Source organism: Klenkia marina (assembly GCF_900101025.1).
GTDB classification, from domain to species: domain Bacteria; phylum Actinomycetota; class Actinomycetes; order Mycobacteriales; family Geodermatophilaceae; genus Klenkia; species Klenkia marina.
This window is the reverse complement of sequence record NZ_FMUH01000002.1, coordinates 736,126-793,253: the sequence shown is the minus strand read 5'-3', so window position 1 is coordinate 793,253 and position 57,128 is coordinate 736,126. Positions and strand designations below refer to the sequence as shown.

Genomic DNA, 57,128 nt, shown 5'->3' with positions numbered 1-57,128 from the left:
TGGCGGTGGCGTCCTGGGGCTCGGCCGCAGCGCGGCCGGCCTCGGTGCCACCAGCGGTGGTGCCGGTCGAGCCCGACCGGCGGGGGCGCTGAGCGCGCTCGCGCCGCTCCTGGCGCTGGGCCAGGGCCTGGAGGGCCTCGCGCTCGGCCCGGGAGCCGGACGCGTCGCCCTTGTAGATCCAGACCTTCACGCCGATGCGGCCGAAGGTGGTGCGGGCCTCGTAGATGCCGTAGTCGATGTTCGCCCGCAGCGTGTGCAGCGGAACACGACCCTCGCGGTAGAACTCCGAACGGCTCATCTCGGTGCCGCCCAGGCGACCGGAGCACTGCACCCGGATGCCCTTGACCTGCGGGCTGCGCTGGGCCGACTGCATGGCCTTGCGCATCGCACGGCGGAAGCTGACGCGGCTCGAGAGCTGCTCGGCCACGCCCTGCGCGACCAGCTGGGCATCGGACTCGGGGTTCTTGACCTCGAGGATGTTCAGCTGGACCTGCTTGCCGGTGAGCTTCTCGAGCTCGCCGCGGATGCGGTCGGCCTCGGCGCCGCGGCGACCGATGACGATGCCCGGGCGCGCGGTGTGGATGTCGACGCGGACACGGTCACGGGTGCGCTCGATCTCCACCTTCGAGATGCCGGCGCGCTCCATGCCCTTGCCCATGAGCTTGCGGATGGCGACGTCTTCCTTGACGTAGTCCGCGTACTGCTTGTCGGCGAACCAGCGCGACTTGTAGTCGGTGGTGATCCCCAGGCGGAACCCGTGCGGGTTGACCTTCTGACCCACTAGCGGGTCCCTCCCTTCGAGTTGGTCTTCTGCTGCGCCGCCGGGCCGTGCTGGCCCGAGTCGCGGCGTGCCTTGCGGGACCGCGCGGCGAGCTCGGCGCTCGAGGCGACCTCGCTGACCTCGACGGTGATGTGCGAGGTGCGCTTGTTGATGCGGAAAGCACGCCCCTGGGCACGCGGCCGGATGCGCTTGAGGGTCGGGCCCTCGTCGACGTAGGCGGCACTGATGACCAGGGCCGTCGGGTCGAGCTGCAGGTTGTGCTCGGCGTTGGCCACCGCGGAGGCGACGACCTTGGCCACCGGCTCGCTGGCGGTCTGGGGGGCGAAGCGCAGCAGCGCCAGCGCCTCGTCGGTGGGCAGGTAGCGGACCATGTCCACCACCCGCCGGGCCTTCATCGGGGTGACGCGGACGAACCGGGCCGTGGCCCGGGCGACCGGTGCGTCGGTCCCCAGCTGGGAAGTCATCTCAGGTTCTCCTCGTCCGCTCAGCCGCGCCGCGACCGACGGTCGTCCTTGACGTGCCCACGGAAGGTACGCGTGGGCGCGAACTCGCCGAGCTTGTGCCCGACCATGGCCTCGGTCACGAAGACCGGGACGTGCTTGCGACCGTCGTGCACGGCCAGCGTGTGGCCGAGCATGTCCGGGATGATCGTCGAACGCCGCGACCAGGTGCGGATGACGTTCTTGGTGCCCTTCTCGTTCTGGGCGTCCACCTTGGCGAGCAGGTGGTCGTCGACGAACGGGCCCTTCTTCAGGCTCCTTGGCATTGTCTTCCCCTACCCGCTCAGCGCTTCTTGTTGGTGCGACGACGGCGCACGATCATCGCGTCGGAGGCCTTGCGCTTGCGCGTGCGGCCCTCCGGCTTGCCCTTGGGGTTGACCGGGTGGCGACCACCGGAGGTCTTGCCCTCACCACCACCGTGCGGGTGGTCGACCGGGTTCATGGCGACACCGCGGACGGTCGGGCGCTTGCCCTTCCAGCGCATGCGGCCGGCCTTGCCCCAGTTGATGTTGGACTGCTCGGCGTTGCCGACCTCGCCGATCGTCGCGCGGCAGCGGACGTCGACGTTGCGAATCTCGCCCGAGGGCATGCGCAGCTGGGCGAAACGACCCTCGCGGGCGACCAGCTGGACGCTGGTGCCGGCGGAGCGGGCGATCTTCGCCCCGCCGCCGGGACGCAGCTCGATCGCGTGCACGACGGTGCCGACCGGGATGTTGCGCAGCGGCAGGTTGTTGCCGGGCTTGATGTCCGCGTTCGGCCCGCACTCGACGACGTCGCCCTGCTTCAGCTTCGCCGGGGCGATGATGTAGCGCTTCTCCCCGTCGGCGAAGTGCAGCAGCGCGATGCGCGAGGTGCGGTTGGGGTCGTACTCGATGTGCGCGACCGTGGCCGGCACACCGTCCTTGTCGGCCCGACGGAAGTCGATGAGCCGGTAGGCACGCTTGTGCCCACCGCCCTGGTGGCGCGCGGTGACGCGGCCGTGGACGTTGCGGCCGCCCCGACCGTGCAGCGGGCGGACCAGCGACTTCTCGGGGTGGTCGCGGGTGACCTCGGCGAAGTCGGCGACGGACGAGCCGCGGCGGCCCGGCGTCGTCGGCTTGTACTTACGGATGGCCATGGTTCCTACTCAGTCCCTGTCTGATCTGGCGTGAGGTCGCTGGTCCGGTGCGCGGTCAGGCGCCCGGGCCGCCGAAGAGCTCGATGCGGTCGCCGGCGGCGACGGAGACGATGGCGCGCTTGGTGTCCTTGCGCTTGCCCATCACGGCGCCCTTGGAGCGCTTCCGCTTGCCCGGTCGGTTGATCGTGTTCACGGACAGGACCTTCACGTTGAAGACCTGCTGCACAGCGATCTTGATCTGGGTCTTGTTCGCGTCGGGGCGGACGATGAACGTGTACTTGTTCTCGTCGAGCAGCCCGTAGCTCTTCTCCGAGATGACCGGGGACAGCAGGACGTCCCGGGGGTCGCGGACGCTCATGCCTTCTCCTCGGTGGTCGCGGGAGCCACCGAGGGCACCTCGCTGTCGATCTCGTGGGTCTCCAGGTCCGGCAGCTCGGAGCTGCTGGCCCGGCCGCGGCCGCTCTTGCCCTTGACGGGGCCGGCCACGTACTCGGCGAGGGCGGCCTCGGTGAAGACCACCTCGTCGGAGCACAGCACGTCGTAGGTGTTGAGCTGGCCGGCCTCGAGCAGGTGCACGTGCGCGAGGTTGCGCAGGCTCACCCAGTTGAGGACGTCGTCGCGGTCCAGGACGACCAGCACGCGCTTGGCGGTGCTGACCGCGTTCAGCGCGGCGAGGGCGACCTTGGTCGACGGGGCGTCGCCGGTCACGAACGCGGAGACCACGTGCACCCGGCCCTCGCGGGCCCGGTCGGAGAGGGCAGCGCGCAGTGCGGCGGCCTTCATCTTCTTCGGGGTCTTCTGCTCGTAGTTGCGCGGCTGCGGGCCGTGCGAGATGCCACCGCCCTCGAACTGCGGCGCACGCAGCGAACCCTGGCGGGCCCGGCCCGTGCCCTTCTGGCGGTAGGGCTTGGCGCCGGTGCCGCTGACCTGGGCGCGCGTCTTCGTCGCGTGGGTGCCCTGGCGAGCGGCGGCGAGCTGGGCCACCACGACCTGGTGCATCAGCGAGATGTTGGCGTTGGCGTCGAACAGCGCGCCCGGGAGGGTCGCGGTGCCGGTCTTCTTGCCGGCCGGGTCGAGGACGTCGACCGTGCGGTCGACGCGCTCGGACGTCTGCGAGCTGGTCACTTCGTGTCACTCCCCACGGGGCCACCCTTGACCGCCGAGCGGACCAGGAGCAACCCACCCTTCGGACCGGGGACGGCGCCCTTGATGAGCACCAGGCCCTTCTCCGTGTCGACCTTGTGGACCTTCAGGGACAGGGTGGTCGTGGTGACCGCACCCATCCGGCCGGCCATGCGCATGCCCTTGAACACGCGACCCGGGGTGGCGCAGCCACCGATCGAGCCGGGCGAGCGGTGCTTGCGCTGCACGCCGTGCCCCGCGCCCAGGCCCTTGAACCCGTGGCGCTTCATGACACCGGCGGTGCCCTTGCCCTTGCTCTTGCCGATCACGTCGACGGTCGCGAGGTCCGCCAGCACGTCGGCGGTCAGCTCCTGACCGACCGTGTACTCGCCGGCGTCCTTCGTGCGCAGCTCGACCAGGTGCCGTCGCGGCGTGACGCCCGCCTTGGCGAAGTGCCCGCCCTCGGGCTTGTTCACCTTGCGGGGGTCGATCGCGCCGAACCCGATCTGGATGGCCGAGTAGCCGTCCACCTCGGGGGTGCGCACCTGGGTGACCACGCACGGGCCGGCCTTGACCACGGTGATCGGCACGATGCGGTTGTTCTCGTCGAAGACCTGGGTCATCCCCAGCTTCTCGCCGAGGAGACCACGGAATGTGCTCGCCATTGTCTTGGTGCCCCTACTGGATGTTGACGTCGACCGAGGCCGGCAGGTCGATGCGCATGAGCGCGTCGACCGTCTTCGGCGTCGGATCGAGGATGTCGATGAGCCGCTTGTGGGTGCGCATCTCGAAGTGCTCGCGCGAGTCCTTGTACTTGTGCGGCGAACGGATGACGCAGTACACGTTCTTCTCGGTCGGCAGCGGCACCGGGCCGACGACGCGCGCTCCGGTCTTCGTCACCGTGTCCACGATGCGCCGCGCCGAGGCATCGATGGCCTCGTGGTCGTAGGCCTTCAGCCGGATGCGGATCTTCTGTCCCGCCATCGCCTTGTCTCGCTCCTGCCGATCGGGTGTTGCTGGAAGTCGTTGCTGGGTCGGTTGACCCGGGTTGGTGCTCCCGGGCAGACCCGGGTGGTGGGCGGCGGCGCTCAGGCCGCCGCCCACCGGGGACTCACTTGAGGATCTTGGTGACCCGACCGGCGCCCACGGTGCGGCCGCCCTCGCGGATGGCGAAGCGCAGGCCCTCCTCCATGGCGATGGGCTGGATCAGCTCGACCGTCATCTCGGTGTTGTCGCCGGGCATGACCATCTCGGTGCCCGAGGGCAGCGTGACCACGCCGGTGACGTCCGTCGTCCGGAAGTAGAACTGGGGACGGTAGTTGTTGAAGAACGGCGTGTGCCGGCCACCCTCGTCCTTCGAGAGGATGTAGACCGAACCCTCGAAGTTGACGTGCGGGGTGATCGAGCCGGGCTTCACGACGACCTGGCCGCGCTCCACGTCCTCGCGCTTGATGCCGCGCAGCAGCAGGCCCACGTTGTCGCCGGCCTGGCCCTGGTCGAGCAGCTTGCGGAACATCTCGACGCCGGTGACGGTCGTCTTGGTCGAGGTCGGGCGGATGCCGACGATCTCGATCTCCTCGGAGACCTTGACGATGCCGCGCTCGACACGACCGGTGACCACGGTGCCGCGGCCGGTGATCGTGAAGACGTCCTCGACGGGCATGAGGAACGGCTTGTCGATCTCGCGCTCGGGCTCGGGGATCGAGTTGTCGACCGCGTCCATGAGCTCCATGAGCTTGTCGCCCCACTCGGCGTCGCCCTCGAGCGCCTTCAGCGCCGAGACGCGCACGACCGGCAGGTCGTCGCCCGGGAACTCGTACTCGGAGAGCAGCTCGCGGACCTCGAGCTCGACGAGCTCCAGGATCTCCTCGTCGTCGACCATGTCGGCCTTGTTCAGCGCCACCACGATGTAGGGGACGCCGACCTGGCGGGCCAGGAGCACGTGCTCCTTGGTCTGCGGCATCGGGCCGTCGGTGGCGGCGACCACGAGGATCGCGCCGTCCATCTGGGCCGCACCGGTGATCATGTTCTTGATGTAGTCGGCGTGCCCGGGGCAGTCGACGTGGGCGTAGTGCCGGTTCTCGGTCTGGTACTCGACGTGCGCGATGGAGATCGTGATCCCACGCGCCTTCTCCTCGGGCGCCTTGTCGATCTGGTCGAACGCGGACGCCTCGTTGAGGTTCGGGTACTTGTCGTGCAGGACCTTGGTGATCGCCGCGGTGAGCGTCGTCTTCCCGTGGTCGATGTGCCCGATGGTGCCGATGTTGACGTGCGGCTTGGTCCGCTCGAACTTGGCCTTGGCCACTGGGGTTCCTCTCTGGGTTGGTCTGGTCGCAGTGCTGCGCGAAACTCTGGTTACTCGCCGGTGGCCTTGGCGATGATCTCCTTGGCCACGTTGGAGGGCACCTCGGCGTAGGTGTCGAACACCATGGTGTAGCTGGCTCGACCCTGGGTGCGGCTGCGCAGGTCACCCACGTAGCCGAACATCTCCGACAGCGGGACCAGGGCCCGGACGACGCGGGCGCCGGAGCGCTCCTCCATCGCCTGGATGGTGCCACGCCGGGAGTTGAGGTCGCCGATCACGTCGCCCATGTTCTCCTCGGGCGTCACGACCTCCACGGCCATCATCGGCTCCAGCAGAGCCGGGCTGGCCTTGCGGGCGGCCTCCTTGAAGGCGGCCGAACCGGCGATCTTGAACGCCATCTCCGAGGAGTCGACCTCGTGGTAGGCGCCGTCGAGGAGCGAGGCCTTGACCCCGACCATGGGGTAGCCGGCGAGGATGCCGTACTGCATGGCGTCCTGCATGCCCGCGTCGACCGAGGGGATGTACTCCTTCGGGATGCGGCCACCGGTGACCTTGTTGGCGAACTCGTAGGTCGCCGAGTCGCCGCTCATCTCGAGCGGCTCGAGGGCGATCTGCACCTTCGCGAACTGGCCCGACCCACCGGTCTGCTTCTTGTGGGTGTAGTCGTGGCGCTCGACGGTCTTGCGGATCGTCTCGCGGTAGGCGACCTGGGGCTTGCCGACGTTGGCCTCGACGTTGAACTCACGCCGCATGCGGTCGACGAGGATCTCCAGGTGGAGCTCGCCCATGCCGGAGATGACGGTCTGGCCGGTCTCCTCGTCGAGGCGGACCTGGAACGTCGGGTCCTCCTCGGCCAGCTTCTGGATGGCCGTGCCCAGCTTCTCCTGGTCGCTCTTGGTCTTCGGCTCGATGGCGACCGAGATGACCGGCGCGGGGAAGGTCATCGACTCGAGGATCACCGGCTTCTGCGGGTCGCAGAGGGTGTCGCCCGTGGTGGTGCCCTTCATGCCGTTGACGGCCACGATCTCGCCGGCGCCCACGCCCGCACGCTCTTCGCGCTTGTTCGCGTGCATCTGGTAGATCTTGCCGACCCGCTCCTTGCGGTCCTTGGTGCTGTTGAGCACCGGGGACCCGGCGTCGAGCTTGCCGGAGTAGACGCGGATGTAGGTCAGCTTGCCCAGGTGCTGGTCGGTCTGGATCTTGAACGCCAGCGCGGAGAAGGGCTCGGTCTCGTCGGCGTGCCGCAGGACCTCGGTCTCGCCGTCGAGGGCGGTGCCCACGATGGCCTCGACGTCGAGCGGGCTGGGGAGGTAGTCGGTGACGGCGTCGAGCATGGGCTGGACGCCCTTGTTCTTGAACGCCGAGCCGGTGACGACCGGGTTGACCTCGCCCGCGATGGTGGACTTGCGGATCGCGGCCTTGAGCGTCGCGACCGGGATGTCCTCGCCGCCGAGGTAGGCCTCCATGATCTCGTCGTGGAAGTCGGCCAGGTTCTCGAGGAACTTGGTGCGGTACTCGGCGGCCTGGTCGGCCAGCTCGGCCGGGATCTCCTCCACGGCGTAGTCCTCGCCGAGCTTGGTCTCGCCGCGCCAGGTGAGGGCGCGCATCTCGACCAGGTCGACGACACCGATGAAGTCGCCCTCGGCGCCGATCGGGATCTGCAGCACCAGCGGGTTGGCACCCAGGCGCTCGACCATCATGTCGACGCAGCGGAAGAAGTTCGCACCGGTGCGGTCGAGCTTGTTGACGAAGCACATGCGCGGGACGCCGTACTTCTCGGCCTGGCGCCAGACCTGCTCGGTCTGCGGCTCCACGCCGGCGACACCGTCGTAGACGGCGACGGCACCGTCGAGCACGCGGAGCGAGCGCTCCACCTCGACGGTGAAGTCGACGTGCCCGGGGGTGTCGATGATGTTGATGTCGAAGCCGTTCCAGGTGCACTTCGTCGCGGCCGACGTGATGGTGATGCCGCGCTCCTGCTCCTGCTCCATCCAGTCCATCGTGGCCGCGCCGTCGTGGACCTCACCGATCTTGTAGTTGATCCCGGTGTAGAAGAGGATCCGCTCGGTGGTGGTGGTCTTGCCGGCGTCGATGTGCGCCATGATCCCGATGTTGCGGGTCTTGGTGAGGTTGGCCATGTCGAGCCCTTCCTGCTTGGTTCCTGACGCGGGGCCCGGGATCGTCCGGGCGGTCGCCGCGGGTGGCGGCTGGTGGCGCTGGTGGTCTCACCAGCCGCCGGTGATCACCAGCGGTAGTGCGCGAAGGCCTTGTTCGACTCGGCCATCTTGTGCGTGTCCTCGCGGCGCTTGACCGCGGCACCGAGGCCGTTGCTGGCGTCGAGCAGCTCGTTCATCAGACGCTCGGTCATCGTCTTCTCACGACGCGACCGGGAGTACTGGATGAGCCAGCGCAGGCCGAGCGTGGTGCTGCGCGAGGCGCGCACCTCGATCGGCACCTGGTAGGTGGCACCACCGACGCGGCGGCTGCGCACCTCGAGGGCGGGCTTGACGTTGTCCAGCGCGCGCTTGAGCGTGACGACCGGGTCGGTGTCGGTCTTGGCCCGGCAGCCCTCGAGGGCGCCGTAGACGATCGCCTCGGCGACCGAGCGCTTGCCGTCGACGAGCACCTTGTTCACCAGCTGGGTCACCAGCGGCGACTGGTAGACCGGGTCGGCGACGAGCGGACGACGCGGGGCAGGTCCCTTGCGGGGCATGTCAGCTCTTCTCCTTCTTCGCGCCGTACCGGCTGCGAGCCTGCTTGCGACCGCGGACCGCCTGGGTGTCCAGGGAGCCACGGATGATCTTGTAGCGGACGCCGGGGAGGTCCTTCACGCGGCCACCGCGCACGAGCACCATCGAGTGCTCCTGCAGGTTGTGGCCGACGCCGGGGATGTACGCGGTGACCTCGACGCCACTGGTGAGCCGGACGCGAGCGACCTTGCGCAGCGCCGAGTTCGGCTTCTTCGGCGTCGTCGTGTAGACGCGCGTGCACACGCCGCGACGCTGGGGGGAACCCTTCAACGCCGGGGTCTTGGTCTTCTCGACCTTGTCCTCGCGGCCCTTGCGGACCAGCTGCTGGATCGTGGGCATGGGTGGCCTTGAACTCCTGCCTGCGCTGGGTCGTGCTCTGGATGAGTGCGTTGCTTGTGCCTGGTGGCTGTCGCCGGAGGTGCTCCGGCCCTGCTCCAGGGCCCGTCCGCACCCCGCCCCGGCCCCCGCGCTCGGGCGTGTCGCCCTTGCCGTGAACCGGTCCGCGATCGAATCGGACGTGGTCGCCCCTCGCGCGTGCCGCTGGACCGCTCACCCGGCCGGAGCCGGGCGGGACCCCCTGGCGTCCAGGCGATCCGGAGATCGGCCCGGTCACCCAGGTGCACCACGAGTGGAGCAGGCCCAGGATGAATCCTGGGCACGGCTGACCACGATACCCGGGCGGGATCACCCGGTCAAAGCCGGGTACGTCACGCCAGTGCGGGCGCCGCTCCCGCCGCGTCCACCGACCGGGGTCGGCGGGGTGCTGCGGGTGCGGGCCCGGCCATCACGAGGGGGTGCAGCACCCCCGGGCGGTGGCCGGCCGGGATCGAACCGTCGCCCATGGTACCCCGCACGTCGTCCGCGGCCCTCCCCGGCCCGGGCGCCCTCGGACGGCACCCGGGGGACGCGGTGCCGGGCCGGTGATCGGCCCGGGGTCGGTCGGTGCGGAGCCGGTGGCTGTCGGACCCTCCGCCTACGGTCGGGTACCCAGTCGTCACCCGCAGCACCGTCACCCCGGAGGCCACCGTGCACGTCGACACCGCCCGCGAGCTCAAGGCCCTGCTGTCCCGCCGGCTGTCCGAGGCACCTCCGAGCGCCGTGGTGGCCAGCGGGGCTCCGGGTGGGTGGAGCGGCATCGCCCTGGGCCTGGCCCCGGTGGCCCCGGGCCAGGTCCACCTCGCCGTCCGCCTGCTCGCCGAGGCCGACGCGGCCCTGGTCCTCGGCGCGCTCGACGACGCCGCGCGGTCCGAGGTCGACGTCCGGGTCATCGGCCCGGTCCGCCCGCAGCGCTCCCCCACCCCGGAGCAGCTCCAGCGGCGCACCCGCCCGCTGGTCCCCGGCATCTCGGTGGCGCACCCGACCGTGACGGCGGGGACCCTCGGCGGTTTCGTCACGCGACGCGACGTCGACGGTCTGCTCGTCCTGTCCAACAACCACGTGCTGGCTGCCAGCGACGCGGCGTCGGTGGGCGACCCAGTGCTGCAGCCCGGTCCGGCCGACGGCGGCACGGCTGCCGACCGCGTGGGCACCCTGACCGCCTTCGAGCGGTTCGTGGCCACCGGCAACCTGGTCGACGCAGCCGTCGCGGCCCTCGACGAGGGTGTCGCCGCCGACCCGGCCGCCTACCCCGGCGGCGCGCTGCTCGGTGCGGTGCTGCCCGCCGACGAGGTCGACCCCGACGAGCTGGTGGAGAAGGTCGGGCGGACCACCGGGCACACCCGGGGCCGGATCACGGCGGTCGAGGTCGACGGCGTCGGCGTGCAGTACGGCGAGGGCGTGGTGCACACCTTCGACGACCAGATCGAGGTCGAGGGACTGCAGGGCTCGTTCAGCGAGGGCGGCGACTCCGGCTCGGTCATCTGGCGCAGCAGCGACCGGGCTCCCCTGGGTCTGCTGTTCGCCGGCTCCTCGACGGGGGGATCGGCCGGTGGCGGGGTCACCTTCGCCAACCCCCTCGCCACCGTCCTGCGGGTGCTCGGGCTGGCCTTCGTCGCGCAGGGCTGACCACGCGGCCGTGCCCGTCGCTGGACCGGCGGCGGGCACGGGTCCACCATGGGGGCGTGACCGACCGGAGCACCGCACGCGCCGCCAAGGCGGAGCTGACCGCCCGCCTGGCCGGCGTCCCCGGCGTCTCCGGCGTCGGGCTGACCCGGCAGGACGCGGACTACGTGCTGCGCGTGGACCTGGCCGAGGCCGCCGCCGGCGCCCGCGTGCCGGGTCATGTCGACGGCGTCGCGGTGGTCACCCGGGTCATCGGCACGGTGCGGACCCTCCCCGCCACCTGAACCGGCGCCGCCCGTCCCGACCCGTGGCAAGGTGCTGCCCGACGGGGGTGTCGGCGTGGACGCCCCGGACGAGGAGGCACGCGTGCGCATCGGCATCCAGACCAGCTACGCCGGGGACTTCCGGCAGACCGCGCAGGAGATCGTCGACCTCGAGCAGGTCGGCCTCGACGTCGCGATGGTCGCCGAGGTCTACACCTTCGACGCGGTCAGCCAGCTGGGCTACCTGGCGGCGGTCACCGACCGCGTCGAGCTGATCAGCGGGATCCTGCCGATCTACAGCCGGACCCCGGCCCTGACGGCCATGACCGCCGCCGGTCTCGACCTCGTCTCCGACGGCCGCTTCACCCTGGGCCTGGGGGCGTCGGGCCCGCAGGTCGTCGAGGGCTGGCACGGGGTCCCCTACGACGCGCCGCTCGCCCGCACCCGCGAGGTCGTCGAGATCTGCCGATCGGTCTGGCGGCGGGAGCGCCTCGAGCACGCCGGGCCGAAGTACACGATCCCCCTGCCTGCCGACCAGGGCACCGGGCTGGGCAAGCCGCTCAAGCTCATCAACACACCGCTGCGCGAGCGGATCCCGGTCATGCTGGCGGCGATCGGGCCGAAGAACGTCGAGCTCGCCGCCGAGATCGCCGAGGTCTGGGAGCCCATCTTCTTCCACCCGGAGAAGGCCGCCGACGTCTGGGGCGCCCCGCTGGCCGCCGGGAAGGCCAAGCGTGACCCCGCACTGGGCGACCTGGGCGTCGTCGCCGGTGTCCCGGTGGCCATCGGGGACGACGTCGAGCACCTGCTGGAGTTCGTCAAGCACGGCGTCGCCCTGTACGTCGGCGGCATGGGCGCCAAGGGCAAGAACTTCTACAACGACCTCGCCGTGCGCTACGGGTTCGCCGACGAGGCGGCCACCATCCAGGACCTCTACCTGGCCGGCCGCAAGGACGAGGCCGCGGCCGCCGTGCCGGACGAACTGGTCCGGCAGACCTCGCTGATCGGGCCCGAGTCCTGGGTGGCCGAGCGGGTGGCCGCCTTCGCGGAGGCGGGGGTCACGACCCTCACCGCGCAGCCGCTGGACGACTCCCCCGCCGGGCGCCGCCGCACCGTCGAGGCACTGGCGCGCATCGCGCACTGAGCGCACACGCAGGAGGGCCCCGCACACCGGGTGGTGTGCGGGGCCCTCCTGTCGGTCAGCGGATCAGCTCCGCCAGTCGTACTCCTCCAGGCGCACGGCCTCGCCGCTGCCCGAGCCGAAGACGTCGGGGCTGTAGTACTGCCCGTCGTCGTAGCCGGCCATGGTGTAGACCGCGGCGCGGGCCTCCTCGGTGGGCTCGACCGTGATGTTCCGGTAGCGGCTGATGCCGGTACCGGCCGGGATCAGCTTCCCGATGATCACGTTCTCCTTGAGCCCGAGCAGGCTGTCGCTCTTGCCCTGGATCGCCGCGTCGGTGAGCACCTTGGTGGTCTCCTGGAACGAGGCCGCGGACAGCCACGACTCCGTCGCCAGCGAGGCCTTGGTGATGCCCATCAGGACCGGACGCGCCGAGGCCGGCTCGCCGCCCTCGGACACGACCCGGCGGTTCTCCGTCTCGAAGATCGTCCGCTCGATGAGCGCACCCGGCAGGAAGTCGGTGGCACCCGAGTCGATGATGGTCACCCGCTTCAGCATCTGGCGGATGATCACCTCGATGTGCTTGTCGTGGATCGACACGCCCTGGCTGCGGTAGACCTCCTGGACCTCCCGGACCAGGTGCAGCTGCACCTCGCGGGGGCCCATGATGCGCAGCACCTCGTGCGGGTCGACGGCACCCTCGGTCAGCTGCTCGCCGACCTCGACGTGCCCGCCGTCCTCCACCCGCAGGCGGGAGCGGCGCGACAGCTTCTCGTAGACCACGTCGTCGGAGCCGTCGTCCGGGGAGATGGTGAGCTTGCGGAACTGCTCGCCGTCCTCGATCGACACCGTGCCCGCGAGCTCGGCGATGGGCGCCTTGCCCTTGGGGACGCGGGCCTCGAAGAGCTCCACGATGCGGGGCAGACCGTGGGTGATGTCGTCACCGGCCACACCACCGGTGTGGAAGGTGCGCATCGTGAGCTGCGTGCCGGGCTCGCCGATGGACTGGGCGGCGATGATGCCGACCGCCTCGCCGACGTCGACCAGCTTGCCGGTGGCCAGCGAGCGGCCGTAGCAGGTGGCACAGGTGCCCAGCAGCGACTCGCAGGTGAGCACGCAGCGCACCTTGACCTCGCTGACGCCGGCGTCGACGAGCTCGGCGATGAGCACGTCGCCGAGGTCGGCCCCGGCGGTCGCGATCACCGTGCCGTCGGCGGCCTCCACGTCGGCGGCCAGGGCCCGGGCGTACACGCCGGTCTCGACGTGGGCGTCCCGGGTGACCTTGCCGTCGAGGACGGTGCCGATCGGCATGAGGACGCCGCGCTCGGTGCCGCAGTCCTCCTCGCGGATGATGACGTCCTGCGACACGTCCACCAGACGACGGGTGAGGTACCCGGAGTCGGCGGTGCGCAGCGCGGTGTCGGCCAGACCCTTGCGGGCACCGTGCGTGGAGATGAAGTACTCCAGCACGGACAGACCCTCGCGGAAGTTCGCCTTGATCGGCCGCGGGATGATCTCGCCCTTGGGGTTCGCGACGAGACCGCGCATGCCGGCGATCTGGCTGATCTGCATCATGTTGCCTCGGGCACCCGAGTTGACCATGACCCAGACCGGGTTCGTGGTGGGGAAGTTGTCCACCATCGCCTGGCTGACCTCGGCGCGGGCCCGGGTCCAGATCTCGATGAGCTCGGCACGACGCTCGGCGTCGGTGATGACGCCGCGCTCGTACTGCTTCTCGATCTTGCGGGCCTCGTCCTCGTGGCGCTCCAGGATCCCGGCCTTGGCCGGCGGGGTCACGACGTCGTCGATGGCGATCGTGATGCCCGCGCGGGTGGCCCAGTGGAAGCCGGCCGCCTTGAGCGCGTCGAGCGTCGCCGCCACCTGCACCTTGGGGTAGCGCTCGGCGAGGTCGTTGACGATCGCCCCGAGCTCCTTCTTCGGCACCTGGTAGTTGACGAAGCGGTAGTCCTCGGGCAGGGCCTCGTTGAACAGGACCCGGCCCAGCGAGGTGCTGACCAGCGCCGGCGCACCGGGCTCCCAGCCCTCGGGGGCCTCCCACGCGTCGTTCTTCGGGCCGTTGTCGACGCCGAAGACCTCGTCGAGGCGGATGAGCACGCGCTCCTGGATGCCGAGGGCACCCCGGTCGTAGGCCATGCGGGCCTCCGACGTCGACCCGAAGGCCTTGGGCAGCTCGTCCTCGCCGCGCTCGTCGGCCGCGGCCTTGAGCGTCGTGAGGTGGTAGAGCCCCAGCACCATGTCCTGGGTCGGCGCGGTGATCGGACGACCGTCGGCCGGGCTCAGGATGTTGTTCGAGCTCAGCATCAGGATGCGGGCCTCGGCCTGGGCCTCGGCCGACAGCGGCAGGTGCACCGCCATCTGGTCACCGTCGAAGTCCGCGTTGAACGCGGTGCACACGAGCGGGTGGATCTGGATGGCCTTGCCCTCGACCAGCTGGGGCTCGAAGGCCTGGATGCCCAGGCGGTGCAGCGTGGGCGCGCGGTTGAGCAGCACCGGGTGCTCGGTGATGACCTCCTCGAGCACGTCCCACACGACGGGGCGGGCGCGCTCGACCATGCGCTTGGCGCTCTTGATGTTCTGCGCGTGGTTGAGGTCGACCAGCCGCTTCATGACGAAGGGCTTGAACAGCTCCAGGGCCATCTGCTTGGGCAGACCGCACTGGTGCAGCTTCAGCTGCGGGCCGACGACGATGACCGAACGGCCGGAGTAGTCGACGCGCTTGCCCAGCAGGTTCTGGCGGAACCGGCCCTGCTTGCCCTTGAGCAGGTCGCTCAGGGACTTCAGGGGACGGTTGCCTGGACCGGTGACCGGACGGCCACGGCGACCGTTGTCGAACAACGCGTCCACGGACTCCTGGAGCATCCGCTTCTCGTTGTTGACGATGATCTCCGGGGCGCCCAGGTCGAGCAGGCGCTTGAGCCGGTTGTTCCGGTTGATCACGCGGCGGTACAGGTCGTTCATGTCCGACGTGGCGAAACGACCACCGTCGAGCTGCACCATCGGGCGCAGGTCCGGCGGGATCACCGGGACGGCGTCGAGGACCATGCCCATCGGCGAGTTCTGCGTCTGCTGGAACGCCGCGACGACCTTCAGCCGCTTGAGCGCGCGCAGCTTGCGCTGGCCCTTGCCGTTGCGGATGGTGTCGCGCAGCGACACCGACTCGGCGTCGAGGTCGAAGTCCTTGAGCAGCTTCTGCAGCGCCGCGGCGCCCATGCCGCCCTCGAAGTACTCACCGAAGCGGTCGCGCAGCTCGCGGTAGAGCCCCTCGTCGGCGATGAGCTGCTTGACGTCGAGCTTGCGGAAGGTGTCCATGACCTCGTCGAGACGGTCGATCTCGCGCTGGGCACGGTCACGCATCTGGCGCATCTCGCGCTCGCCGCCCTCGCGCACCTTGCGGCGCACGTCGGACTTGGCGCCCTCGGCCTCGAGCTCGGCGAGGTCGGCCTCCAGCTTCTGCTGGCGGCCCTCCACGTCGGCGTCGCGACGGGTCTCGAGGTTGTGCTTCTCAGCGCTGATCTCGGCCTCGATCGTCGGGAGGTCGCGGTGGCGCGCCTCGTCGTCGACGGAGGTGATCAGGTAGGCCGCGAAGTAGATGATCTTCTCGAGGTCCTTCGGCGCCAGGTCGAGCAGGTAGCCCAGCCGCGACGGCACGCCCTTGAAGAACCAGATGTGGGTGACCGGAGCAGCGAGCTCGATGTGGCCCATGCGCTCACGACGGACCTTGGCCCGGGTCACCTCGACGCCGCAGCGCTCGCAGATGATGCCCTTGAACCGGACCCGCTTGTACTTGCCGCAGTAGCACTCCCAGTCCCGGGTGGGACCGAAGATCTTCTCGCAGAAGAGGCCGTCCTTCTCCGGACGCAGCGTCCGGTAGTTGATGGTCTCGGGCTTCTTCACCTCGCCGTGGGACCACTGGCGGATGTCGTCACCGCTGGCGAGGCCGATGCGCAGTTCGTCGAAGAAGTTGACGTCGAGCAACTTGTTACCCCTTTCCGGGGCTAGTTCTTCGTTTCTTGAGTCACGAGGGGGTGGCCGGCCGGCCCCGGGTCACGGGGCCGGCCGGCGGACGATCAGACGTCCTCGACGGAGGAGGGCTCGCGGCGGCTGAGGTCGATGCCCAGCTCCTCGGCGGCCCGGAACACCTCGTCGTCGGTGTCGCGGAGCTCGATGGCCTGCCCGTCGCCGGACAGCACCTCGACGTTCAGGCACAGCGACTGCAGTTCCTTCAGCAGCACCTTGAACGACTCCGGGATGCCCGGCTCGGGGATGTTCTCGCCCTTGACGATGGCCTCGTACACCTTGACGCGGCCGAGGATGTCGTCGGACTTGATCGTCAGCAGCTCCTGCAGCGCGTACGCGGCGCCGTAGGCCTGCATGGCCCAGCACTCCATCTCGCCGAACCGCTGACCACCGAACTGCGCCTTACCACCCAGCGGCTGCTGCGTGATCATCGAGTACGGGCCGGTCGAGCGGGCGTGGATCTTGTCGTCGACCAGGTGCAGCAGCTTGAGGATGTAGACGTAGCCCACCGAGATCGGCTCGGGGAAGGGCTCGCCGGACCGGCCGTCGAACAGGCGGGCCTTGCCCGTCTCCTTGACCAGCCGCTCGCCGTCGCGGGTGAGCGTGGTCGAGCCCAGCAGGCCGACGATCTCCTCCTCGCGGGCACCGTCGAACACCGGGGTGGCCGCACGGGTGCCCGGAGCACCGCTGCGGGCACCGGCAGGCAGCTTGCGGGCCCACTCGGGGTCGCCCTCGACCTGCCAGCCCGTCTTGGCGACCCACCCGAGGTGGGTCTCCAGGACCTGGCCGACGTTCATGCGACCGGGGACACCGAGCGGGTTGAGCACGATGTCGACGGGGGTGCCGTCCTCGAGGAAGGGCATGTCCTCCTGCGGGAGGATCTTGGAGATGACGCCCTTGTTCCCGTGGCGGCCGGCCAGCTTGTCGCCGTCGCTGATCTTGCGCATCTGGGCCACGTAGACCCGGATGAGCTCGTTCACGCCGGCGGGCAGCTCGTCGCCGTCCTCGCGGGAGAAGACGCGGACGCCGATGACCTTGCCGGACTCGCCGTGCTTGACCTTCAGCGACGTGTCGCGGACCTCGCGGGCCTTCTCGCCGAAGATGGCGCGCAGCAGGCGCTCCTCGGGGGTCAGCTCGGTCTCGCCCTTGGGCGTGACCTTGCCGACGAGGATGTCGCCGGGGACGACCTCGGCACCGATGCGGATGATGCCGCGCTCGTCGAGGTCGGCGAGGACCTCCTCGGAGACGTTCGGGATGTCCCGGGTGATCTCCTCGGCGCCGAGCTTGGTGTCGCGGGCGTCGACCTCGAACTCCTCGATGTGGATCGAGGACAGGACGTCGTCCTGCACAAGGCGCTGCGACAGGATGATCGCGTCCTCGTAGTTGTGGCCCTCCCACGGCATGAAGGCCACGAGCAGGTTCTTGCCCAGCGCCATCTCACCGAGGTCGGTGCAGGGGCCGTCGGCGATGACCTGGCCGACCTCGACCCGCTGACCCTCCTCGACGACCGGGGTCTGGTTGATCGAGGTGCCCTGGTTCGAGCGGCGGAACTTCAGCAGACGGTAGGTCTGCCGGGTGCCGTCGTCGGCCATGACCGTGACGTAGTCGGCGGTCGAGTCCTCGACCACGCCGGCCTTCTCCGCTGTGACGACGTCACCGGCGTCGACGGCGGCGCGCAGCTCCATGCCGGTGCCGACCAGCGGGGCCTCGCTGCGCAGCAGCGGGACCGCCTGGCGCTGCATGTTGGCACCCATGAGCGCACGGTTGGCGTCGTCGTGCTCCAGGAACGGGATCATCGCGGTGGCGACCGAGGTCATCTGCCGCGGCGACACGTCCATGTAGTCGACGTTCTCGGGAGCGAGGTAGTCGACCTCGCCGCCCTTGGTGCGCACCAGGACGCGCTCCTCGGCCAGGCGACCCTTCGCGTCGAGCGGGCTGTTGGCCTGCGCGACGACGAAGCGGTCCTCCTCGTCGGCGGTGAGGTAGTCGATCTGGTCGGTGACGGTGCCGTTCTCGACCTTGCGGTACGGGGTCTCGATGAACCCGAACGCGTTGACGCGGCCGAAGGAGGACAGCGACCCGATCAGGCCGATGTTCGGGCCTTCCGGGGTCTCGATCGGGCACATGCGGCCGTAGTGGCTGGGGTGCACGTCGCGCACCTCCATGCCGGCGCGCTCACGGGACAGACCACCGGGACCCAGCGCCGACAGGCGGCGCTTGTGGGTCAGGCCCGCGAGCGGGTTGGTCTGGTCCATGAACTGCGACAGCTGGCTGGTGCCGAAGAACTCCTTGATGGAGGCGACGACCGGCCGGATGTTGATCAGGGTCTGCGGCGTGATCGCCTCGACGTCCTGGGTGGTCATCCGCTCGCGGACGACGCGCTCCATGCGGGACAGGCCGACCCGGATCTGGTTCTGGATCAGCTCGCCCACCGTGCGCAGGCGCCGGTTGCCGAAGTGGTCGATGTCGTCGACGCCGTGGTCGGGCTCGCCGGCGTGCAGCTTCACGACGTACTCGATCGTGGCGACGATGTCGGCCTCGGTCAGCGTCTGCGTGGGCTGCGGGACCTCGACGCCCAGCTTCTTGTTGACCTTGTAGCGGCCGACGCGGGCCAGGTCGTAGCGCTTGGGGTTGAAGAACAGGTTCTCCAGCAGCGCCTGGGCCGACTCGCGCGTCGGGGGCTCGCCCGGACGCAGCTTGCGGTAGATGTCGAGCAGGGCCTCGTCCTGGCCGGCGATGTGGTCCTTCTCGAGGGTGGCCAGCATCGTGGGCGACCACTGGAAGTGCTCGCGGATGCGGTCCTCGGTCCAGCCCAGCGCCTTGAGCAGCACGGAGACCGGCTGACGGCGCTTGCGGTCGATGCGGACGCCGACGGTGTCGCGCTTGTCGACGTCGAACTCCAGCCACGCACCGCGGCTGGGGATGACCTTGGCGGAGAAGACGTCCTTGTCGCTGGTCTTGTCCAGGGTCTTGTCGAAGTAGACGCCCGGGGAACGGACCAGCTGCGAGACGACCACGCGCTCGGTCCCGTTGATGACGAAGGTGCCCTTCTTCGTCATGATCGGGAAGTCGCCCATGAACACCGTCTGGCTCTTGATCTCGCCAGTGGTGTTGTTCATGAACTCGGCGGTGACGAACAGCGGCGCCGCGTAGGTCATGTCCTTGTCCTTGCACTCCTCGAGGGACGCCTTGACGTCCTCGAAGCGCGGGTTGGAGAAGGACAGCGACATCGAGCCGCTGAAGTCCTCGATCGGGGAGATCTCCTCGAGGATGTCGGCCAGGCCGCCCACGGCGGTCTCGGCCTCCTCGGGGGACAGCGTCGCCTTCCACTCGGGGCTGCCCACGAGCCAGTCGAAGGACGCCGTCTGCAGGGCCAGCAGATCCGGCACCTCGAGGGGCTCGTGGATCTTGGCGAAGGAGACGCGCAGGGGCGCGCCGGGGATCTTCTGCGCGGCGGTACCGGCGGTGTGCGCGCTGTTCTGGGGGTCGTCCGGGATGATCTGCTCGGTGCTGGTGGTGTCCGTGCTGGTGCTGCTGGAGCCTGCCAAGATGCGTCCTTCCAAGGACCTCACGACGTGCGGGCGGTCGGTGCGGGTCGTCGTCGGCGGTGTCGGCGCTGCGACTTCGACGGCCGATGGTCACCCGTTCGTCGTGGTCAGCGAAGAGGTGGCCCGTCGTGTTCCCGGGGCACCTCTGGTGACCCGGCTCGGCGGGCAGGCAGTCAGAGGGCAGCGCAACAGGAGACCCTACCCGCATACGGGACAGATGTCCACGTCGGGGTCGGAGGGCTCAGCGGCTCCGGCGGAGATGATGCCAGCGACGCGGCCCGGGCGACAGCCGGGCGCGCCGGTGCCGGCTCAGCTGCTGGTCAGGAGCGTGAGCTCGCTGATCTTCCAGCCGTCGTCGGTGTCGGTCACGGTCACCCGCACCGTCTGCGTGCACGACTGCGCGCCGTCGTCGGTGACGGTGCACTCCGACCCGGTCGGCGCGGCCTGGTTCCCCGAGTTGACCGAGGTCACCACGTACTGGCCGAACACGACGAGCGTGGCCTGGTCCTGCGACTCGTTCACCTGCTGCAGGCCCACCTCGAGCACGTCGTAGCTCGTGGTCGCCGACACCTGCTGGTAGGTGTCGATGATGCCGCCGGAGGAGAGGTCGGTCTCGTACTGATCGCGCAGGTCACCGGTGAGCGCGTCGAGCTTGCGCTGCACGCTGCCGTCGGAGTCCTGGTAGTCGTAGGCGTAGACGGCCTGCACGCCCTCCTCCGCGGCGGTGAAGATCGTCGGGTCGACCGTGCTGGGGTGCAGCCGCTCCCACAGCAGCCAGCCTCCGCCGGCGGCCGCGAGCACGCACAGCACCGCCAGGACCAGGGCCACGGTGCGGCTGCCGGCCGGGGCCGTGCGGGTGCCGGTCGCGGCCGTGCGGCTGCCCGTCGTCGTCGGGCTGCGCCTCCCCGTGCGGCCGGCCGGGGCCGTGTCGTCGTCCCGGCGGCGCAGGCGCCCCAGCCCTCGGCGGCCGGGCCGCTCGGAGGCCGGCTCGGGTGCGGGCTCGGCCGCCCGACCGCGCGGGCGGGAGGCGGGCCGGGGCGCCGGTGCGGCCTCGGCCCGGGGACGCGGGGCGGGACGGCGGCGGGGTGCGGCGGCCTCCCCCTCGGCCGACGGCGTCGCCGGGACGTCGTCGTCGGCGCGGCGGCTCCCGGCGACGCGGGGCCGCGGCGAGGGCCTGCCGCCGCCCGTGCGGGGCCGCGGCGTGGGGCGCGGGCGGGGACGGGCGGAGTCCTCGCCCGGCCCGTCGTCGCCGGTGCGGTCCTGGTCGGTCACGGCCGGGTCACCGTCCTGAGATCCCGGACAGCAGCCAGCGGCCGTCCTCCTGGGTGAGGTCCACCTCGATGCGGTAGCGCTGCACCTGCGCCTGCTGGGAGGCGCTGCTGGTCTGGGTGGACTGGATGACCATGTAGACCGTCGCCGAGCCGTCGCCGGCGGCACCCACGGCGGCCCCGACGACCTCGGTGTTCACCACGGCCTGGGCGGTGGTGATGTCCTGCCGCCGGCTGTTGAGCTGGTCGACGGACTCGCTCCTCAGGTCGCCGGTGGTCACCGCCTCGATCTGGGTGATGTCGTCGTCGAGGGTGAGGTAGTCGAAGGAGGCCACGTCGACGATGCCCGACCGGGCGGCCTGCAGTGCGTCCACGTAGTCGTCGGTGGAGACCGACGACGTCCCCGGCCGGGTCACCAGGAGGTAACCGGTGCCGGCGAGCAGCAGCACCAGGAGGGCGCCGAGGACGGGCACGAGCGGCAGCACCGCCCGGGACCGCCGGGCGTCCTCGTCCCCGGCACCGCCGTCCCCGGCACCGTCGCCACCGTCGCCGTCCTCGTCCGCGACCCGGCGCCTCCGCCTGCTGCCGCGGGGGCGGTCCGCGCCCGCCGCACCCTCGTCCGCGGCCTCGTCCGTGCCCCCGTCCGTGCTCTCGTCGGCGCCCGTGTCGGCGCTGCGGTCCGTGCTCCCGCTCGGGGTGACGGCCTGGTCGGCGGTCTCGTCGACGGCGAGCGCGGTGCCGGAGGTCTCCGGCTCTGCGGGGTCGGGGTCGCGGGGAGCCCCCCGGGTCTCGTCGGTCACGGTGCGCTCCTCTCGTGGGACGGCGTGGACGGCGGGTCCGTCCGGTCAGGGTGGTGGGTCGGGCGCACTGCGTGGGGCAGGTCACCGTAGCGGTCGGGCCCGGCAGGTCGCCCGGGGGTCAGCCGCCGGTGGTGGCGAACGGTGAGGCGCTCAGCAGCCCGCTGAGGACCTCGCTCAGGATGCCGGCCGCGGTGGTGCCGCTCGAGGCGGCGCCGCCCCCGGGCCCCGGGGATGCCTGCCCCCCGGAACCGCCGATGTTCTGCTCGCCGCGGATGTTCGAGCCGGTCTCGTCGACGCCGTCCGAGGGATCCGGGTCCACGCCGCCGACCACGTCGCAGCGCACCTGGGTGGTGTCGACCGCGGCGACGGCCTCCGGGGAGGGGGTGGACCCGGTGCCCACGTACCCGGTGGTGCAGGACCGCGGGTCCCCGACGTTGGGCACGAACCCGAAGTGCACGCGCATCTGGCCGTCGGGGTCCCGGCGCACCACGCTGAACCCGCCCGTGACCACCTCGGGGTAGGTGACCAGCAGCTGCTCGACGCCGTCCAGCCGGGGTGTGGTGACGTCGTTGAGCACGTCGAGGTTGCGCACCAGCGAGCTGAGCCCGGGTCCGGCGTCCTCCACCAGCTGCTGCAGCGCCGCACCCGCGTCGGGGGCGTTGATCACGAGGCTGCGCAGGTCGGGGTCGCTGCTGACCAGGGTGTCGGACACCAGTCGGAGGTCGGCTGCCCACTGCTGGATGGCCGACCGCGACTCCGCCTGGGTCTGCAGGACGGTCTGGCCGTCGGTGATGAGCTGCAGGGTCTGGGGCAGCGACTGCTCGGCACGGGTGAGCAGCAGGTTGCCGTTGTCGATCAGCCGGGCCAGGTCGTCGCCCGCGCCGTCGAAGGCCGTGCCCAGCTCGTCGACGACGATGCGCAGGTTCTCGGTGTCGATCGACCCGACGAGGCCGTCGACGTCCTGCAGCAGCTGCTCCACCGGGATGGGGATCGACGTGCGGTCGACCGGGATCACCGAGCCGTCGTCCAGGAAGGGGCCGTCGGCGGTGTCCGGTCGCAGGTCGACGTACTGCTCCCCCACCGCGCTGCGGTTGGCTACGGCTGCCGCGGCCGAGGCGGGGATCGGCGGGGCGTCGGGGTCGATGGTCAGCTCGACCTCGACGCCGTCGTCGGTGAGCCGCATGTCGCTCACGCGGCCGACCGCCACCCCCCGGTAGGTGACCTCGGCGTTGACGAAGATGCCGCCGGAGTCGGAGAACTCGGCTGCCACCTGGTAGCCCCCGCCGAACAGCAACCGGTCCAGGCCGACGTAGCGGAAGCCGACGTAGCTCATGCCCAGCAGCGCCACCAGGGCGAAGGCCAGCAGCTGCAGGCGGGTGGTGCGCGTGATCACGGCGTCGCCCCCGTCGTCAGGCCCGGGATCGCGGGCAGGCCGAGCAGGCCGCTGCCACCACCGGTCGCCGGGGCGCCCGGGACCAGGGCGGTGAGGTCGGGCAGCGTCGGCAGGGTGAAGCCCGGCCCGGCCGTCGTCGTGGACGTCGTCCCCGCGGCCCCGTCCTGCCGGGTGGGCTGGCCGTTGCCCGGGCTGCCGGGCTGCCCGCAGCTGCCGCCGGTGAGCTCCTCGGGGTCGACCAGCTGCAGGGCCCCGGTGGTCTGGTCGACCACGTAGCGGCAGAACAGCTGGCGCAGGTCGAGGTTGAGGTCGGCGGTCATGTTGGTGAACAGGGCGTACCCCCCGGTGCGCTGGTCGGCCCGGTACTGCAGGGCGGTCAGGGAGCTGGCCGGGAAGGGGTAGGTCAGCAGGAGGTCCAGGGACCCGGCCAGGTTCGGCCCGGCGGCCGCCAGCTGGCTGAGGATGGGCTGCAGGTCCTGGAGGTTGGCCACCGTGTCGGCGCCGGTCTCGTTGATCACCCGGGTGCCGACGTCGCCGAGCTGGCCCAGAGACTGCAGCATCGACACCAGCAGACCGCGCTGGTCCTCCAGCACCGCCAGGCCCGGGCCGATGGTGTCCAGCGCGGTCGTGATCGTGCCGGTGCCCGCCGACAGCGTGGCGGCCAGTGCGTTCACGCTGTCCAGCGCGCGGTTGATCTCCTCGCGCTGGACGTCGAGCCCGCCGATGAAGGTGTCGAGCTGGTCGAGGGTGTTGCGGACGGCGTCGGTGCGGCCCTCCAGCGCCTGACCGAGCTCGGAGGTGATGGTCTGCAGCTGGGTGAGGCCACCGCCGTTGAGCACCAGCGAGAGGGCGCCGAGCACCTCCTCGACCTCGACGTTGCGGTTGGTGCGGTCCAGGGTGATGAGCGAGCCGTCGCCGAGCTCGCCGGTGGGTTCCTCGCTGCCGGGTGCGGCGAGCTCGACGTACTTCTCGCCCAGCAGCGAGGACTGCTGGATCATCGCGACCGCGTTGGCCGGCAGCTCGACGTCGCGGTTGACCTCCACCGTCACGACCGCCGTCCAGTCGTCGCCCAGCTGCACGTCGGTCACCTTGCCGACCGGGACGTCGGCCACCCGGACGCCGGACTGCGGCACCAGGTCCAGGACGTCGGCGAACTGGATCTGCACCGAGTACGGGTCGTCACCGACGTCGGCGCCGCCGGGCAGGTCGATGGAGTAGGCACCGCGGAAGCCGCAGCCGCTCAGCAGGAGGGCGGCCGACACGAGGGCGGCGGCCCGTCGGGTGGAGGAGGTCACGAGCCGGCTCCCGGGATCGAGGGCAGGCCGGGCAGCAGGGTGGCGCCGGCCTGCCCGCTCGAGGGCGAGAAGATGGCGGTCAGCAGCTCCTGGAGGTCCGGGACGCCGTTGCCGTTGAGGTCCTGCAGCGACCCGCTGTTGGTCGGGTCGCCCGACAGCAGCCGGCCGCAGATCTGGTCGATGGGCGGCAGGTCCAGGAACGCCGTGAGGTCGGACAGGTCCACCCCGCCCAGCTGCAACCGGCCGGTCTGACCCAGCAGCTGGCACACCACGACGTCGGCGTCCTGGCTGCCGAGGGAGTTGTCGCGGGTGTCGAGGGTGCCGTAGTCGGGGTTGTAGGCGTGGGCCACGTTGCCGATGGCCGCCGGCGCCACGTCGAGCACCTGGGCCAGCGCCGAGCGCTGCTGCACCAGGGTGAGGGTGACGGCGGCCAGCCGGTCGACGTTCTGGCTCAGCAGGGCGGTGTTCTGCTGCACGAACGTGGCCACCTGCCCCAGTGCGGAGGTGAGCGCGGAGATGGCTGCCGCGAGGTCCTCGCGCTCGCCGGCCAGCTGGTCGGCGACCGCGGCCAGGTTGCTGTTGAACTGGCCGACCTGGGCGTCGACGGTCGCCAGGGCGCTGGTGAAGGTCTGCAGGTTGTCCACCGAGGCGAACAGGTCGTCGCGGTTGTCGGCGAGCGTGCGCACGGCCTGGGAGAACCCGGTGAGCGTGGAGTTCAGCGCCGCCCCGTTGCCGTCGAGGTTGGCCGCCGCGGTGTCGACGAGGTCCGACAGCGCCCCGTCGCTGTTGACCCCCGTGGGGCCCAGCGCCACGGAGAGGTCGTCGAGCGCGCCGTAGACCTGGTCGAGCTCGACCGGGGTGGCGGTGCGCTCGAGCGGGACCTCGGCACCGTCGGTCATCCGGTCCCCGCCGCTGTAGACCGGGGCGAACTGCACGTAGCGGTCGGCCACCAGCGACGGGGCGAGGATGACGGCGGCGGCGTCGGCGGGGATCGCGTACTCGTCGTCGACGAGCATGTCGACCCGCACGCGGTCGCCCATCGGCACGACGCCGGTGATCTCGCCGACGTCGATGCCCAGCACGCGGACGCTGGAGCCGGTGTAGAGCCCGACGGTCTGGTCGAACCAGGCGGTCACCCGGATCTGCCCGGCCGGGCGCAGCACGGTCCACCCCAGGGCGCCCACGAGCACGAGGGCGGCGGCCAGCGCGACCCACCGCTGCATGCGGGCGGTCACGGCGAGCACCCCACGAGACCCCCGGTGCTCCCGGCCACCGTGCCGCACAGCACGCCGCCGACGACCCCGGGGATGAGGTTGTCCACGAAGCTGTCGAACCACCGGCCGTTGCCGAGCGTGTTGGTGAAGACCGTCACGAAGGGCGCCAGGTTGGCCACCGTGTCCCCCAGGTTCTGCCGGTTGCGCTCGAGGATGTCGGTGACGGTGGACAGCTGCGCCAGGGCGGGGGTCAGCGCGGCGGTGTTGTCCTGCACCAGTCCGGCCAGCTGCGCCGAGAGCGTCTGGGTCGACGTGAGGATGGAGTCGATGAGCTGGCGGCGCTCCTGCACCTCGGTGAGCAGGGTGTTGGAGTCGACGATCAGCTGGGTGAACTCGCCGTTGCGGTCGGCCAGCACCTGGGTCACGTCCCGGGTGGCGCTGAGCAGCTGCTGCAGCTGGGCGTCGCGGCTGGCGATCGTGCTGGACAGCCGCGACAGGCCGTCGAGGGAGGTGCGCACCTCGTCGGGGGTGTCGGCGAAGGTCTCGCTGAGCACCTCGAAGGACTGCGCCAGCTGCGTGGTGTCGATGGAGTCGACCGTCTGCGCCAGCCCGTTGAAGGCCTGGACGACGTCGTAGGGCGAGGCGGTGCGGTCCAGCGGGATCCGGTCGTCGGGGTCCAGTGCGGTCTCCCCGCGCGGCACCAGGGCCAGGTACTTGGCGCCCAGCACGGTCTCGATCTTGATCGCGGCCTCGCTGCGGTCGCCGACGAACGCGTCGCGCACCCGGAACTGCACGGTGACCGCGCCGTCCTCCAGCTGGAGGCTCTCGACCTGCCCGACCTTGACCCCGGCCACCCGCACCGGGTCGTCGGCGCGCAGGCCGGCGGCCTCGCTGAACTGGGCGGTGTAGACGGTGCCGCCGCCGATGAGCGGGAGCGACTGGGCGTTGAAGGCCAGCAGCACCAGCAGGGCGATGACCGACAGGCTGACCGCGCCGATGGTGACCGGGTTGCGGTCGCGGAACGGCTTGGACTCGCGCGCCATCAGCTGCACCCCGCCGACCCGTTGGCCGCCCCGCCGGGCGGGAGCTGGGTCTGGCCGACGACGGGCAGGGTGACCAGACCCGAGGCCGAGCAGAGGTAGAAGTTGAACCAGCTGCCGTTGATCGCGGTGCGGGTGAGCAGGTCGACCTTGGTGGGGGCCAGCTGCAGGAACTGCTCGAGCTGGTCGCCGGTGTCGGCCAGGTTGGTCGACAACTGGCCCAGGGCGGTGATGTCGGCAGCCAGCGGGGGCCGGGCGTCGCTGAGGAACTGCGAGGTGGTCTGCGCCAGGGTGTCGATCGTCTGCAGGGAGTCGAAGATCGCGTCCCGGTCGGTGGCCAGGCCGGACACGAACTGCTGCAGGGACACGACGAGGTCGCTGAGCTGCTGGTCGCGCGCGGCGACGGTGCCGACGACGGTGGTGAGGTTGTCGATCACGCTGCCGATCACCTGGTCCTTGTCCGCCAGCGAGTTGGTGAGCGACCCGACGTGGGCCAGCAGGCTCTGCACCGTGCCGCCCTCGCCCTGGAACACCTGGATGAGCTCGTAGGACAGCCGGTTGACGTCGTCGGGGCTCAACGCCTGGAACAGCGGCTGGAACCCGCCGAAGAGCACGGTCAGGTCGAGCGCCGGTTCGGTCTGGGCCAGGGGGACGACGTCGCCGGCCGCCAGGGTGGCGCCGCCGGAACCGGCCCCCTCGGTCAGCGCGACGTAGCGCTGACCGACCAGGTTGCGGTAGCGGATGGTCGCCTCGACCGAGGTGGGCAGGGCGACGTCGGAGGAGACCTCGAACCCGATCTCGGCGGTCGGCGAGTCCTGGTCGTCGCTGAGACCGATGGAGGTCACCTGGCCGACGCGCACACCGGCGATGCGCACCTCGTCGCCCTCGACGAGGCCGGCGACGTCGGTGAACTGGGCGCGGTAGCCGGTCTGGTCGCCGTACCCGGCGTTGGTGATCGTGGCCAGCAGGACGTAGCTGGCCAGGATCGTGACCATCGCGAAGACGACCAGCTTGACGATCGGTGCGGTCAGGCCCCTCACGGCACCATCACCTGCGTCCCGCGCAGCAGCGGAGCCAGGCTCGAGGCCGCGAGGTCGGAGATCCGTGCGGGGTCGACCCCGGTCTGGTAGCCCAGCAGCGAGCGCACGAAGTCCAGCTCCGCCGACGAACCGGCCAGGCTGCCGGCCCCGTCGGCGCCGGAGAGCCCGCCGTCGGTGAGCCCGCGGGGGAACGCCGACGCCAGGGAGAGGTCCGTGCCCACCCCGGTGCCGTCGCGTCCGGTGCGGGGGTCCTCGAACGGGATGTCGGTCGGGCTGGTGCCGCCCAGGCAGACGGGGTTGCCCGACACCGGGTTGTCCTGGGAGTCCACGCCGTCCAGCGGCGGGACGGGGCAGTAGAACTCGCCCTGGGCGGCGGCGGCCATGACCCCGTCGATGTCGTTCAACCCCCGGCAGTCGGGTCCGGACACGTCGTCGTACGCCGGCTGGTCGCCCGGGACGTACGGGTTGCGCGGCGGCAGCGTGACGGTGAGGTTCAGGTTCAGCGCGGGGTCGCCGTCGCCGCCGAAGGCCTCCGTGATCATCGGGTTGAACCGCGTCAGACCGTCCAGCAGGCAGGGGTACTCCGGGGAGTAGCGGGCCAGCAGCGAGAGCACCGGGCGCGAGCCCTGGGCGAGCTGGATGAGCGCACCCTCGTTCTCCTGCAGGAACCCCGCGGCCGTCTGCGCGGAGGAGCCGACCACGGTGAACGTGCGCCGCAGCTGCTCGGACTGGTCGACCACGGTGGACGCCGTGACCGACAGGTTGTCCAGCACCGCGAGGACGTCGGGGGCGGCCGCGTCGTAGGTGTCGGCGACGTCGGCCAGCAGCGAGACGTCGGCCTGCAGCTCGGGCAGCACGGTGTTGAGCTGGCCGACGTAGGTGCCGGTGTCGGCCAGGTTCTCCCCCAGGGCCTCGCCCCGGCCGCGCAGGGCATCGGCCACCGCACCGAGGGTGTTGGACAGGTCCGCCGGGTCGACGGCCTGCAGCAGCGGGAGCAGGTCGTCGATCACCCGCTCGAGCTCGATGGCGTTCTCGCTGCGGTCCTGCGGGATGACGTCGCCGGCCGCCAGCCGGTCGGGGCTCGGGTCGTCGGGGATGACCAGCGAGACGAACCGCTCGCCGAAGAGGGTCTTGGGCAGCAGCCGGGCATTGACGTCGGCCGGGATCTCGGCCAGGTGCTCGGGCTCGATGGCCAGCTCGATGGTCGCGCCGTCGCCGGTGGACTCGACCGAGCGGACCTCGCCCACGATCACCCCGCGCACCTTGACGTCGCTGGCCCTCTGCAGCTGGTTGCCGACCGTGTCGGTCTGCAGCTGCACGACCACCGCGTCGCTGAACGCCTTCTGGTAGGTGGCCACCGCGAGGCCGAGGAGCAGGACGATGACCACGAGGAAGGCCAACCCCTGCAACCGCTGCACCACCACCGCACCCTTGCCGCGGCTCATCCTGCGATCCTCACCGTCGTCGTCGAGCCCCAGATGGCCAGGGACAGGAACAGGTCGATCACCATCACGGCCACGATCGAGAAGCGCACCGCGCGGCCCACGGCGAGCCCGACGCCGGCCGGACCGCCGCCGGCCCGGTACCCGTAGTAGCAGTGCGACAGGATGATCACGACGCTGAAGACAAGCACCTTGACGAAGGACCACAGCACGTCCTGCGGCGGCAGGAACAGGTTGAAGTAGTGGTCGTAGGTGCCCGCCGACTGGCCGTACACCGTGGTGGTGATGGTGCGGGTCGCGAAGTAGCTGGTCAGCAACCCGATGACGTAGAGCGGGATGACCGCGACGAAGCCCGCGACGATGCGCGTGGTGACCAGGAACGGCAGCGAGGGCACGCCCATGACCTCGAGGGCGTCGATCTCCTCGTTGATCCGCATGGCGCCGATCTGCGCGGTGAAGCCGCAGCCGACGGTGGCCGACAGGGCCAGACCGGCGACCAGCGGGGCGATCTCGCGGGTGTTGAAGTAGGCGGAGAGGAACCCGGTGAACGCCGAGGTGCCCAGCTGGTCCAGCGCCTGGTAGCCCTGCAGGCCGACCTCGGTGCCGGTGAAGAACGACAGGAACGCGATGACGCCGACGGTGCCGCCGACGACGGCCAGCGCGCCGGTGCCGAAGCTGACCTCGGCCAGCAGGCGGAACGTCTCGCGCTTGTAGCGCTTGAGGGTGCGCGGGGTCCAGCCCAGCGCGCGGCCGTAGAAGCTGACCTGGTCGCCGAGGTCCTCCAGCGTCGTCATCGGGCGCCGGTAGACCGTGCGCACGATGCGGCGGGTGCGCACCTTGACCCGGTCGACGGGTGAGAGCAGGGCCATCGTTCAGGACCCCTTCGGCGGCACGAGCTGGAAGTAGATCGCGGTGATGACGAAGTTGACCGCGAACAGCAGCAGGAACGTGATGACCACCGACTGGTTGACCGCGTCGCCGACGCCCTTGGGCCCACCACCGGCCCGCAGCCCCTTGTAGGAGGCGACGATGCCGGCGATCAGCCCGAAGATCAGCGCCTTGATCTCCCCGGACCAGAAGTCCTCCACCTGGGCCAGGGCGCTGAAGGACGCCAGGTAGGCGCCGGGCGTGCCGCCCTGCAGGATGACGTTGAAGAAGTAGCCGCCGGTCACGCCGACCACCGAGACCAGCCCGTTGAGCAGGACGGCGACCAGCATCGCGGCCAGCACGCGCGGGACCACCAGGCGCTGGATGGGCGAGATGCCCAGCACCTCCATGGCGTCGATCTCGTCGCGGATCTTGCGGGCGCCCAGGTCGGCGCAGATCGCCGAGCCACCGGCCCCGGCGATGAGCAGCGCGGTCACGATCGGGCTGGCCTCGCGCAGCACGGCGAGCACCGACGCCGAGCCGGTGAACGACTGGGCGCCCAGCTGGCGGGTCAGCGAGCCCAGCTGCAGGGCGATGACGGCGCCGAACGGGATGGCCACCAGGGCGGTGGGCAGGATCGTGACCGAGGCGACGAACCAGGTCTGCTGGATGAACTCGCGCAGCTGGAACGGCCGCCGGAACACAGCTCGGACGACGTCGAGGGCGAAGGCGAAGAGGTTGCCGCTGGCCTTGAGGGGCCGGGTCGGGGAGAACGTCCCGTCCAGCAGCCCCGGCGCCTTCGGCTTCTCGCCCGGGGTTGCGGTCACGAACGGCCCCGTGGGTCGGGGAGGACCAGGTCGGCGCCGTCCTCGGTGCGCCACTCGCGCTCGCCGGCCACGGTGGGCTGGTAGGACCCCGAGTCGGCCAGGGCCAGCAGGTCGGCGGGCAGGCTGGCGCGGATGGCGTCGGCGGTGGCCGGGTCGTACGTGTGCAGCATGCGGGCCACCCGCTCCTGGCGGCGGCGCACGGCCTTGCGCTCGGGCAGGCCGGGGCTGGGCTCGAGCTGCGGGGGCACGGCGTCGCCGCCGGAGGCGCCCTTGGGGCCCACCCCGTTGTGCTGGTCGCCGCCGCGCGCCTCGAGCGCGGCCATCTCGGCCTCGACCTGGGCGACGTCCTTCTCCTCGCTCATGCCGATCGGCCCCTCGCGGCGCCCGTTGAGGAACTGCCGGACGACGGGCTCCTGGCTGGTGAGCAGCTGCTCGCGCGGCCCGAACATGGCCAGGTGCCGACGGAAGAGCAGGCCGAGGTTGTCGGGCACGGTGCGGGCGGTGCCGATGTCGTGGGTGACGATCAGGAAGGTGGCGTCGATCTGGGCGTTGAGGTCGACGATGAGCTGGTTGAGGTAGGCCACGCGGACCGGGTCGAGGCCGGAGTCGGGCTCGTCGAAGAGGATGACCTCGGGGTCGAGCACCAGCGCCCGGGCGATGCCGGCGCGCTTGCGCATGCCGCCGGAGATCTCACCGGGGAGCTTCCCCTCGGTGCCGGCCAGGCCGACCATGTCCATCTTCTCCATGACGATCCGACGGACCTCGGACTCGTTCTTCTTCGTGTGCTCGCGCAGCGGGAAGGCGATGTTGTCGTAGAGGTTCATCGACCCGAAGAGGGCGCCGTCCTGGAAGAGCACGCCGAACAGCCGGCGGACGTCGTAGAGCTCCCGCTCGGAGCAGCTGACGATGTCGGTGTCGGTCATGACGATCGACCCGCGCTCGGGCTTGAGCAGCCCCACGAGCGACTTGAGGAAGACCGACTTGCCGGTGCCCGAGGGGCCCAGCATCACCGAGATCTCGCCCGGCGGGAGCGTGAGGGTGACGTCGCTCCAGATGTTCTGGCTGCCGAAGGACTTGGTGAGTCCCTCCACGTGCACGGCGACGCCCACGGTCGACCCTCCTCCACCGGCTGCGGTGCCGGCACCTGCCTGCTGCATGCGGGCCCCGGCATCATGCGGCCACTCTCGCGGCCGCGCATGTCTACTGGGGAGTAACGAAGGCCGAGGTTAGTGGTTACGCAGGTCACGGCAATCACGTGGCCCCCGTCTCACACCCGATCGTGATCTGCCGCCACGCAGCGCGACCGCCCGCACACGCAGCAGGGGCCGCACCTCCGTGGAGGTGCGGCCCCTGCTGTCGATCGGTGTCACCCGGGGGTGACGGGCCCGGCGTGCGCCGGGCGGGGTGTCACTTGACGGTGACGGTGGCGCCGGCGCCCTCGAGGGCAGCCTTGGCCTTCTCCGCGGCGTCCTTGGCGACCTTCTCCAGGACCGGCTTGGGCGCGCCGTCGACCAGGTCCTTGGCCTCCTTGAGGCCGAGCGAGGTGAGGCCGCGCACCTCCTTGATGACCTGGATCTTCTTGTCGCCGGCGGACTCGAGGATGACGTCGAACTCGTCCTGCTCGGCGGCGGCCTCGGGGGCAGCGCCACCACCGGCGGGGCCGGCGGCAGCCACGGCCACGGGGGCGGCGGCGGTGACCTCGAAGGTCTCCTCGAACTGCTTCACGAAGTCCGACAGCTCCAGGAGGGTCATCTCCTTGAAGGCGTCGAGCAGCTCGTCGGTGGACAGCTTGGCCATGTCTTCTCCTACTGGTCAGTCGTCGCTGGCCGCGGGCGCGGCGTCAGCGTCGGTGTCGGGGGTGGTGGGTGCAGCAGCGGTGTCGTCGGCGGGGGCCGCCTCGGGAGCGTCGCCCGCGGGCTTCTTCTCCTTGAGCGCCTCGGCGAGACGGGCGACCTGCGACAGCGGGGCCTGGAACAGCCCGGCGGCCTTGGTGAGGTTGCCCTTCATCGCGCCGGCCAGCTTGGCCAGCAGGACCTCACGGGACTCGACGTCGGCGAGGCGGGTGACCTCGGCGGCATCGACCGTGCGGCCCTCGACGACCCCGCCCTTGACGACGAGGGCCGGGTTGGCCTTCGCGAAGTCACGGATCGCCTTGGCGGCCTCGACCGGGTCACCGGCGATGAACGCGATGGCGGTGGGGCCGTTGAGCAGCGGAGCGAGGTCGGCGTGGCCGACCGAGTCCGCGGCCCGCTTCGTCAGGGTGTTCTTGACGACGGCGTAGCTGCTGCCCGCACCGAGGGAACGACGCAGCTGGCTCAGCTGCGCCACGGTCAGCCCGCGGTACTCGGTGAGCACCGCCGCACTCGAGTCCTGGAACCGGCTGGTGATCTCCGCGATCGCCGCATCCTTGGCCTGCGTGGGCATGGGCCTCCTCTCTCAGTCGGGGTGACCACCGGAGGAGGCACGGCGCGGCTGCGATCGAGAGGGGCCGGAGACGACAGACGCCCCGGCGCGAGGCGCACGGGGCGTGAGCAGGCGAAGCCTGCGGACGAACCGTTCACCTGCGCGGGCCGCCCGGACGGATCCGGGACCTTCGATCGCACGCGGACGTGCGACGACCAGCGGTCTGGGGGGAACGCCGAGAAGAGTACACGCCCCCACCGTGCGGGGTGCACGCCATCCGACGGGCCACCGTCGGACGAACACCGCAGGATCTACCCGGAGCGCCCGCCGCACGACAGGAGCACACCCCGCATGAGCAGCACCCCCGCGCCCGCCCGCAGCACCGACCGCTCGGTCGCCGGCCGCCTCGCCGCCCTGGTCGGCGAGGTCTTCGGCGGGTCCGTCCCGGTGCGGATCCGCGCCTGGGACGGCAGCGAGGCAGGGCCCGCCGACGCCCCGGTCGTCGTCCTGCGCAGCCGTACCGCCCTCCGCCGCCTGCTCTGGGACCCGAACGAGCTGGGCCTGGCCCGCGCGTACGTGGCCAGTGAGATCGACGTCGAGGGCGACCTGGCCGAGGGGCTCTCCCGCGTCTGGGCGCTGGTGCGGGAACGTCCGCCGTCGCTGCCCGGGGTGCGCGACCAGCTGCGCTGGGGCCGCACGGCCCTGCGGCTGGGCATCGTGGGCCGGCGCCCGGCCGCCCCGCCGGAGGAGGCCGTGCTGTCGGGCGAGAAGCACACCACCGACCGCGACAGCGACGCGATCAGCTACCACTACGACCAGAGCAACGACGTCTACCAGGCCCTGCTCGACGAGCACATGGCCTACTCGTGCGCCTACTTCCGCGAGGACCCCGCCACCGACCCCGGCGCCGCCGACGGCAGCTACACCGTCACCGACGCCCAGCGGGACAAGCTGGAGCTGGTCTGCCGCAAGCTGGGCCTGCAGCCGGGCATGCGGCTGCTGGACGTCGGCTGCGGCTGGGGATCGATGATCCTCTACGCCGCCCAGCACCACGGGGTGCACGCCACCGGTGTGACCATCTCCGCCCAGCAGCGCGACCACATCGAGAAGGTCGTGGCCGAGCGCGGGCTGGCCGACCGCGTGACGGTGCGCCTGCAGGACTACCGCGACGTGCCGCTCCCCGCCGAGGGGCCCTACGACGCGATCAGCTCGATCGAGATGAGCGAGCACGTGGGGCAGGAGCAGTACCCGGTCTACGCCGCCACGCTGCACCGCCTGGTCAAGCCCGGGGGGCGCGTGCTCGTGCAGGCCATGAGCCACCCGAGCGCCCCCGGCGGCGGCGCCTTCATCGAGCGCTACGTCGCCCCCGACATGCACATGCGCCCGACCTGGCAGACCGCCGAGATGCTGGCGGCCCCCGGTCTCGAGCTGCGCGACGTCGAGAGCATCCGCGAGCACTACGACTGGACCGTGCGCGCCTGGGGCGTCCGCCTGGAGGAGCGGTGGTCCGACGTCACCGCGATCATCGGCGAGGCCGGCGCCCGCATCTGGCGGCTCTACCTGGCCGGCGGCGGGCTCACCTTCGCCGAGAACCGCATGGGTGTGGACCAGTTGCTCTTCGCCAAGCCGACCCCCACCGGCCGCAGCGGCATGCCCGAGACCCGCGGCTCCTGGTACGAGGGCCTCGGCGCCCCGCACCGGGCCTCCTGAGCGGCGCCGTGGTGGGTGTGGACTGGGGCGCGCTGGGGGGCGGCGTCGTCGTCTCGTCCGTCGTGCTGCTGGCCGTGTTCACCGGTACCTGGCTGCTGGCGCTGCGGCTGGGCCGGCACTCGGTGGTCGACGTCGTCTGGGGCCTGGGCTTCGTCGTCGTCGCCCTCGTGGGCCTGCTCACCGCCCGGGCCGGGGGGCACGGCGACCTGGGCCGGCAGCTGCTCGTGCTGGGCCTGACCGCGGCCTGGGGCGTGCGGCTGGCCGTGCACATCGGACGCCGCAACGGCGACCGCGAGGACCCGCGCTACGAGCAGATCGCCGCCCGGGCCACCGGATCGGTGGCCGCGCACCTCTACCGGCGCGTGTACCTCCCGCAGACCGTCGTCCTGTTCGCGGTGTCGCTCCCCCTGCTGGTGGCCGCGTTCCAGGACGGCGCGGCCACCTCGGGCTGGCCGCTCGTGGTGGTGCTGCTCGGGGTGCTCGTGTGGTCGGTCGGCTTCACCTTCGAGACCGTCGGCGACTGGCAGCTCGAGCGGTTCAAGGCCGACCCCGCCAACCGGGGCCGGGTCAACGACCTCGGCCTCTGGCGGTACACGCGGCACCCGAACTACTTCGGCGACGCCTGCGTCATGTGGGGGCTCTGGCTGCCCACCGCCGCGCACTGGTCGGGATGGGTGTTCGTCGTCTGCCCCGTGCTCATGACGCTGAACCTGGTCAAGGGCTCCGGCGCGGCCATGACCGACAAGCGGATGCGGAGCACCCGCGAGGGCTTCGCCGAGTACGTCGAGCGCACCAGCGGCTTCGTGCCGTGGTTCCCCCGGAGCTGACCCCCGGACGCAGAACGCCCCCGCAGCCTGGCTGCGGGGGCGTTCTGCGTGTGCGGGTCGATCAGAGCTGGGAGGCCTCGTCGACGAGCAGGTTGCGGGTGCGGTTCGGGTCGACCTGGATGCCCGGGCCCATCGTCGTGGAGACGGTGACCTTGCGGACGTAGCGGCCCTTGGCGGCCGAGGGCTTGGCGCGCAGGACCTCGTCGAGGGCCGCGGCGTAGTTCTCGACCAGCTTGGTCTCGTCGAAGGAGACCTTGCCGATCACCAGGTGCAGGTTGGACTGCTTGTCGACGCGGAAGTTGATCTTCCCGCCCTTGATGTCGTTGACGGCCTTGGTGACGTCGGGGGTCACGGTGCCGGTCTTCGGGTTCGGCATCAGGCCACGGGGGCCGAGGATGCGGGCGATGCGGCCGACCTTGGCCATCTGGTCGGGGGTGGCGATCGCGGCGTCGAAGTCCAGGAAGCCGCCCTGGATGCGCTCGATCAGGTCGTCCGAGCCCACGACGTCGGCGCCGGCGGCCTCGGCCTCGGCGGCCTTGTCACCGGTCGCGAAGACGATGACGCGGGCGGTCTTGCCGGTGCCGTGCGGCAGGTTGACGGTGCCGCGGACCATCTGGTCGGCCTTGCGGGGGTCGACCCCGAGGCGGATCGCGACCTCGACCGTGGCGTCGTACTTGGTCGTCGACGTCTGCTTCGCCAGACCGGCCGCCTGCAGCGGGCTGTAGAGCTGGGCGGGGTCGACGAGCTCGGCTGCCTTGCGGAAGTTCTTGCCGTGCTTGGCCATGTGGTGCTCCTGTTCCACCCGGATGACCCGGGCGATCGTGTGGTGAACGGGCCTGGCCGGCCCTCCCACGGAGAAGACGTTCTTCTCCGGCCTCGGTGCAGGGGCCCGACCCGCGCGAAGCGTGGGTCGGGGGGCACCGAGGTCCTTCGTTAGTTGACGGTGATGCCCATCGACCGGGCGGTGCCGGCGATGATCTTCTCGGCCTGGTCCAGGTCGTTGGCGTTCAGGTCCTCCATCTTGACCTGGGCGATCTCGCGGACCTGGTCACGGGTGACCGAGGCGACCTTGGTCTTGTGCGGCTCGCCGGAGCCCTTCTCGACACCAGCGGCCTTGAGCAGCATGCGAGCGGCCGGCGGCGTCTTGGTGATGAAGGTGAAGGAGCGGTCCTCGAAGACCGAGATCTCCACGGGGACGATGTCACCGCGCTGCGACTCGGTCGCGGCGTTGTAGGCCTTGCAGAACTCCATGATGTTGACGCCGTGCTGGCCGAGCGCCGGACCGACGGGCGGCGCAGGGGTGGCCGCGCCGGCCTTGATCTGGAGCTTGATGACCGCGGTCAACCGCTTCCTGGGGGGCATGACTTCCTCTTCTTGTCGTTCAGGGGGTGGTGCGGATCAGCCGGGTCAGAGCTTCTGGACCTGGCTGAAGGACAGCTCGACCGGGGTCTCGCGGCCGAAGATGGAGACCAGCACCTGCAGCTTCTGCTGCTCGGCGTTGATCTCGTTGATGGTGGCCGGGAGGGTCGCGAAGGGCCCGTCCATGACCGTGACCGACTCGCCGACCTCGAAGTCGACCAGCGGGGTGCTGGCGGCGCCCTGCGCCGGGACGCCGGACTCGGGTGCGGAGGGGGCCTTCGCGGTGGTGGCCGGCACCAGCAGCTTGACGACCTCGTCCAGGCTCAGCGGCGAGGGCCGCGAGGTGGCACCGACGAACCCGGTGACCCCGGGGGTGTTGCGCACCGCGCCCCACGAGTCGTCGGTGAGGTCCATGCGCACCAGCAGGTAGCCGGGCAGCACCTTGCGGTTGACCTGCACCCGCTTGCCGTTCTTGATCTCGGTGACCTCCTCGGTCGGCACCTCGATCTGGAAGATGTAGTCCTCCATGTCCAGGCTGGTGATGCGCGACTCGAGGTTGGTCTTGACCTTGTTCTCGTACCCGGCGTAGGAGTGGATGACGTACCAGTCGCCGAAGGCGCTGGCCAGCGCCTTGCGCATGGCCTCGGCCGGGTCCTCGTCCTCCGCCTCGGCGGTCTCGAGGACCTCCTCGGTGAGCGGGTCGTGGTCGGGGGCCGGCTCCAGGGTCGTGTCGCCCACCAGCGCGTCGTCGACGGCACCGCGGGCGTTGCCCGACCCGCCGGCGACGGCGTCGGCCATGGGGTTGTCGGCGGTCAGGTCGCCGGTGTCCACCGAGCCCTCGGCCGCACCGGTCTCGCGCACGCCGGTCTCGGCGTCGACGGCACCGGTCGCGGCGTCGACGGCGGCGTCGGCCGTCGGGTCCTCGGTGGCGGTGTCGACGGCCTCGTCGGTCTCGCGGGGGTCGGTCACGGGGTGGGTCTCTTTCCTGTGCGTCGGTGGTGCGTGCTCGGGTGGGGGGCGGCGGTCAGCCGAAGACGGCGATGACGCCCTGGGCGAACAGGATGTCCAGCCCGGCCACCAGCGCGACCATGAAGGCCACGAAGACGATGACGACGGTCGTGTAGGTGATCAGTTCGCGGCGGCCGGGCCAGATGACCTTGCGCAGCTCGGCGACGACCTCGCGGAGGAAGCGGCCGATGCTGCGCTTCTCGCGCAGCTCGGCGGCCCGGGCTCGCTCGGCCTCGGCACGGGTGCGCGTGACCTCCGTCTTGCCGGACTCGCCCTTGGCGGCGGTGCTGCCGCGCGCAGGCCGCGTGGTGCGGGCCTCGCTGGCCGGACGTCCACCCGGTCGGTCGCGGCGACGGACGCGGGGCGCCTCGACCTCGTCGTCGGCGTCGTCGTCCGCGTCGTCGGCGGTGATGGCGCCGCGGCGGCGACGGGTCGGGGTCGCGACGACCTTGTCCTCGTCGGCGGCGGCCTCCTCGGCGACCTCGGCCTCGGCGGCCTCGAGCTCGGCGGCGTCCTCGACCCCGGGGGTCTCGGCGTCGATCTGCTCGTCGGTCAGCTCGCGGTCGGCGGGCTCGGACCCGGCACGGCGACGGGCGACGTCACCCTCGGTGCCCGGCTGCTCGTCGCTCACTGCGCCTCGCCTCGTCGTCGGTGGTGGGGTCGGATCACTCCGCCGCCCCGGCCGGGGCGGACCGCCGGCGGACCGGCGGAGGAGCAGGGGTGACAGGACTTGAACCTGCAGCCTGCGGTTTTGGAGACCGCTGCTCTGCCAATTGAGCTACACCCCTAGGCGGCCGCACGGGGCGGACGCCGGGGGACGAGACCCGCCGTGGCGCACGGTGGTACCAGTCGGTGAGGAGAGGTACCGGGGCACGCCGGTGGCAGGGTGCACGAACCCCGAGCGAGAAGTGTACGTGACCGCCTCCGGGCCCGGCCACCACGTACCCGACCAGCGGTCAGAAGAGCGGGACGACGGCTCGTGCCGGCGGAAGGACTCCTCGCCCCCGGCACACGCCGCGTGCGCACCGGGTCCCTGCGAGGGGGGGCGTCAGAGCTGGACGACGGCTCGCGCCAGGCTCAGGACCTTGGCGCCGTCGCTGGTCACCGTGAGGTCGACGCGGACGCGGTCGTCGTCCAGGAGGGCGGCCACGCGCCCGGCGACGACGACCTCGGCGCCCTGGTCGTCGTCGGGGACGACGACGGGCCGGCTGAACCGCACGGAGTACTCCACGAGCGCACCGGGGTCCCCGGCCCACGCGGTGACCGCGCGCGCGGCCAGACCGGCCGTGAGCATGCCGTGGGCGATGACCCCCGGCAGCCCCACCTCGGTGGCGACGCGCTCGTTCCAGTGGATGACGTTGAAGTCACCGCTGGCACCGGCGTAGCGGACCAGGTCGGCCCGGGTGACCCGCGAGACCTGCCCGGGCAGCTCGGTGCCGACCTCGACGTCGGCGAAGCGGACGACCGCGGTCACGAGGCACTCCCCCGGGCGACGAGCATCGCGCTGGTGCGGCAGACCGGTTCGCCGTCCTCGGTGGCCAGGTCGACGCGGGTGGTGAGCATGTCGTTGCCGGCCACGCTGCGCACCGCCTCGATCGAGGCGGTGGCGACCAGCCGGTCGCCGGCCCGGACGGGGCGGTGGTGGACGAACTTCTGCTCGCCGTGCACCACCCGGCTGTAGTCGATGTCGACGTCGGGGTCGGCCAGCACGACGTCGCCGGCGCCCAGGCTCAGCACGATGGCGAACGTGGGCGGGGCGATGACGTCGGGGTGGCCCGCGGCACGGGCCGCGACCGGGTCGCGGTACACCGGGTCGGGGTCGCCCAGCGCGGCGGCGAACTCGGCGATCTTCTCGCGACCGACCTCGTACACGGCAGAGGGCGGGTAGCTGCGCCCGACCAGTGATGCGTCCAGCGTCATGCTCCCCGCCCTCCGGCGATCCGTGCGACCGTCAGGTCAGCGGGTCTCGCGGTGGATCGTGTGCTTCTTGTCCGTGGGGCAGTACTTCTTCAGCTCGAGCCGGTCGGGGTCGTTCCGACGGTTCTTGCGGGTGATGTAGTTGCGGTTCTTGCACTCCTGGCAGGCCAGGGTGATCTTCGGACGGACATCGGTGGCTGCCATGAGCGTTTCCTCGCCTTGTTCTGTGCGGAGCGTGGCAGCAGGTGCTGACACGACGACGGACCCCGACCTCGGGGTCCGTCATGGGTAGCGGCGACCGGACTTGAACCGGTGACACAACGATTATGAGCCGTTTGCTCTACCAGGCTGAGCTACGCCGCCGAGTGACCTCGCGGCCGAAGTCTACCGACTGGACCGGCTGGTCGGAGCCCCTTTACGGAATCGAACCGTAGACCTTCTCCTTACCATGGAGACGCTCTGCCGACTGAGCTAAAGGGGCCTGCGTACTGCGCGGGGGACACTACCCGGCCCTCTCGGACGCGGCTCGTGCGGCCCCTCGCGGAGCGTGCTGGAGAAGCCTAGCAAACCCTCACGAGCGCACGAACAACCGCCTGTGCGGCGAGCCGGCGACCGCCGAGCGCACCCCGGTGCGCGCCAGCAACCAGGCCTCCAGCCGGTCGTCGGGCAGCGGTCGGCTGACCAGGAAGCCCTGCAGCTTGTCGCAGCCCATCTCGGTCAGCAGGTCGCGGGTGACCTCGTCCTCGACGCCCTCGGCGACCACCCGCAGCCCGAGGTTGTGCGCCAGCTCGACGATCGAGCGTGCGATGAAGGACTCGCTCTGGCTGGTCGACATGCCCAGCACGAAGGACTTGTCGATCTTCAGCTCGTCGATGGGCAGCTGGCGCAGCTGGGACAGCGACGAGTAGCCGGTGCCGAAGTCGTCCATGGACAGCCGCAGGCCCAGGGAGTGCAGGTCGGCCAGCACGGTGGAGTTGCGCACCGAGTCGTCGACGACGATGCCCTCGGTCAGCTCGAGCGTGAGCAGCGAGCCCGGGACACCGTGCTTGCGCAGCGCGCCGCGCACCCGGTCGACCAGGTCGGACTCGGCCAGGCAGCGGGCCGAGAGGTTGACCGCCACCGAGAGGCCGATGTCCTGGTCCAGCCACTTGCGGCACCGCTCGAGGGCGAGGTCGAGCACGTAGTCGGTGAGCGCGCCGATCCGCCCGATCTGCTCGGCCAGCCCGATGAAGTCGTCGGGCGGCACGTTGCCGTACCGCGGGTGCGCCCACCGCACCAACGTCTCCACCGACACGATGTCGGAGGTGCGGGTGTCGACGATGGGCTGGAACACCACGGTGATCTGCTTCTCGGCCATCGCCGACTCGAGCTCGGTGCCCAGCTGCAGGCGGCGCAGGCTCTGCTGGTCGAGCACCGGGTGGTAGCTGGCGACGCCGCCGGAGGCGTGCCCGGCCAGCAGCGCCACGTCGGCGCGCTGCATGAGCGTGCCGGAGTCCTGACCGTGCACGGGCGCAGCCGCGACACCGAGGGTGAGCAGGACGTCGAGGTCCAGCCCGGCCACCCGCGCGCGGGTGGCGGCGGCGTCGCGGAGCCGGCGGGCCGCGCGCTCGGTGGCCGGCAGGCTCAACCCCGGCAGCAGGACGGCGAACTGGCCGCCGTCCATGCGGGCGACCAGGGCCCCGGGCGGCGCCTGCTCGCGCAGCAGACCGGCCGTGACCATGAGCAGCTCGTCGCTGGCGGCGTGGCCGAGGGTGTCGGTGACGTCGGTGTGGTTGTCCAGCGAGGCGAGCACCAGGCCGACCCGGACGTCGGGGTCACCGCCCAGCAGGTCGTCGATCTCCGTCGCCAGGCGCTGCCGGTTCGGCAGGCCGGTGAGCCCGTCGTGGTCGGCGTCGTACCGGATGCGGGTGAGCAGCTGCTGCTGGCGGATGGCGGCGTTGACGTGGGTGAGCATCGAGTCCAGCGCCGCGCGGTCGCCGGCCTGGAAGGACACGACGTCGCTGCGCCGGTCGCAGACCTCGAGGTAGCCGAACTCCCCCGCGGCGGTGACCACGGGAGCGCCCAGCACCTCCTGGGCCCCCCGCCGCTGCAGCGCGACCGACTCCTCCGCGGTGGCCCGGCCGGCGGTGAGCAGCACCGGGCCGGCGTCGTCGGTGGCCACCGCCCGGCGCCGCACCGGGTCCTCCGGGTCGCTGGGGCCGTCGTACCACTCCTCGGAGCCGTCGGCCCGGGCGACGACCAGCCGCGGCTCGGCGTCGAGGTAGGGCGGCAGCCAGAGCGCGACGCGGTCGGCGTTCAGGAGTTCGCGCACGGCGGTCGCGATGCGCCGCAGCCCGGTGTCGTCGGAGGCGACCTCCTCCACCCGGCGCGCGAAGTCGTAGACCTGCTGGAGGCTGCTGCGCTCCCGGTTGACCCGGGCGGTCTGGCGGAACAGCAGCAGCACCGCGGCCACGAGCGGGAGGACGACGACCAGCGCCCAGGTGGTCTCGCGCAGCAGCAGCAGCACGACGATCCCGATGCCGACGCCCAGGAAGGGCAGCGCCGCGCCCGTGCCCAACGACGCCTTCCAGAAGGAGGCACCGGGGACACCGGCGGTCATGCTGATGGCCAGGGCGACCAGCACGTTCCCGGCCAGGCCGGCGCCGATGAGGGCGACCAGCAGCGCCAGCCAGGACAGCGGCTCCTGCAGGTCCACCGGGGGGAACAGCCCGAGCACGAGGGCGGCCACGGCCACCTCGGTGACCCCGGTGGCCAGGTTGAACACGAGCTTGGGCGGGGCGTAGCGCTGGTGCACCAGGGCGACCAGCAGGGCCGCGGTGCGCGCCACGACGGTCCAGAAGGCCCCGACCTCGATGAGCCCGACCACGAGCACGAGGTCCATGAAGGAGAAGGCCCAGGTCTGCCGGCCGAACTCCAGGTGCAGCGGCACCGACTCGGCGACGACCCCGCCGACGAAGACCACGCCGACGATCCACCAGACCGGGGCGCCGTCGGGGGGCCGCAGCGCGAGCACGCCGGAGACGGCGGCGATGGCGACCGCGAGGGCGGTCGGTGTCCACGGCCACCGGAGCACGGAGGACCGCCGCGCGTGCGCGGGGGTCGATACCTCGGCCAACGAAGCCCTGACTCTAGGAAGCGGGTCGGCGCGAGGCTAACAGCGAGTGACCGCCGTTCCAGGCCCTTCTCACCACGACGGGGCAGTCGCCAGGACGGCGACCGCCCCGCGGGTCAGGGGGTCAGCAGTGGGTCAGGCCCACTTGCCCGTGCGGGCCCACTTCCCCGTGCGGGCCCACTTGCCCGTGCGGGCCCACTTGCCGGTGCGGGCGGTGCTGGACATGGCGGTGGTGCTGGACATGACGCCTCCTCAGGCATGGGTGGACTGCTCGAATGCGGCAGCCGCCCACGCGGGGGCAGAGCTAGGTCGGCACGGACCGCTGCGAGAAGACTCCGAGCCGTCACCCGGTCGGGCAAGTCGTTGACAGCACGACCAGGTGATGAACGGTGGCGTCGCTACGTTGCGTCGACAACTCGCGACCCGAAGTCATCGAAAGGATGACATTCGACCGTGCGACACCGCAATACGGCCCGTCACCGGTCCCGGGCCGGTCCCCCGCGCCTCCCCGGCGGGCGGGGTCGTGGTCCCGACACGCCCGGTCGGGACGACGGCACGTGCACGGGTGTCGAGCGCCCGTGTCGTGACGCTGCGCAACTGCCCGCGGACCCCCGGCGCAGGCACCGCCGACCGCCGTCCCCATCCGGGTGACGGCGGGGTCCGGCCCGCGCCGCGTGGACCTACAGTCCGGCCGGTGGACAGCGGCGGGACGAGGTCGGAGCAGGGCTCCAGCCTGCCCTTCGTGCTGGTCTGCTGGCTGGTCGCCGCCCTGATGAGCTTCGGCGCCATCGCCGCGTCCGACGCGTTCCTCGAGCAGCAGCGGGTGCAGTCGGCCTGCGACGGCGCCGCCCTCGCCGCGGCCAACCAGACGTCCGACGGGGCCGCCTACGCCCGCGGCGTCGCCGGCTCCCTGCCCCTGGACCGGTCCGCGGCCGAGGTGGCCGTGGCCGACCAGCTGGCCGACGGCGGCACCCGGCTGGACGGGTGGTCGGTCGTGGTGCGCGGCGACGAGGCCACCGTGACCTGCACCCGCTCGGTGCCCATCGCGTTCGGTTGGCTGTTCCTCGGCGGCGCGCCGCTCGAGCGCACCGCGGTCGCCAGCGCCCGGGCACCCACGGTCTGAGCCGGCCGGCGGGGCCACCGCACCCCGGGACGACGACGGCCCCCGACCGTGGGGTCGGGGGCCGTCGCACCAGGCGTGGCGGGTGAAGGATTCGAACCTTCGTAGGCTAAGCCGACGGATTTACAGTCCGCTCCCATTGGCCACTCGGGCAACCCGCCGTGTGCTGTGGTGCTCGACGAGCGTACAAGACCGGTCCGGGTCACCCACGAGGTGGCCCGCGACCACGAGGAGGAGAGTCCCGACATGGCAGATGCGTCCTTCGACGTCGTGAGCAAGGTCGACCGCCAGGAGGTCGACAACGCCCTGAACCAGGCCGGCAAGGAGCTGTCCCAGCGCTTCGACTTCCGGGGCACCAACGCGAGCATCGCGTGGGCCGGCGAGGAGGGGGTCACCCTGACCGCCGACACCGAGGAGCGGGTCGCCGCCGCCCTCGAGGTGTTCAAGGAGAAGCTGGTCAAGCGCGGCATCTCGATGAAGGCCGTCGACGCCGGCGAACCGCAGGCGTCGGGCAAGACCTACAAGATCTCGGCGACCATCCAGCAGGGGATCGCCTCGGACAAGGCCAAGCAGATCGCCAAGGCCATCCGCGACGAGGGCCCCAAGGGCGTGCAGGCGCAGATCCAGGGTGACCAGCTGCGGGTCAGCGGCAAGAAGCGCGACGACCTGCAGGCGGTCCAGCAGCTGCTCAAGAGCAAGGACTTCGAGATCGCCCTGCAGTTCGACAACTACCGCTGAGCCGACCGCGGCGCCCCGTCGCCGGGGCGCCGCCGTCAGGACTGGCCGAGCTCCCGGGCCATCGCCTCGAGCCGGGCGATGCGCTCGGGCATCGGCGGGTGCGTGGCGAACATCGAGGCCATCCCGGCGCCCCGGAACGGGTTGGCGATCATCAGGTGGCTCTGGGTCACCAACCGCTGCTCCTGCGGCAGCGGCCGGGCCGCCACCCCGCGCTCGAGCTTGCGCAGCGCCGACGCGAGGGCCAGCGGGTCGTGCGAGAGCTGGGCGCCGGAGGCGTCGGCCTGGTACTCGCGACTGCGGCTGACCGCCATCTGCACGAGACCGGCGGCCACCGGCCCCAGGAGCACCAGCAGCAGGCTGCCGATCGCGTTGCCGCCGCCCCGGTCGTCGGAGCGACCGCCGAACAGGCTGGAGAACATCGCCATCTGGGCGGCGAAGGTCACCACGGTGGCCATCGCCCCGGCCACGGAGCTGATCAGGATGTCGCGGTTGTGGACGTGCGAGAGCTCGTGGGCCAGCACACCGCGAAGCTCGCGCCGGTCGAGCAGCTCGAGGATGCCCTGGGTGCAGCAGACCGCGGCGTTGCGCGGGTTGCGACCGGTGGCGAAGGCGTTGGGCTGGTTGGTGGGGCTGACGTACAGGCGCGGCATGGGCTGGCGGGCCTCGGTGGCCAGCTCGCGCACGATGGCGTACATCTGCGGCGCCTGGGTCTCGGTGACCGGGAAGGCGCGCATTGACCGCAGCGCGATCTGGTCGCTCTTGAAGTAGGCGTAGCCGTTCACGCCGAGGGCCACGAACACCGCGACGACCAGCCCGCTGCGGCCGCCGAGCAGGGCACCGACCAGCAGGACGAACCCGGCCATCACGCCGAGCAGCAGCGCGGTCCGCAGACCGTTGTTCCAGCGGTGCACGCCCGACCAACGCGGCGGGTCGGGACGCCGTTCCCACCTGCGCGAGGTTTGCGTTCTGCGCGGTGGAGCAACCAGGTGGGCATGAGCACCGACACCGACACCGGCGAGCAGGACCTCGTCCGGGACCGCACCGACGAGCCCGACCTCCTCGACGTCGACGTCCTGAACCGGGCGTCCGGGCGCGGCACGCGCGACCTCGTGGCCCAGGCCGCGGCCGACCAGCCGGCCGCCGTCGCCCTCGTCGTCGACGCCCTCACCGGCTCCGAGGCCCACGGCCGCGACGTGACCGAGCTGCTGCAGCTGGTGGCGCGCACCGCGAAGGCCGCCATCGCCGACTGCGACTCCGCCGGGGTCACCGTCGTCCAGGAGGGCACCCCGTTCACCTCGGCGTGGACCGACGAGCGCACCCTCTCCGTCGACCGCGACCAGTACGACGTCGGCGACGGCCCCTGCCTGCACGCCGTCCGTCAGCAGACCTGCGTGCGGGTCACCGTGAGCGAGGCCGTGCAGCTGTGGCCGGACTTCACCCGCGCGGCCCGGGCCGACGGCGTGCTGGCCTTCCTGGCCTGCCCGCTGGTGGTCGACGGCCAGCAGTTCGGCGCCCTCAACCTCTACAGCCGCTCACTGGACGGCTTCGGCGACGCCGACGAGGCGCTCGCGGTGCTCATCGCCCGCATCGCCAGCGGTCTGGTGGCCGGGCAGCTGCGCCAGCACCGGTCGGCCGCGCTGGTCTCGCAGCTCGAGGAGGCCATCGCCTCGCGCGCGGTCATCGAGCAGGCCAAGGGCGCGATCGCCGTCGTCCGCCAGGTGTCCCCCGACGACGCGTTCGGGGTGCTGCGCACGGTCAGCCAGGACACCAACGTGAAGCTGCGCGAGGTCGCCGCACGCACGCTGCGGGAGTTCGGGGCGCTGCTCGGCTGACCTGCAGAAGTGAGGGCAGCCTGTGTGCTGCCTCACGCTGCCCTCCCGGCGACGCGCCGCACCGTCACGGGAACGTAATCTCGGCCGGTGGAGGTACACCCCTGATGACCCACAGCACCCCCGAGCAGGCCCCCGTCGAGGCTCCGCCCTCGGCCCCGGGCGGGCTCGTCAAGAGCGTCGTGCAGCTCGACCGCGTCGTGATCCGCCTGGCGGGCGACTCCGGTGACGGCATGCAGCTGACCGGCAACCGGTTCACCAGCGAGACGGCGTCCTTCGGCAACGACCTGTCGACGCTGCCGAACTTCCCGGCCGAGATCCGGGCGCCCACGGGGACCCTGGCGGGTGTGTCCAGCTTCCAGCTGCACTTCGCCGACCACGACATCATGACCCCGGGTGATGCCCCCGACGTGCTGGTCGTGATGAACCCCGCGGCCCTGAAGGCCAACCTGGCCGACCTGCCCGGTGGTGGTCTGCTGATCGCGGACTCCGACGAGTTCACCCCGCGCAACCTGGCCAAGGTCGGCTACGCGGAGAACCCGCTGGAGGACGGCTCGCTGGACGGGTGGCAGCTGGTCAGCGTGCCGCTGACGTCGATGACCACCGACGCGCTCGCCGACTCCGGCCTCGGCAAGAAGGAGGCCGAGCGCAGCAAGAACATGTTCACCCTCGGCCTGCTGTCGTGGATGTACCACCGCCCCACCGAGGGCACCGTCCGCTTCCTGGAGCGCCAGTTCCGCAAGAAGCCCGAGATCGCCGCGGCCAACATCGCCGCGTTCCGGGCCGGGTTCAACTACGGCGAGACCACCGAGGCGTTCGCGGTCTCCTACGAGATCAAGCCCGCCCCGATGGCCCCGGGCACCTACCGCAACATCTCGGGCAACCAGGCGCTGGCCTACGGCCTGGTCGCGGCCGGGCAGCGGTCGGGCCTGCCGGTGTTCCTGGGTGCCTACCCGATCACCCCGGCCTCGGACGTGCTGCACGAGATGAGCAAGCACAAGGCCTTCGGCGTGCGCACCTACCAGGCCGAGGACGAGATCGCCGGCATCGGTGCCGCACTGGGCGCCAGCTTCGGCGGCGCCCTGGGCGTGACCACCACCAGCGGCCCCGGTGTGGCGTTGAAGGCCGAGACGATCGGATTGGCGGTGATGACCGAGCTGCCGCTGGTCATCGTCGACGTCCAGCGCGGTGGCCCCTCGACCGGTCTGCCCACCAAGACCGAGCAGTCCGACCTGCTGCAGGCGATGTTCGGGCGCAACGGCGAGGCCCCCGTGCCCGTGGTGGCCCCCCGCTCGCCCGGCGACTGCTTCGACGCAGCCATCGAGGCCGCCCGCATCGCCTTGACCTACCGCACCCCGGTGTTCCTGCTGTCCGACGGCTACCTGGCCAACGGCGCCGAGCCGTGGTCGGTGCCGGCCGCGGACACCCTGCCCGACCTGCGGGTGGAGTTCGCGACCGAGCCCAACGGCCCCGACGGCGAGTTCCTGCCCTACCTGCGCGACCCCGAGACCCTCGCGCGGCCGTGGGCGGTGCCGGGCACCAAGGGGCTGCAGCACCGCATCGGCGGGCTGGAGAAGGCCGACGGCACCGGCAACATCAGCTACGACCCGGCCAACCACGACTTCATGACCCGCACCCGGCAGGCCAAGATCGACGGGATCGCCGCCTCGCTCCCGCCGACCGAGGTCGACGACCCCGACGGCGACGCGAGGGTCGCCGTCATCGGCTGGGGCTCCACCTACGGGCCGATCGGGGCCGCCTGCCGGCGGATCCGACGCTCGGGCCGCTCCATCGCCCAGGTCCACCTGCGGCACATCAACCCGATGCCGGCCGACCTGGGCGACATCCTGCGGTCCTACGACCGCGTGGTGTGCCCGGAGATGAACCTGGGCCAGCTGGCCCTGCTGCTGCGCGCGAAGTACCTGGTCGACGTGCAGAGCCACACCCAGGTGCGCGGGCTGCCCTTCCGGGCGGCCGAGCTCGCCGCCGTCCTGCAGGACGTCATCGACAGCACCGTCACCCCGACCACAGCATCGGAGGTCACCCCGTGACCACCCACCCCATCGACGAGCACGTCCACGAGCTGGGCATGCCCGCCTTCGACCAGCGCATCGCCGACGCCGTCGCCCGGTCGGTGGAGCTCGGCGGGGAGAAGCAGACCTCGCTGAAGGCCAAGGACCTCAAGACCGACCAGGAGGTGCGCTGGTGCCCCGGCTGCGGTGACTACGTCATCCTCAACGCCGTCCAGTCGTTCCTGCCCAGCCTGGGCATCGCCCGCGAGGACATGGTCATCGTGTCGGGCATCGGGTGCTCGTCGCGCTTCCCGTACTACATGAACACCTACGGGATGCACTCCATCCACGGCCGCGCCCCGGCCATCGCCACCGGCCTGGCCGCCTCGCGACCGGACCTGTCGGTGTGGGTGGTGACCGGTGACGGCGACGCGCTCTCGATCGGCGGCAACCACCTCATCCACACGCTGCGCCGCAACGTGAACCTGACGATCCTGCTGTTCAACAACCGGATCTACGGGCTCACCAAGGGCCAGTACTCCCCCACCTCGGAGATCGGCAAGGTCACCAAGAGCACCCCGATGGGCTCGCTGGACCACCCGTTCAACCCCGTGTCGTTGGCCCTGGGCGCCGACGCCACGTTCGTGGGCCGGGCGATGGACTCCGACCGCAAGGGCCTCACCGACGTGCTGCGACAGGCCGCCGAGCACCAGGGCACCGCGCTCGTGGAGATCTACCAGAACTGCAACATCTTCAACGACGGCGCCTTCGAGCTGCTCAAGGACCCGCTGACCGGCACCCAGTGGTCGATCCCGCTGGTCCACGGCGAGAAGCTCGTCTTCGGCCCCGACGGCGCCTCGTGCGTGGTCGCCGACGGCTGGGGCGGGCTGCGCATCGCCGAGACCAACCAGGTCGACGAGGCCGACATCGTGGTGCACGACGCGCACCGCACCGACCCGGCCTACGCCTTCGCCCTGTCCCGGCTCTCGCACCAGGACCTGCGCTACACCCCGATGGGCGTGTTCCGCTCGGTGCGCAAACCGACCTACGACGCGATGATGACCGACCAGCTCGCCGACGCCCGGTCCGGCCAGCCGGCCGACCTCGACGCGCTGCTGCGTGGTTCGGACACCTGGACGGTCGACTGACCTTGCGCCACCGCCCCGTCCGGCGGACAGTGTCTCTGTGACCCAGCGACACACACACTTCCGGACGGGGTACGGCAACCGATGAGCACCGGGGTGGACACCGCCGTCCTCGCCACCGCCCGCACCACGGCGGCCACGGCCACCGGCCATCTCGTCGAGGACCTCGTCCTCGGCGCACGCATCGGGGCCATGCGGGCCGGCGGCTACGCCCTCGCCCTGCGCGGCGACCGGGTCGCGCGGCTGCTGCACCGGCCGTGGCGGCTGGACCCCTATCCGGTCTACGCCCAGCTGCGGGCCGCCCAGGTCGCCTCCGGGCCGGTGCGCAGCGGCACCGGGCTCACCGCGGTGGCCACCCACGCCTCGGTCGAGGCGGTGCTGCGCGACCGCAGGCTCGGTGTGCGGCTCTCCGACGGCCGCAGCAGGCTCGGCCAGGGTGACGGCCCCTCGCTCATGGAGCCGGTGGACCTGTCGCTGCTCACCGTCGACCCACCGGACCACACGCGGCTGCGCCGGCTGGCCCAACCAGCGTTCGCCCCCCGCCGGTTGGCCCACTACCGCGAGGTCGCCGAGCAGGTGACCACCGAGCTGCTCGACGCGGCGGCCGCCCGGCGTGGTCCGTTCGACCTGGTGGCCGAGCTGGCCTCACCGCTGCCGATCCGGGTCATCTCCGCGCTGCTCGACGTCCCCGACGTCGACGCCGAGCGGTTCGCCCGGTGGGGCCTTGCGCTGGGGTCGTCGCTGGACGGCGTCCGGTCGCCCTCGCACGTGCGCGAGCTGACCCGGGCCACCGACGGCATGCGGGCCCTGTTCGGCGAGCTGCTCGAGCAGCGCCGGGCGCACCCCGGCGAGGACGTCATCTCCACGCTGGCCGGTGCGGTCGACGGCGGCACGGCCACCGCCGACGAGGTGCTGGCACTGGCCCAGCTGCTGCTGGTCGCCGGGTTCGAGACCACCACGAACCTGATCGGCAACGCGGTGCAGGCGATGCACCGCACCCCCGGCCAGTGGTCGGCGCTCGCGGCCGATCCCTCGCTGGCCCCGGCCGCGGTCGAGGAGACGCTGCGCTACGACTCGCCGGTGCAGCTGACCGCACGCTTCGCCCACGAGGACGTCGAGATCGGCGACCTGAGGCTGCGCCGGGACAGCGGCGTACTGGTGCTGATGGCCAGCGCCAACCGCGACCCGGCCGTGCACCCCGACCCCGACCGGTTCGACCTGCACCGCGAGCAGGCCGCGCCGCACCTGGCCTTCTCCGGCGGAGCGCACTACTGCCTGGGTGCGCCGCTGGCCCGTCTGGAGGGGGAGGTGGCCCTGCGGTTGCTGGCCGAGCGCATGCCCCGGCTGCGGCCGGCCGGGGCACCGGTGCCCCGCGTGGCCACCGTGCTGCGCGGTCCGCTGCAGCTGCCGGTCACCGCCTGAGCGCTGCCGGGCGGGGTCACCCGCCCGTGTCGGGCGGGCCCGCGGAGGTGGGCGCACCCGACAGCACCTCGGTGAGGGCGGCGAGCGCGGTCACCAGCTCGGCGCGGCCGGGCGCGGCCCAGCCGACCACGAGGCCCGCCCGCGGGTCGACCAGTCGCTGCTCCGCCAGCGTGCCCACCGCCACGTCGCGGCTGGCCAGCTCGGCCAGCACCGCGGCCTCCACGGCCCGGTCGGGCAACGGGACGACGAGGTGGGCGCCGGCGGCGTCGCCGATGGTCGTGCAGCCGGCGGCGGCCACCGCGGCCCGCACCAGGTCGCGGCGGGTCGCCAGCTCGCGGCGCAGCCGGCGCAGGTGCCGGGCCAGGTCGCCGGAGGCCGCCAGTGCGGTGAACACCCGTTGCCCGGCCCGACCGGGCCGCTGACCCGTCGCGGTGCGCCGCTCGAGCAGCCGGTCACGCAGCGCAGGCGGAGCCACCACCCATCCCAGCCCCAGGGTGGGGGTGAGCACCTTGGACGCCGTGCCCAGGTGGACGACGACGTCCGGGCCGAGGGCGGCGAGCAGCGGCAGCGGGGCGACGTCGTAGCGCAGCTCCCCGTCGTAGTCGTCCTCCCAGACCGCGAACCCCTCGGCCCGCGCACGCTCGATCAACGCCGCCCGGCGCGCGGCGGGCAGCCGGCCACCGAGCGGGAACTGGTGGGCCGGGGTGCAGTACACGGCGTCCAGGCCGGGTGGGACGGCGGCGACCACCAGGCCGTCGTCGTCCACCGGCAGGGGCACCACCTCGACCCCGCAGGCCCGCAGCGCCCCGACGGCCCGCCGGTAGCCGGGGTCCTCCACCCCCACGCGGGCGCCGGGGCCGTGAAGGGCGGCGAGCTCGGCGACGGCCGCGGACGTGCCCGCGGCGGCCAGCACGTCCGCCGGGTCGGCGGGCAGGCCCCGGTGCCGGAGCAGGTGCTCGACGACGGCCGCGCGGAACGCCGGGTCCCCGGCGGGGTCGTAGCCGGTGTCGGGCGGCCGGTCACCGGCCGCCCGCCAGGCGCGCCGCCAGGCGGCCGGGTCGAGCACGGCCGTGCAGGGGGCGCCGGGCCGCAGGTCGGTGCCGGGCACCGGCCGCAGGACCGTCCCCGGCCGGGTGGCGCGGCCGGGACCCGGTCGTGCGGGCGGGACGAGGCCCGGGGAGCCGACCACGAACGTGCCCACCCCGCGACGGCCGGCCAGCCAGCCCTCGGCCACGAGCTGGTCGTAGGCGGCCGCGGTCACCGTGCGGCTCACGCCCAGCGACCGGGCCAGGTCGCGGGTGGAGGGCAACCGGTCCCCGGCCCGCAGGCCGCTGGCCGCGCGCAGCCCCGCGGCCAGCTGCACGGCCAGCGGCACGCCGGAACCACGGTCGAGGACCACGGGCGGCGGTTCGGTCACCGGTGGCCTCCTGGAACGGATGCGGATTGGCTCTCGGAGGATGCCACGGGCGCGGTGACGATGGTGCGGTGACCAGTACGCCGCCGTCCCCCGCTCCCCTGTCCCCCGCTCCCCTGTCGCCCACTCCCCTGTCGCCCACGCCCCTGTCGCCCACGCCCCTGTCGCCCACGCCCCGCTCGACCGTGCGGCGCAACCCGGTGCGGGCCCGCACCGACCGCGCCGAGCTGTACGCGGTGCTCGACGCCGGCCTCGTCGGCCACCTGGGGCTGACCCTGCCCACCGGACCGCTCGTGCTGCCCACCGGCTACGGGCGCGACGGCGAGACGCTCTACCTGCACGGGTCCTCCGGGGCCGCGTCGCTGCGGGCCGCCGCCTCCGGGGTGCCGGTGTGCTTCACGGTCACCCACGTCGACGGCATCGTCTACAGCCGGTCGGCCTTCCACCACTCGATGAACCACCGCTCGGCCGTCGTGCAGGGCACCGCCCGGTTGGTCACCGACCCCGACGAGCGCCGGCACGGCCTGGCGGTGCTGACCGAGCACCTGGCGCCCGGGTCCTGGGAGCACAGCCGGCAGCCCGACCGCAAGGAGCTGGCCGCGACCGCGGTCCTGGCGCTGGACCTCACCGAGGCCAGCGTCAAGGCGCGCACCGGCCCGCCCGGGGAGGACGAGCGCGACCTCGAGACCCCGTCGGCCGACTGGGCCGGTGTGCTGCCCCTGCGCACGGTCTGGGGCGAGCCCGAGCCCTGCCCGCTCCTGCCGGCGGGCACGCCGGTGCCCGCGCGGGTCAGCTCGCGGGGGTGACCCGGAGCAGCTGGTCGGTGCCGTCGCCGTTGTCCGTGGTGAGGTACAGCGCGCCGTCGGTGCCCAGCTGCGGGCTGCGCACCCGGCCGTAGGTGCCCTCGAGCTCGGGGACGCGGAACTGCTCGACGAGCTCGCCGTCGGGTCCCAGCCGCAGGGCCAGCACCCCGGTGTCCTTCTGCACGCCGAGCAGCAGCAGGCCCTCGTAGGCCCCCCACTGCTCGCCGTCGAGGAAGGTGATGCCCGAGACCGCGATGGTCGGGTCGCCGGAGGACCACACGGCCGCGATCGCCCCGGGGATGTCCGGGTCGGTCATCGGGACGCTCTCGTCGTACTGGCCGTCGCCGACGGGGTCCCAGCCGTAGTTGCCGCCGTCGGTCGCCAGGTTGACCTCGTCGTCGACCTGGCTGCCCTGCTCGGCGGTGAACACCGCGCCGGTGCCGGGCTGGACGGCGATGCCCTGCACGTTGCGGTGGCCGTAGCCCACGACCGCGTGCGAGGTCGGGTCGGTGAGCTCGAGGAAGGGGTTGGTGGCCGACGGCTGCCCGGTCTGCGGGTCGACCCGCAGCAGCTTCCCGGCCAGGGTGGAGAGGTCCTGCGGGTTGGTGCCGACGGCGTTGTCGCCGGTGCCGATGAGCAGCTGGCCGGCACCGTCGAAGCGCAGCCGGCAGCCGCCGTGCCGGCCGGAGTCGGCGTTGACCGGGATGCCGCCCACCAGCGGGTCGGCGACGCGGGTGGCCGCGCTCCAGCCCTCGTCGACGGTCCAGGCGGTCACCTCAATGCCCGGGCCGCCGCCGGCACCGCCGTCGGCCACGCCCATGCAGGTGTAGAACCGGCGGCTGTCGGCGAAGGCGGGGTCGAGCACCAGGCCCATGAGGCCGGTCTCGCCCTCGGCCCAGAGGTCGTCGAGGTCGGCCGCCACCTCCTGCGCCGTGCCGTCGGGCCGGACAGCGGTGAACCCGCCACCCCGCTCGTCGAGGAGCAGGGTGCCGTCGGGGGCCTGGGCGACGTCCCAGGGGTGGTCGAGACCGTCCAGGACCACCTCGACGTCGAGCGCGGGCGCGTCGGCCGGCGCCGACGTGGCTGCGCCGTCGGCGTCCGAGGACCCCGACCCGCCCGAGGAGCAGCCGGCCAGCAGCACCAGGCCGGCGATCAGGGCGGTCGGACGGGCAGCGCGGCGGAGTGTCATCCCCTCCACTGTCCCCGATGTCGGAGCTAGGCGCTGCGGGTGACCACGTAGTCGCAGAGGGCGTCGAGCGCCTCCCGGACCTCGCCCTCGGGCACCCGGCCCAGCCGCGCACGGGCCCGGTCGGCGTAGGAGTGCAGCACCTCGGTGGCGCGGGCCAGCGAGGCCGACGCGCGCAGCAGCCCGAGGGCCTCGGCGTGCTCGGCGTCGTCGGTGACCGGGCCGGCCACCAGCTCGCGCAGCCGGGCCTCGGCCGGGTCGTCGCCGGCCAGCACGAAGAGCACGGGGAGGGTGGCGATGCCCTCGCGCAGGTCGGTGCCCGGGAGCTTGCCGGAGGTGCCGCTCTCGCTGACGATGTCGATGAGGTCGTCGGAGAGCTGGAAGGCCACCCCGACCTCCTCGGCGTAGGCGGTGAGGTCCTCGACCACGGCCGGGTCGACGCCGGCGAAGCTGGCGCCGAAGCGGGCCGAGGTGGCCACCAGCGAGCCGGTCTTGTCGGCGAGCACCGACAGGTGGTGGGCGACCGGGTCCTCGCCCTCGGCCGGGCCCACGGTCTCGCGGATCTGGCCGGTCACCAGCCGCTCGAAGGTGCGGGCCTGGATGCGCACGGCCTCGGGGCCGAGGTCGGCCAGCAGGTCGGAGGCGCGGGCGAAGAGGAAGTCGCCGGTGAGGATGGCGATGCTGTTGGACCAGCGGCTGTTGGCGCTGGGGGCCCCGCGGCGCACGGCGGCCTCGTCCATGACGTCGTCGTGGTACAGCGTCGCGAGGTGGGTGAGCTCGCAGACCACCGCGGCCGACACGACGTCGTCGGCCTCGGCGTCGCCGAGCTGGGCGGCCAGCAGCGCCAGCACCGGGCGGAAGCGCTTGCCCCCCGCGGTCATGAGGTGCGCGGCGGCCTCGGCCACGAACGGGTGCTCGCTGGTGACCGCGGTCTCCAGCGCCGACTCGACCCGGGTGAGCCCGGCCGACAGCGCATCGCCCAGCGGCCCCTCGGGCAGCCAGGAGCCGACCGTGGACGCCGGACGGCCAGGTCGGTTCCACGTCTGGGTCGGGCTGCCGCTCATCGCCGCTGAATCTAGTCGCCGCAGGTGGGGACGCCGACGCTGCCCTACCCCGGAGGGTCAGCCGACCAGGGCTGCGGCGCGGTCGGCGAGGTCGAGCACCGAGCCGGGGACGACGCCGAGCACCAGCGTGGCGGTCACCGTCACGGCCAGCACGATCGTGGTCGGCAGCCCCGGCACGCCGACCGAGGGGCCGTCCTCGGCGGGCTCGGAGAAGTACATGAGCACGACCAGCCGCAGGTAGAAGTAGCCGGCCACCGCACTGGTGACCAGCGCGACCACGACCAGCGGCCAGGCACCCACCTCGGTGGCGGCCCGGAACACCGCGAACTTGCCGGTGAACCCGCTGGTGAGCGGGATGCCGGCCAGCGCGAGGAGCAGGAAGGTCATCACCCCGGCCGTGAGCGGGGACCGCCGGGCGAGCCCGGCCCACTGGGCCAGCTGGGTGGCCTCCCCGTCGCCGTCGCGCACCAGGGTGACCACCGCGAACGCGCCGATCGTCGTGAGCCCGTACGCGAGCAGGTAGAACAGCGTCGCCGAGAGCCCGGAGCCCGCCAGCCCGAGCACGCCGGTGAGCAGGAACCCGGCGTGCGCGATCGAGGAGTAGGCGAGCATCCGCTTGACGTCGGTCTGGGTGAGGCCCAGGACGACGCCGACCACCATCGACACGATCGCGATGCCGTAGACGAGCGGCCGCCAGGTCCAGTCCGCCGTCCCGAAGGCGACGTAGAGCAGCCGCAGGACCGCGCCGAAGGCGGCCACCTTGGTGCACGCGGCCATGAAGGCGGTGACCGGGGTCGGGGCGCCCTGGTAGACGTCGGGCGTCCAGGTGTGGAACGGGGCCACCGAGGCCTTGAACATCAGGCCGACCACCAGCAGGCCCAGGCCGAGCACGAGCAGCGTGCCGGTGCCCTCGGTGGTCACCGAGGCACGGATCCCCGACAGCCGGATGGTGCCGGTGGCGCCGTAGACCAGCGCCAGCCCGTAGAGGAAGAAGGCCGAGGCGAACGCCCCGAGCAGGAAGTACTTGACCGCGGCCTCCTGCGAGAGCAGCCGCCGGCGCCGGGCCAACCCGCAGATCAGGTACAGCGGCAGGCTGAGCACCTCGAGGGCGATGAACATGACCAGCAGGTCGTTGGCCGCGACGAACAGCATCATGCCGCCGATCGCGAAGGTGGCCAGCGGGTAGACCTCGGTCTGCACCCGCTCGTCGGTGAGCAGCTCGCGGTCGCGGGGGCTGCCCGCGGGCACCGCGGCCGAGGCCACGAAGGCCGACTTCGCCGGGTCCAGCCCTCGCTCGGCGAACAGCAGGATCGACAGCGCGCCCAGGC

The 57,128-nt window shown here is 71.9% G+C and carries 52 protein-coding genes and 4 tRNA genes (2 of these 56 only partly in view); 12 read left to right on the top strand and 44 right to left on the bottom strand.

The genetic code is table 11. The annotated features are described in order from the left end of the window. The 12 genes from rpsC to rpsL form a co-directional block, all read right to left on the bottom strand. A protein-coding gene (gene rpsC / locus BLP29_RS09035; protein ID WP_092802608.1) for a 30S ribosomal protein S3 crosses the window boundary here: on the bottom strand, nt 1-781 show its 5' portion. 134 nt of this gene lie to the left of the window's left edge; the window shows 781 of its 915 coding nt (coding positions 1-781); it begins with the start codon at nt 779-781; the stop codon falls past the left edge of the window. Beyond that, nucleotides 781-1,245 (bottom strand): 50S ribosomal protein L22, encoded by a 465-nt coding sequence (rplV, locus tag BLP29_RS09030; protein WP_092802605.1) that lies wholly within the window; start codon nt 1,243-1,245, stop codon nt 781-783. Before rplV ends, rpsC begins: the two co-directional genes overlap by 1 nt. A gap of 20 nt (nt 1,246-1,265) precedes the next feature. Continuing rightward, complete coding sequence (rpsS, locus tag BLP29_RS09025; RefSeq protein ID WP_091061398.1) at nt 1,266-1,547, bottom strand: 30S ribosomal protein S19; 282 nt, start codon at nt 1,545-1,547, stop codon at nt 1,266-1,268. 17 nt (nt 1,548-1,564) lie between these two features. Further along, the gene (gene rplB / locus BLP29_RS09020; protein ID WP_092802602.1) at nt 1,565-2,398 is read right to left on the bottom strand and encodes a 50S ribosomal protein L2; all 834 of its coding nucleotides are present in this window, start codon (nt 2,396-2,398) and stop codon (nt 1,565-1,567) included. 55 nt (nt 2,399-2,453) lie between these two features. Further along, the gene (rplW, locus tag BLP29_RS09015) at nt 2,454-2,756 is read right to left on the bottom strand and encodes a 50S ribosomal protein L23 (protein WP_092802599.1); all 303 of its coding nucleotides are present in this window, start codon (nt 2,754-2,756) and stop codon (nt 2,454-2,456) included. Next, entirely contained in the window at nt 2,753-3,523 is a 771-nt protein-coding gene (gene rplD, locus BLP29_RS09010) for a 50S ribosomal protein L4 (RefSeq protein ID WP_092802596.1), read from the bottom strand. The genes rplW and rplD overlap by 4 nt, the downstream gene beginning before the upstream one ends. After that, on the bottom strand, nt 3,520-4,185 hold the full coding sequence (gene rplC, locus BLP29_RS09005; protein WP_092802593.1) for a 50S ribosomal protein L3: 666 nt from the start codon (nt 4,183-4,185) through the stop codon (nt 3,520-3,522). Before rplC ends, rplD begins: the two co-directional genes overlap by 4 nt. A gap of 13 nt (nt 4,186-4,198) precedes the next feature. Continuing rightward, entirely contained in the window at nt 4,199-4,504 is a 306-nt protein-coding gene (rpsJ, locus tag BLP29_RS09000; protein WP_014742859.1) for a 30S ribosomal protein S10, read from the bottom strand. A gap of 127 nt (nt 4,505-4,631) precedes the next feature. After that, complete coding sequence (tuf, locus tag BLP29_RS08995; protein ID WP_092802590.1) at nt 4,632-5,825, bottom strand: elongation factor Tu; 1,194 nt, start codon at nt 5,823-5,825, stop codon at nt 4,632-4,634. A 50-nt stretch (nt 5,826-5,875) separates the two neighbouring features. Beyond that, entirely contained in the window at nt 5,876-7,963 is a 2,088-nt protein-coding gene (fusA, locus tag BLP29_RS08990) for an elongation factor G (protein WP_092802587.1), read from the bottom strand. Nucleotides 7,964-8,067: 104 nt separating this feature from the next. Further along, a complete protein-coding gene (gene rpsG, locus BLP29_RS08985; RefSeq protein WP_091061384.1) occupies nt 8,068-8,538 on the bottom strand; it encodes a 30S ribosomal protein S7 in 471 nt (156 codons plus the stop codon). Nucleotide 8,539: 1 nt separating this feature from the next. Next, the gene (gene rpsL, locus BLP29_RS08980; RefSeq protein WP_055764615.1) at nt 8,540-8,914 is read right to left on the bottom strand and encodes a 30S ribosomal protein S12; all 375 of its coding nucleotides are present in this window, start codon (nt 8,912-8,914) and stop codon (nt 8,540-8,542) included. A gap of 687 nt (nt 8,915-9,601) precedes the next feature. Here rpsL and BLP29_RS08975 point away from each other — a divergent pair. From BLP29_RS08975 to BLP29_RS08965, 3 genes are read left to right on the top strand one after another with little or no spacing between them, the layout of a single operon-like run. Then, on the top strand, nt 9,602-10,579 hold the full coding sequence (locus BLP29_RS08975) for a chymotrypsin family serine protease (protein WP_092803250.1): 978 nt from the start codon (nt 9,602-9,604) through the stop codon (nt 10,577-10,579). A gap of 56 nt (nt 10,580-10,635) precedes the next feature. After that, complete coding sequence (locus BLP29_RS08970; RefSeq protein WP_092802583.1) at nt 10,636-10,860, top strand: hypothetical protein; 225 nt, start codon at nt 10,636-10,638, stop codon at nt 10,858-10,860. Between the two features lie 55 nt (nt 10,861-10,915). Next, complete coding sequence (locus BLP29_RS08965) at nt 10,916-11,983, top strand: LLM class F420-dependent oxidoreductase (RefSeq protein ID WP_243469809.1); 1,068 nt, start codon at nt 10,916-10,918, stop codon at nt 11,981-11,983. A 63-nt stretch (nt 11,984-12,046) separates the two neighbouring features. Here BLP29_RS08965 and BLP29_RS08960 read toward each other — a convergent pair whose 3' ends face one another. The 15 genes from BLP29_RS08960 to rplJ all read right to left on the bottom strand — a co-directional run bounded on the left by BLP29_RS08960 (nt 12,047) and on the right by rplJ (nt 33,155). Next, nucleotides 12,047-15,955: a DNA-directed RNA polymerase subunit beta' gene (locus tag BLP29_RS08960; protein ID WP_092802580.1), complete on the bottom strand. Its 3,909-nt coding sequence runs from the start codon at nt 15,953-15,955 to the stop codon at nt 12,047-12,049. Between the two features lie 92 nt (nt 15,956-16,047). Further along, nucleotides 16,048-19,545, bottom strand: a complete 3,498-nt coding sequence (rpoB, locus tag BLP29_RS08955) for a DNA-directed RNA polymerase subunit beta (RefSeq protein ID WP_243469808.1) — start codon at nt 19,543-19,545, stop codon at nt 16,048-16,050. A 309-nt stretch (nt 19,546-19,854) separates the two neighbouring features. After that, nucleotides 19,855-20,817, bottom strand: a complete 963-nt coding sequence (locus BLP29_RS08950) for a hypothetical protein (protein WP_092802577.1) — start codon at nt 20,815-20,817, stop codon at nt 19,855-19,857. A gap of 7 nt (nt 20,818-20,824) precedes the next feature. Next, a complete protein-coding gene (locus BLP29_RS08945) occupies nt 20,825-21,613 on the bottom strand; it encodes a hypothetical protein (protein ID WP_092802574.1) in 789 nt (262 codons plus the stop codon). 118 nt (nt 21,614-21,731) lie between these two features. Then, nucleotides 21,732-23,006, bottom strand: coding sequence for an MCE family protein (locus tag BLP29_RS08940; protein ID WP_092802571.1), 1,275 nt, complete (start codon nt 23,004-23,006; stop codon nt 21,732-21,734). Beyond that, nucleotides 23,003-24,301, bottom strand: a complete 1,299-nt coding sequence (locus BLP29_RS08935) for an MCE family protein (protein ID WP_092802568.1) — start codon at nt 24,299-24,301, stop codon at nt 23,003-23,005. The genes BLP29_RS08940 and BLP29_RS08935 overlap by 4 nt, the downstream gene beginning before the upstream one ends. Continuing rightward, nucleotides 24,298-25,536 carry an MCE family protein gene (locus BLP29_RS08930; RefSeq protein ID WP_092803241.1) on the bottom strand — a complete coding sequence of 413 codons (1,239 nt, stop codon included), beginning with the start codon at nt 25,534-25,536 and terminating at the stop codon, nt 24,298-24,300. Before BLP29_RS08930 ends, BLP29_RS08935 begins: the two co-directional genes overlap by 4 nt. Next, entirely contained in the window at nt 25,533-26,558 is a 1,026-nt protein-coding gene (locus BLP29_RS08925; protein WP_092803238.1) for an MCE family protein, read from the bottom strand. Before BLP29_RS08925 ends, BLP29_RS08930 begins: the two co-directional genes overlap by 4 nt. Continuing rightward, the gene (locus BLP29_RS08920) at nt 26,558-27,595 is read right to left on the bottom strand and encodes an MCE family protein (RefSeq protein WP_165839329.1); all 1,038 of its coding nucleotides are present in this window, start codon (nt 27,593-27,595) and stop codon (nt 26,558-26,560) included. The genes BLP29_RS08925 and BLP29_RS08920 overlap by 1 nt, the downstream gene beginning before the upstream one ends. After that, nucleotides 27,592-29,040 carry an MCE family protein gene (locus BLP29_RS08915; protein WP_092802565.1) on the bottom strand — a complete coding sequence of 483 codons (1,449 nt, stop codon included), beginning with the start codon at nt 29,038-29,040 and terminating at the stop codon, nt 27,592-27,594. Before BLP29_RS08915 ends, BLP29_RS08920 begins: the two co-directional genes overlap by 4 nt. Further along, nucleotides 29,037-29,906: an MlaE family ABC transporter permease gene (locus BLP29_RS08910; protein ID WP_207798386.1), complete on the bottom strand. Its 870-nt coding sequence runs from the start codon at nt 29,904-29,906 to the stop codon at nt 29,037-29,039. The genes BLP29_RS08915 and BLP29_RS08910 overlap by 4 nt, the downstream gene beginning before the upstream one ends. A gap of 3 nt (nt 29,907-29,909) precedes the next feature. Continuing rightward, the gene (locus tag BLP29_RS08905) at nt 29,910-30,731 is read right to left on the bottom strand and encodes an MlaE family ABC transporter permease (protein WP_243469807.1); all 822 of its coding nucleotides are present in this window, start codon (nt 30,729-30,731) and stop codon (nt 29,910-29,912) included. Further along, complete coding sequence (locus BLP29_RS08900; RefSeq protein ID WP_279385441.1) at nt 30,728-31,888, bottom strand: ABC transporter ATP-binding protein; 1,161 nt, start codon at nt 31,886-31,888, stop codon at nt 30,728-30,730. The genes BLP29_RS08905 and BLP29_RS08900 overlap by 4 nt, the downstream gene beginning before the upstream one ends. A 250-nt stretch (nt 31,889-32,138) precedes the next feature. Then, on the bottom strand, nt 32,139-32,528 hold the full coding sequence (gene rplL, locus BLP29_RS08895) for a 50S ribosomal protein L7/L12 (protein WP_092802558.1): 390 nt from the start codon (nt 32,526-32,528) through the stop codon (nt 32,139-32,141). A gap of 15 nt (nt 32,529-32,543) precedes the next feature. Further along, on the bottom strand, nt 32,544-33,155 hold the full coding sequence (rplJ, locus tag BLP29_RS08890; protein ID WP_092802555.1) for a 50S ribosomal protein L10: 612 nt from the start codon (nt 33,153-33,155) through the stop codon (nt 32,544-32,546). Between the two features lie 330 nt (nt 33,156-33,485). Here rplJ and BLP29_RS08885 point away from each other — a divergent pair, with 330 nt between their 5' ends. Further along, nucleotides 33,486-34,844, top strand: a complete 1,359-nt coding sequence (locus BLP29_RS08885; RefSeq protein WP_092802552.1) for an SAM-dependent methyltransferase — start codon at nt 33,486-33,488, stop codon at nt 34,842-34,844. A 17-nt stretch (nt 34,845-34,861) separates the two neighbouring features. After that, nucleotides 34,862-35,671: a DUF1295 domain-containing protein gene (locus tag BLP29_RS08880; RefSeq protein WP_207798385.1), complete on the top strand. Its 810-nt coding sequence runs from the start codon at nt 34,862-34,864 to the stop codon at nt 35,669-35,671. 61 nt (nt 35,672-35,732) lie between these two features. Here BLP29_RS08880 and rplA read toward each other — a convergent pair whose 3' ends face one another. From rplA to BLP29_RS08825, 11 genes are all read right to left on the bottom strand, one after another. Next, nucleotides 35,733-36,455: a 50S ribosomal protein L1 gene (gene rplA, locus BLP29_RS08875; RefSeq protein WP_092802549.1), complete on the bottom strand. Its 723-nt coding sequence runs from the start codon at nt 36,453-36,455 to the stop codon at nt 35,733-35,735. Nucleotides 36,456-36,604: 149 nt separating this feature from the next. Continuing rightward, on the bottom strand, nt 36,605-37,033 hold the full coding sequence (gene rplK / locus BLP29_RS08870) for a 50S ribosomal protein L11 (RefSeq protein ID WP_092802546.1): 429 nt from the start codon (nt 37,031-37,033) through the stop codon (nt 36,605-36,607). 45 nt (nt 37,034-37,078) lie between these two features. Further along, a complete protein-coding gene (gene nusG, locus BLP29_RS08865; RefSeq protein WP_092802543.1) occupies nt 37,079-37,999 on the bottom strand; it encodes a transcription termination/antitermination protein NusG in 921 nt (306 codons plus the stop codon). A gap of 55 nt (nt 38,000-38,054) precedes the next feature. Beyond that, nucleotides 38,055-38,669: a preprotein translocase subunit SecE gene (gene secE / locus BLP29_RS08860; protein WP_207798384.1), complete on the bottom strand. Its 615-nt coding sequence runs from the start codon at nt 38,667-38,669 to the stop codon at nt 38,055-38,057. An 84-nt stretch (nt 38,670-38,753) separates the two neighbouring features. Further along, a tRNA-Trp gene (locus BLP29_RS08855) sits at nt 38,754-38,826 on the bottom strand. Between the two features lie 260 nt (nt 38,827-39,086). Continuing rightward, complete coding sequence (locus BLP29_RS08850) at nt 39,087-39,512, bottom strand: MaoC/PaaZ C-terminal domain-containing protein (protein ID WP_092802540.1); 426 nt, start codon at nt 39,510-39,512, stop codon at nt 39,087-39,089. Continuing rightward, the gene (locus BLP29_RS08845; RefSeq protein ID WP_092802537.1) at nt 39,509-39,958 is read right to left on the bottom strand and encodes a MaoC family dehydratase N-terminal domain-containing protein; all 450 of its coding nucleotides are present in this window, start codon (nt 39,956-39,958) and stop codon (nt 39,509-39,511) included. The genes BLP29_RS08850 and BLP29_RS08845 overlap by 4 nt, the downstream gene beginning before the upstream one ends. Nucleotides 39,959-39,994: 36 nt before the next feature. Further along, on the bottom strand, nt 39,995-40,159 hold the full coding sequence (gene rpmG, locus BLP29_RS08840; RefSeq protein ID WP_091061338.1) for a 50S ribosomal protein L33: 165 nt from the start codon (nt 40,157-40,159) through the stop codon (nt 39,995-39,997). Nucleotides 40,160-40,244: 85 nt separating this feature from the next. Beyond that, nucleotides 40,245-40,318, bottom strand: a tRNA-Met gene (locus BLP29_RS08835). A gap of 45 nt (nt 40,319-40,363) precedes the next feature. Next, nucleotides 40,364-40,436: transfer RNA gene (locus BLP29_RS08830), tRNA-Thr, on the bottom strand. Nucleotides 40,437-40,526: 90 nt separating this feature from the next. After that, nucleotides 40,527-43,028 carry a putative bifunctional diguanylate cyclase/phosphodiesterase gene (locus tag BLP29_RS08825; RefSeq protein WP_243469806.1) on the bottom strand — a complete coding sequence of 834 codons (2,502 nt, stop codon included), beginning with the start codon at nt 43,026-43,028 and terminating at the stop codon, nt 40,527-40,529. Nucleotides 43,029-43,761: 733 nt separating this feature from the next. On the opposite strand from BLP29_RS08825, the gene BLP29_RS21515 reads away from it, so the two are divergent. After that, nucleotides 43,762-44,190 carry a pilus assembly protein TadG-related protein gene (locus BLP29_RS21515; protein ID WP_243469805.1) on the top strand — a complete coding sequence of 143 codons (429 nt, stop codon included), beginning with the start codon at nt 43,762-43,764 and terminating at the stop codon, nt 44,188-44,190. A 76-nt stretch (nt 44,191-44,266) separates the two neighbouring features. Here the strand turns inward: BLP29_RS21515 and BLP29_RS08815 are convergent. Beyond that, nucleotides 44,267-44,348, bottom strand: a tRNA-Tyr gene (locus BLP29_RS08815). 85 nt (nt 44,349-44,433) lie between these two features. Here BLP29_RS08815 and BLP29_RS08810 point away from each other — a divergent pair. After that, on the top strand, nt 44,434-44,925 hold the full coding sequence (locus BLP29_RS08810; RefSeq protein WP_092803218.1) for a YajQ family cyclic di-GMP-binding protein: 492 nt from the start codon (nt 44,434-44,436) through the stop codon (nt 44,923-44,925). 35 nt (nt 44,926-44,960) lie between these two features. Here the strand turns inward: BLP29_RS08810 and htpX are convergent, their stop codons facing one another. Then, entirely contained in the window at nt 44,961-45,836 is an 876-nt protein-coding gene (gene htpX, locus BLP29_RS08805; protein ID WP_092802531.1) for a zinc metalloprotease HtpX, read from the bottom strand. An 81-nt stretch (nt 45,837-45,917) separates the two neighbouring features. On the opposite strand from htpX, the gene BLP29_RS08800 reads away from it, so the two are divergent. The 4 genes from BLP29_RS08800 (at nt 45,918) to BLP29_RS08785 (ending at nt 51,333) form a co-directional block, all read left to right on the top strand. Continuing rightward, on the top strand, nt 45,918-46,757 hold the full coding sequence (locus tag BLP29_RS08800) for a GAF and ANTAR domain-containing protein (protein WP_133379090.1): 840 nt from the start codon (nt 45,918-45,920) through the stop codon (nt 46,755-46,757). 104 nt (nt 46,758-46,861) lie between these two features. Beyond that, on the top strand, nt 46,862-48,805 hold the full coding sequence (locus tag BLP29_RS08795) for a 2-oxoacid:acceptor oxidoreductase subunit alpha (protein ID WP_092802526.1): 1,944 nt from the start codon (nt 46,862-46,864) through the stop codon (nt 48,803-48,805). After that, nucleotides 48,802-49,914 carry a 2-oxoacid:ferredoxin oxidoreductase subunit beta gene (locus BLP29_RS08790; protein WP_243469804.1) on the top strand — a complete coding sequence of 371 codons (1,113 nt, stop codon included), beginning with the start codon at nt 48,802-48,804 and terminating at the stop codon, nt 49,912-49,914. Before BLP29_RS08795 ends, BLP29_RS08790 begins: the two co-directional genes overlap by 4 nt. 81 nt (nt 49,915-49,995) lie before the next feature. Further along, nucleotides 49,996-51,333, top strand: a complete 1,338-nt coding sequence (locus BLP29_RS08785; protein ID WP_092802523.1) for a cytochrome P450 — start codon at nt 49,996-49,998, stop codon at nt 51,331-51,333. A 16-nt stretch (nt 51,334-51,349) separates the two neighbouring features. Here the strand turns inward: BLP29_RS08785 and BLP29_RS08780 are convergent, their stop codons facing one another. Continuing rightward, nucleotides 51,350-52,750, bottom strand: coding sequence for an aminotransferase-like domain-containing protein (locus BLP29_RS08780; RefSeq protein ID WP_092802520.1), 1,401 nt, complete (start codon nt 52,748-52,750; stop codon nt 51,350-51,352). Between the two features lie 68 nt (nt 52,751-52,818). Here BLP29_RS08780 and BLP29_RS08775 point away from each other — a divergent pair, with 68 nt between their 5' ends. Continuing rightward, nucleotides 52,819-53,553 carry a pyridoxamine 5'-phosphate oxidase family protein gene (locus BLP29_RS08775; RefSeq protein ID WP_243469803.1) on the top strand — a complete coding sequence of 245 codons (735 nt, stop codon included), beginning with the start codon at nt 52,819-52,821 and terminating at the stop codon, nt 53,551-53,553. Here the strand turns inward: BLP29_RS08775 and BLP29_RS08770 are convergent. The 3 genes in view from BLP29_RS08770 to nuoN are tightly spaced (at most 57 nt apart) and all read right to left on the bottom strand, a layout consistent with a single transcriptional unit that may run on beyond the window. Next, nucleotides 53,537-54,739, bottom strand: a complete 1,203-nt coding sequence (locus BLP29_RS08770; RefSeq protein WP_092802517.1) for a PQQ-dependent sugar dehydrogenase — start codon at nt 54,737-54,739, stop codon at nt 53,537-53,539. The two genes, BLP29_RS08775 and BLP29_RS08770, sit on opposite strands and share 17 nt — an antisense overlap. Before the next feature lie 26 nt (nt 54,740-54,765). Then, nucleotides 54,766-55,800 carry a polyprenyl synthetase family protein gene (locus BLP29_RS08765; protein ID WP_092802514.1) on the bottom strand — a complete coding sequence of 345 codons (1,035 nt, stop codon included), beginning with the start codon at nt 55,798-55,800 and terminating at the stop codon, nt 54,766-54,768. Between the two features lie 57 nt (nt 55,801-55,857). After that, nucleotides 55,858-57,128: the 3' portion of an NADH-quinone oxidoreductase subunit NuoN gene (gene nuoN / locus BLP29_RS08760; protein ID WP_092802511.1), read on the bottom strand. It continues 271 nt past the right edge of the window; 1,271 of the gene's 1,542 nt are visible here — the last part of the coding sequence; the start codon falls outside the window, past its right edge; it ends in the stop codon at nt 55,858-55,860.

Excerpts from the sequence above, each read along its gene's own strand:
- BLP29_RS08925 (WP_092803238.1), bottom strand. The coding sequence starts at position 26,558 with ATGGCGCGCGAGTCCAAGCCGTTCCGCGACCGCAACCCGGTCACCATC.
- rplC (WP_092802593.1), bottom strand. The coding sequence starts at position 4,185 with ATGGCGAGCACATTCCGTGGTCTCCTCGGCGAGAAGCTGGGGATGACC.
- rplL (WP_092802558.1), bottom strand. The coding sequence starts at position 32,528 with ATGGCCAAGCTGTCCACCGACGAGCTGCTCGACGCCTTCAAGGAGATG.
- rplA (WP_092802549.1), bottom strand. The coding sequence starts at position 36,455 with ATGGCCAAGCACGGCAAGAACTTCCGCAAGGCAGCCGAGCTCGTCGAC.
- BLP29_RS08785 (WP_092802523.1), top strand. The coding sequence starts at position 49,996 with ATGAGCACCGGGGTGGACACCGCCGTCCTCGCCACCGCCCGCACCACG.
- BLP29_RS08910 (WP_207798386.1), bottom strand. The coding sequence starts at position 29,906 with ATGGCCCTGCTCTCACCCGTCGACCGGGTCAAGGTGCGCACCCGCCGC.
- BLP29_RS08770 (WP_092802517.1), bottom strand. The coding sequence starts at position 54,739 with ATGACACTCCGCCGCGCTGCCCGTCCGACCGCCCTGATCGCCGGCCTG.
- rpsL (WP_055764615.1), bottom strand. The coding sequence starts at position 8,914 with ATGCCCACGATCCAGCAGCTGGTCCGCAAGGGCCGCGAGGACAAGGTC.
- BLP29_RS08915 (WP_092802565.1), bottom strand. The coding sequence starts at position 29,040 with ATGAGCCGCGGCAAGGGTGCGGTGGTGGTGCAGCGGTTGCAGGGGTTG.
- fusA (WP_092802587.1), bottom strand. The coding sequence starts at position 7,963 with ATGGCCAACCTCACCAAGACCCGCAACATCGGGATCATGGCGCACATC.
- rpsG (WP_091061384.1), bottom strand. The coding sequence starts at position 8,538 with ATGCCCCGCAAGGGACCTGCCCCGCGTCGTCCGCTCGTCGCCGACCCG.
- BLP29_RS08810 (WP_092803218.1), top strand. The coding sequence starts at position 44,434 with ATGGCAGATGCGTCCTTCGACGTCGTGAGCAAGGTCGACCGCCAGGAG.
- rplB (WP_092802602.1), bottom strand. The coding sequence starts at position 2,398 with ATGGCCATCCGTAAGTACAAGCCGACGACGCCGGGCCGCCGCGGCTCG.
- BLP29_RS08900 (WP_279385441.1), bottom strand. The coding sequence starts at position 31,888 with ATGCAGCAGGCAGGTGCCGGCACCGCAGCCGGTGGAGGAGGGTCGACC.
- rplV (WP_092802605.1), bottom strand. The coding sequence starts at position 1,245 with ATGACTTCCCAGCTGGGGACCGACGCACCGGTCGCCCGGGCCACGGCC.
- BLP29_RS08800 (WP_133379090.1), top strand. The coding sequence starts at position 45,918 with ATGAGCACCGACACCGACACCGGCGAGCAGGACCTCGTCCGGGACCGC.
- rplK (WP_092802546.1), bottom strand. The coding sequence starts at position 37,033 with ATGCCCCCCAGGAAGCGGTTGACCGCGGTCATCAAGCTCCAGATCAAG.
- rpmG (WP_091061338.1), bottom strand. The coding sequence starts at position 40,159 with ATGGCAGCCACCGATGTCCGTCCGAAGATCACCCTGGCCTGCCAGGAG.
- BLP29_RS08845 (WP_092802537.1), bottom strand. The coding sequence starts at position 39,958 with ATGACGCTGGACGCATCACTGGTCGGGCGCAGCTACCCGCCCTCTGCC.
- rplW (WP_092802599.1), bottom strand. The coding sequence starts at position 2,756 with ATGAGCGTCCGCGACCCCCGGGACGTCCTGCTGTCCCCGGTCATCTCG.
- rplJ (WP_092802555.1), bottom strand. The coding sequence starts at position 33,155 with ATGCCCACGCAGGCCAAGGATGCGGCGATCGCGGAGATCACCAGCCGG.
- BLP29_RS08765 (WP_092802514.1), bottom strand. The coding sequence starts at position 55,800 with ATGAGCGGCAGCCCGACCCAGACGTGGAACCGACCTGGCCGTCCGGCG.
- rpsS (WP_091061398.1), bottom strand. The coding sequence starts at position 1,547 with ATGCCAAGGAGCCTGAAGAAGGGCCCGTTCGTCGACGACCACCTGCTC.
- rpsJ (WP_014742859.1), bottom strand. The coding sequence starts at position 4,504 with ATGGCGGGACAGAAGATCCGCATCCGGCTGAAGGCCTACGACCACGAG.
- BLP29_RS08885 (WP_092802552.1), top strand. The coding sequence starts at position 33,486 with ATGAGCAGCACCCCCGCGCCCGCCCGCAGCACCGACCGCTCGGTCGCC.
- BLP29_RS08795 (WP_092802526.1), top strand. The coding sequence starts at position 46,862 with ATGACCCACAGCACCCCCGAGCAGGCCCCCGTCGAGGCTCCGCCCTCG.